53 protein-coding genes (1 of these 53 cut by a window edge) are annotated in these 55,570 nt (G+C 70.1%); 25 read left to right on the plus strand and 28 right to left on the minus strand.

Annotated elements, in window-relative coordinates; all coding sequences use genetic code 11:
• Positions 1-345 precede the first annotated feature (345 nt).
• Positions 346-2,442: a TonB-dependent receptor gene (locus JR064_RS16145; RefSeq protein ID WP_206230425.1), complete on the minus strand. Its 2,097-nt coding sequence runs from the start codon at positions 2,440-2,442 to the stop codon at positions 346-348.
• Between the two features lie 485 nt (positions 2,443-2,927).
• Entirely contained in the window at positions 2,928-3,545 is a 618-nt protein-coding gene (locus tag JR064_RS16150; RefSeq protein WP_179568904.1) for a hypothetical protein, read from the minus strand.
• Between the two features lie 215 nt (positions 3,546-3,760).
• Between JR064_RS16150 and JR064_RS16155 the strand changes: the two genes are divergently transcribed.
• Positions 3,761-4,681 carry an oxygenase MpaB family protein gene (locus tag JR064_RS16155; RefSeq protein ID WP_206230426.1) on the plus strand — a complete coding sequence of 307 codons (921 nt, stop codon included), beginning with the start codon at positions 3,761-3,763 and terminating at the stop codon, positions 4,679-4,681.
• Between the two features lie 147 nt (positions 4,682-4,828).
• Complete coding sequence (locus JR064_RS16160) at positions 4,829-7,840, plus strand: bifunctional diguanylate cyclase/phosphodiesterase (protein WP_206230427.1); 3,012 nt, start codon at positions 4,829-4,831, stop codon at positions 7,838-7,840.
• Here the strand turns inward: JR064_RS16160 and JR064_RS16165 are convergent.
• The 11 genes from JR064_RS16165 to JR064_RS16215 form a co-directional block, all read right to left on the minus strand.
• On the minus strand, positions 7,830-8,843 hold the full coding sequence (locus tag JR064_RS16165) for a Rieske 2Fe-2S domain-containing protein (RefSeq protein ID WP_206230428.1): 1,014 nt from the start codon (positions 8,841-8,843) through the stop codon (positions 7,830-7,832). The two genes, JR064_RS16160 and JR064_RS16165, sit on opposite strands and share 11 nt — an antisense overlap.
• 88 nt (positions 8,844-8,931) lie before the next feature.
• Positions 8,932-10,068 carry a GGDEF domain-containing protein gene (locus JR064_RS16170; RefSeq protein WP_241093120.1) on the minus strand — a complete coding sequence of 379 codons (1,137 nt, stop codon included), beginning with the start codon at positions 10,066-10,068 and terminating at the stop codon, positions 8,932-8,934.
• Positions 10,069-10,429: 361 nt separating this feature from the next.
• The gene (locus JR064_RS16175; protein WP_206230429.1) at positions 10,430-11,539 is read right to left on the minus strand and encodes a hypothetical protein; all 1,110 of its coding nucleotides are present in this window, start codon (positions 11,537-11,539) and stop codon (positions 10,430-10,432) included.
• Complete coding sequence (locus JR064_RS16180; RefSeq protein WP_206230430.1) at positions 11,536-12,717, minus strand: ATP-grasp domain-containing protein; 1,182 nt, start codon at positions 12,715-12,717, stop codon at positions 11,536-11,538. Before JR064_RS16180 ends, JR064_RS16175 begins: the two co-directional genes overlap by 4 nt.
• Entirely contained in the window at positions 12,710-13,558 is an 849-nt protein-coding gene (locus JR064_RS16185) for an MBL fold metallo-hydrolase (protein WP_206230431.1), read from the minus strand. Before JR064_RS16185 ends, JR064_RS16180 begins: the two co-directional genes overlap by 8 nt.
• Positions 13,559-13,724: 166 nt before the next feature.
• Positions 13,725-14,702 (minus strand): NAD-dependent epimerase/dehydratase family protein, encoded by a 978-nt coding sequence (locus JR064_RS16190; protein ID WP_206230432.1) that lies wholly within the window; start codon positions 14,700-14,702, stop codon positions 13,725-13,727.
• Between the two features lies 1 nt (position 14,703).
• Positions 14,704-15,720, minus strand: a complete 1,017-nt coding sequence (locus tag JR064_RS16195; protein WP_206230433.1) for a 3-oxoacyl-[acyl-carrier-protein] synthase III C-terminal domain-containing protein — start codon at positions 15,718-15,720, stop codon at positions 14,704-14,706.
• Positions 15,721-15,829: 109 nt separating this feature from the next.
• Entirely contained in the window at positions 15,830-16,276 is a 447-nt protein-coding gene (locus JR064_RS16200) for a GNAT family N-acetyltransferase (RefSeq protein WP_206230434.1), read from the minus strand.
• An 83-nt stretch (positions 16,277-16,359) separates the two neighbouring features.
• Positions 16,360-17,061, minus strand: a complete 702-nt coding sequence (locus JR064_RS16205) for a glycosyltransferase (RefSeq protein WP_179568870.1) — start codon at positions 17,059-17,061, stop codon at positions 16,360-16,362.
• Positions 17,062-17,158: 97 nt separating this feature from the next.
• Positions 17,159-18,154: an aldo/keto reductase gene (locus JR064_RS16210; RefSeq protein WP_179568868.1), complete on the minus strand. Its 996-nt coding sequence runs from the start codon at positions 18,152-18,154 to the stop codon at positions 17,159-17,161.
• A 239-nt stretch (positions 18,155-18,393) separates the two neighbouring features.
• Positions 18,394-19,476 carry an aldo/keto reductase gene (locus JR064_RS16215; protein WP_179568866.1) on the minus strand — a complete coding sequence of 361 codons (1,083 nt, stop codon included), beginning with the start codon at positions 19,474-19,476 and terminating at the stop codon, positions 18,394-18,396.
• Between the two features lie 108 nt (positions 19,477-19,584).
• Between JR064_RS16215 and JR064_RS16220 the strand changes: the two genes are divergently transcribed.
• A complete protein-coding gene (locus tag JR064_RS16220) occupies positions 19,585-20,487 on the plus strand; it encodes a LysR family transcriptional regulator (RefSeq protein ID WP_179568864.1) in 903 nt (300 codons plus the stop codon).
• A 91-nt stretch (positions 20,488-20,578) separates the two neighbouring features.
• On the opposite strand, the gene JR064_RS16225 is transcribed toward JR064_RS16220, so the two are convergent.
• Positions 20,579-21,148, minus strand: coding sequence for a flavodoxin family protein (locus JR064_RS16225; protein WP_206230435.1), 570 nt, complete (start codon positions 21,146-21,148; stop codon positions 20,579-20,581).
• Positions 21,149-21,256: 108 nt separating this feature from the next.
• Positions 21,257-22,165 (minus strand): LysR family transcriptional regulator, encoded by a 909-nt coding sequence (locus tag JR064_RS16230; protein ID WP_179568860.1) that lies wholly within the window; start codon positions 22,163-22,165, stop codon positions 21,257-21,259.
• 180 nt (positions 22,166-22,345) lie between these two features.
• On the opposite strand from JR064_RS16230, the gene JR064_RS16235 reads away from it, so the two are divergent.
• The 3 genes from JR064_RS16235 to JR064_RS16245 all read left to right on the plus strand — a co-directional run bounded on the left by JR064_RS16235 (position 22,346) and on the right by JR064_RS16245 (position 26,442).
• Positions 22,346-23,152 carry a DODA-type extradiol aromatic ring-opening family dioxygenase gene (locus JR064_RS16235; protein WP_206230436.1) on the plus strand — a complete coding sequence of 269 codons (807 nt, stop codon included), beginning with the start codon at positions 22,346-22,348 and terminating at the stop codon, positions 23,150-23,152.
• A 108-nt stretch (positions 23,153-23,260) separates the two neighbouring features.
• Complete coding sequence (locus JR064_RS16240; RefSeq protein ID WP_206230437.1) at positions 23,261-24,505, plus strand: putative DNA modification/repair radical SAM protein; 1,245 nt, start codon at positions 23,261-23,263, stop codon at positions 24,503-24,505.
• A gap of 494 nt (positions 24,506-24,999) precedes the next feature.
• On the plus strand, positions 25,000-26,442 hold the full coding sequence (locus tag JR064_RS16245; protein ID WP_206230438.1) for a UdgX family uracil-DNA binding protein: 1,443 nt from the start codon (positions 25,000-25,002) through the stop codon (positions 26,440-26,442).
• Between the two features lie 128 nt (positions 26,443-26,570).
• On the opposite strand, the gene JR064_RS16250 is transcribed toward JR064_RS16245, so the two are convergent.
• Together JR064_RS16250 and JR064_RS16255 are read right to left on the minus strand one after the other, a co-directional pair.
• Positions 26,571-27,116 carry a fasciclin domain-containing protein gene (locus JR064_RS16250; protein WP_425510307.1) on the minus strand — a complete coding sequence of 182 codons (546 nt, stop codon included), beginning with the start codon at positions 27,114-27,116 and terminating at the stop codon, positions 26,571-26,573.
• A gap of 359 nt (positions 27,117-27,475) precedes the next feature.
• A complete protein-coding gene (locus JR064_RS16255) occupies positions 27,476-28,144 on the minus strand; it encodes a class I SAM-dependent methyltransferase (RefSeq protein WP_179568848.1) in 669 nt (222 codons plus the stop codon).
• A gap of 280 nt (positions 28,145-28,424) precedes the next feature.
• Here JR064_RS16255 and JR064_RS16260 point away from each other — a divergent pair, with 280 nt between their 5' ends.
• The 3 genes from JR064_RS16260 (at position 28,425) to JR064_RS16270 (ending at position 32,034) form a co-directional block, all read left to right on the plus strand.
• Positions 28,425-30,062: a Na+/H+ antiporter gene (locus tag JR064_RS16260; RefSeq protein WP_179568846.1), complete on the plus strand. Its 1,638-nt coding sequence runs from the start codon at positions 28,425-28,427 to the stop codon at positions 30,060-30,062.
• Between the two features lie 266 nt (positions 30,063-30,328).
• Positions 30,329-31,276, plus strand: a complete 948-nt coding sequence (locus tag JR064_RS16265; protein ID WP_206230440.1) for an ATP-binding cassette domain-containing protein — start codon at positions 30,329-30,331, stop codon at positions 31,274-31,276.
• Positions 31,273-32,034 carry an ABC transporter permease gene (locus JR064_RS16270; RefSeq protein WP_179568842.1) on the plus strand — a complete coding sequence of 254 codons (762 nt, stop codon included), beginning with the start codon at positions 31,273-31,275 and terminating at the stop codon, positions 32,032-32,034. The genes JR064_RS16265 and JR064_RS16270 overlap by 4 nt, the downstream gene beginning before the upstream one ends.
• 333 nt (positions 32,035-32,367) lie before the next feature.
• Here the strand turns inward: JR064_RS16270 and JR064_RS16275 are convergent, their stop codons facing one another.
• Positions 32,368-32,610 carry a DUF3297 family protein gene (locus tag JR064_RS16275; RefSeq protein ID WP_179568840.1) on the minus strand — a complete coding sequence of 81 codons (243 nt, stop codon included), beginning with the start codon at positions 32,608-32,610 and terminating at the stop codon, positions 32,368-32,370.
• A gap of 146 nt (positions 32,611-32,756) precedes the next feature.
• Between JR064_RS16275 and JR064_RS16280 the strand changes: the two genes are divergently transcribed.
• On the plus strand, positions 32,757-33,302 hold the full coding sequence (locus JR064_RS16280; RefSeq protein ID WP_206230441.1) for a DUF6630 family protein: 546 nt from the start codon (positions 32,757-32,759) through the stop codon (positions 33,300-33,302).
• Between the two features lie 622 nt (positions 33,303-33,924).
• On the opposite strand, the gene JR064_RS16285 is transcribed toward JR064_RS16280, so the two are convergent.
• Positions 33,925-34,209, minus strand: coding sequence for a DUF4031 domain-containing protein (locus JR064_RS16285; RefSeq protein ID WP_206230442.1), 285 nt, complete (start codon positions 34,207-34,209; stop codon positions 33,925-33,927).
• Between the two features lie 8 nt (positions 34,210-34,217).
• A complete protein-coding gene (locus tag JR064_RS16290) occupies positions 34,218-34,754 on the minus strand; it encodes a hypothetical protein (protein WP_206230443.1) in 537 nt (178 codons plus the stop codon).
• 288 nt (positions 34,755-35,042) lie between these two features.
• Here JR064_RS16290 and JR064_RS16295 point away from each other — a divergent pair, with 288 nt between their 5' ends.
• Positions 35,043-35,885: a hypothetical protein gene (locus JR064_RS16295; protein ID WP_206230444.1), complete on the plus strand. Its 843-nt coding sequence runs from the start codon at positions 35,043-35,045 to the stop codon at positions 35,883-35,885.
• 239 nt (positions 35,886-36,124) lie between these two features.
• Here the strand turns inward: JR064_RS16295 and motB are convergent, their stop codons facing one another.
• The 3 genes from motB to msrB all read right to left on the minus strand — a co-directional run bounded on the left by motB (position 36,125) and on the right by msrB (position 39,247).
• On the minus strand, positions 36,125-37,351 hold the full coding sequence (gene motB, locus JR064_RS16300) for a flagellar motor protein MotB (RefSeq protein ID WP_206230445.1): 1,227 nt from the start codon (positions 37,349-37,351) through the stop codon (positions 36,125-36,127).
• 10 nt (positions 37,352-37,361) lie between these two features.
• A complete protein-coding gene (gene motA, locus JR064_RS16305) occupies positions 37,362-38,216 on the minus strand; it encodes a flagellar motor stator protein MotA (RefSeq protein WP_206230446.1) in 855 nt (284 codons plus the stop codon).
• Between the two features lie 566 nt (positions 38,217-38,782).
• On the minus strand, positions 38,783-39,247 hold the full coding sequence (gene msrB / locus JR064_RS16310) for a peptide-methionine (R)-S-oxide reductase MsrB (RefSeq protein ID WP_206230447.1): 465 nt from the start codon (positions 39,245-39,247) through the stop codon (positions 38,783-38,785).
• Between the two features lie 139 nt (positions 39,248-39,386).
• Here msrB and JR064_RS16315 point away from each other — a divergent pair, with 139 nt between their 5' ends.
• Together JR064_RS16315 and JR064_RS16320 are read left to right on the plus strand one after the other, a co-directional pair.
• Complete coding sequence (locus JR064_RS16315) at positions 39,387-39,785, plus strand: hypothetical protein (RefSeq protein ID WP_206230448.1); 399 nt, start codon at positions 39,387-39,389, stop codon at positions 39,783-39,785.
• A gap of 138 nt (positions 39,786-39,923) precedes the next feature.
• Entirely contained in the window at positions 39,924-40,301 is a 378-nt protein-coding gene (locus JR064_RS16320; protein WP_179568823.1) for a baeRF12 domain-containing protein, read from the plus strand.
• Between the two features lie 357 nt (positions 40,302-40,658).
• Here the strand turns inward: JR064_RS16320 and JR064_RS16325 are convergent, their stop codons facing one another.
• Positions 40,659-41,138 carry an Lrp/AsnC ligand binding domain-containing protein gene (locus tag JR064_RS16325; RefSeq protein ID WP_206230449.1) on the minus strand — a complete coding sequence of 160 codons (480 nt, stop codon included), beginning with the start codon at positions 41,136-41,138 and terminating at the stop codon, positions 40,659-40,661.
• A 148-nt stretch (positions 41,139-41,286) separates the two neighbouring features.
• Here JR064_RS16325 and JR064_RS16330 point away from each other — a divergent pair, with 148 nt between their 5' ends.
• Both JR064_RS16330 and alr read left to right on the plus strand, forming a co-directional pair.
• Positions 41,287-42,594, plus strand: a complete 1,308-nt coding sequence (locus tag JR064_RS16330; protein WP_206230450.1) for a D-amino acid dehydrogenase — start codon at positions 41,287-41,289, stop codon at positions 42,592-42,594.
• Positions 42,573-43,646, plus strand: coding sequence for an alanine racemase (alr, locus tag JR064_RS16335; protein ID WP_206230451.1), 1,074 nt, complete (start codon positions 42,573-42,575; stop codon positions 43,644-43,646). The genes JR064_RS16330 and alr overlap by 22 nt, the downstream gene beginning before the upstream one ends.
• Before the next feature lie 195 nt (positions 43,647-43,841).
• Here alr and JR064_RS16340 read toward each other — a convergent pair whose 3' ends face one another.
• On the minus strand, positions 43,842-44,411 hold the full coding sequence (locus JR064_RS16340; RefSeq protein WP_179568816.1) for a DUF3016 domain-containing protein: 570 nt from the start codon (positions 44,409-44,411) through the stop codon (positions 43,842-43,844).
• Positions 44,412-44,618: 207 nt separating this feature from the next.
• Between JR064_RS16340 and JR064_RS16345 the strand changes: the two genes are divergently transcribed.
• The 5 genes from JR064_RS16345 (at position 44,619) to JR064_RS16365 (ending at position 49,350) form a co-directional block, all read left to right on the plus strand.
• Positions 44,619-45,089 carry a hypothetical protein gene (locus JR064_RS16345; protein WP_191825366.1) on the plus strand — a complete coding sequence of 157 codons (471 nt, stop codon included), beginning with the start codon at positions 44,619-44,621 and terminating at the stop codon, positions 45,087-45,089.
• A 19-nt stretch (positions 45,090-45,108) separates the two neighbouring features.
• Positions 45,109-45,357, plus strand: a complete 249-nt coding sequence (locus JR064_RS16350; protein WP_206230452.1) for a hypothetical protein — start codon at positions 45,109-45,111, stop codon at positions 45,355-45,357.
• A gap of 189 nt (positions 45,358-45,546) precedes the next feature.
• On the plus strand, positions 45,547-47,550 hold the full coding sequence (locus JR064_RS16355; protein ID WP_206230453.1) for a PAS domain-containing hybrid sensor histidine kinase/response regulator: 2,004 nt from the start codon (positions 45,547-45,549) through the stop codon (positions 47,548-47,550).
• A 70-nt stretch (positions 47,551-47,620) separates the two neighbouring features.
• Positions 47,621-47,911, plus strand: a complete 291-nt coding sequence (locus JR064_RS16360) for a DUF3247 family protein (protein ID WP_206230454.1) — start codon at positions 47,621-47,623, stop codon at positions 47,909-47,911.
• Positions 47,912-48,018: 107 nt separating this feature from the next.
• Positions 48,019-49,350, plus strand: a complete 1,332-nt coding sequence (locus JR064_RS16365) for a PQQ-dependent sugar dehydrogenase (RefSeq protein WP_179568808.1) — start codon at positions 48,019-48,021, stop codon at positions 49,348-49,350.
• A 482-nt stretch (positions 49,351-49,832) separates the two neighbouring features.
• Here the strand turns inward: JR064_RS16365 and JR064_RS16370 are convergent, their stop codons facing one another.
• On the minus strand, positions 49,833-50,096 hold the full coding sequence (locus JR064_RS16370) for a hypothetical protein (RefSeq protein WP_179568806.1): 264 nt from the start codon (positions 50,094-50,096) through the stop codon (positions 49,833-49,835).
• A gap of 142 nt (positions 50,097-50,238) precedes the next feature.
• On the opposite strand from JR064_RS16370, the gene JR064_RS16375 reads away from it, so the two are divergent.
• The gene (locus JR064_RS16375) at positions 50,239-51,312 is read left to right on the plus strand and encodes a class I SAM-dependent methyltransferase (protein ID WP_206230455.1); all 1,074 of its coding nucleotides are present in this window, start codon (positions 50,239-50,241) and stop codon (positions 51,310-51,312) included.
• Positions 51,309-52,025 (plus strand): pseudouridine synthase, encoded by a 717-nt coding sequence (locus JR064_RS16380; protein ID WP_191825371.1) that lies wholly within the window; start codon positions 51,309-51,311, stop codon positions 52,023-52,025. Before JR064_RS16375 ends, JR064_RS16380 begins: the two co-directional genes overlap by 4 nt.
• Positions 52,026-52,108: 83 nt before the next feature.
• Here JR064_RS16380 and JR064_RS16385 read toward each other — a convergent pair whose 3' ends face one another.
• Together JR064_RS16385 and JR064_RS16390 are read right to left on the minus strand one after the other, a co-directional pair.
• Complete coding sequence (locus JR064_RS16385) at positions 52,109-52,669, minus strand: DUF1415 domain-containing protein (protein ID WP_206230456.1); 561 nt, start codon at positions 52,667-52,669, stop codon at positions 52,109-52,111.
• A 72-nt stretch (positions 52,670-52,741) separates the two neighbouring features.
• On the minus strand, positions 52,742-53,224 hold the full coding sequence (locus JR064_RS16390; RefSeq protein WP_179568798.1) for a YajQ family cyclic di-GMP-binding protein: 483 nt from the start codon (positions 53,222-53,224) through the stop codon (positions 52,742-52,744).
• A 192-nt stretch (positions 53,225-53,416) separates the two neighbouring features.
• Between JR064_RS16390 and JR064_RS16395 the strand changes: the two genes are divergently transcribed.
• From JR064_RS16395 to JR064_RS16405, 3 genes are all read left to right on the plus strand, one after another.
• A complete protein-coding gene (locus tag JR064_RS16395) occupies positions 53,417-54,313 on the plus strand; it encodes a DMT family transporter (RefSeq protein ID WP_206230457.1) in 897 nt (298 codons plus the stop codon).
• A gap of 112 nt (positions 54,314-54,425) precedes the next feature.
• Positions 54,426-55,433, plus strand: a complete 1,008-nt coding sequence (locus JR064_RS16400; protein WP_206230458.1) for an ATP-binding cassette domain-containing protein — start codon at positions 54,426-54,428, stop codon at positions 55,431-55,433.
• Positions 55,430-55,570, plus strand: partial view of a methionine ABC transporter permease gene (locus tag JR064_RS16405; RefSeq protein ID WP_191825374.1) — the beginning only. The gene runs 555 nt beyond the window's last position; the window shows 141 of its 696 coding nt (coding positions 1-141); its start codon is at positions 55,430-55,432; its stop codon lies off the right edge, out of view. The genes JR064_RS16400 and JR064_RS16405 overlap by 4 nt, the downstream gene beginning before the upstream one ends.

Here is a 55,570-nt window from a genome sequence, read left to right on the forward strand (position 1 = left end):
GCGGGCGACTCGCCGGGTGCACTGCTCGCCGGGTGCACTGTATGTAGGAGCGGCTTCAGCCGCGACAGGTTGCCAAAGTCGCAGCGGTTTCTGACTCCGCGCGTCGCGACTGAAATCGCTTCCACAAGAGACTTGCGACGAGCCGGCTGGGTGCACTGTGGGAGGGACTTCAGTCCCGACTGTTTCCGAAACCGGATAGCAGCATTGCTTCGTTCGTCGCGGCTGAAGCCGCTCCTACAGGAAACTTGCGGCCGACTCGACGGGTGCACTGTAGGAGCGGCTTCAGCCCCGGCATGGCGCCGGGGCCGCTGAACTTCCTGCCAGGAGCAACACGCGCTCGGCAGCTCAGTAATCCACGCCCACCGAGAACAGCAGTGTGCGCGGGTCGCCCAGTGCCACGGCGCGCTGCAGGCCGCCGGCGAAATAGTCGCGGTCGAACGCGTTCTTCAGGTTCAACGCATAGCGCCAATGGCCCTGGCGGTAGGCGAGACCGGCATCGAACACCGCGTAGCCGGGAATGCGATGGCCGTAGGCGGTCTTCTCGCCTTCGGCGCGCGCACCGCCGCTGAAGGTCCAGCCGTCGTCCGCGCCGTGCGGCGCGTACTGCAGCCACAGCGAACCGCTGTGCTTGGGCACGTTGTACAAACGGTCGCCGACGGTGGTGACGCTCTGTCCGCCGTCGTCGGTGACCACTGCATCGGTGTAGGCGTAGCCGGCGAACAGGCTGACCCCGCTGCCCAGGTCGGCGGCGGCGTTGAGCTCCAGGCCGCGGCTGCGCTGCTCGCCGACCGCGATGCTGTAGCCGTCGTTGACCGGATCGGTCTGCAGCACGTTGCGCCGGCGCAGGTCGTACAGCGCCACGCTCAGGCTGGTGCCCGCGTCCAGTTCCATCTTCACCCCCAGCTCCACCTGGCGGCCATGCTCCGGATCGAACTGCGCGCCCTGCGCGTCGGTGCCGACGTTGGGATAGAACGAGGTGGCGACGCTGGCATAGGGGTGCAGCCCGCCGCCGGCGTCGAACATCAGCGCGGCCGAGCCGGTGGTGGCGCTGGCGTCGTTGCGCGTGTTGGTGCCGGTGAGGTAGTCCTCGCTGAGGTTGCGGCTGCGGTCGTGGCGCACGCCCAGCAGCAGCTGCCAATCGGGCGTGAACTGGATGCGGTCGCGCAGGTACAGGCCGCCGGAGGTGACCACGCTGAGGTTGTCGCGGCTGGGCGTGGCCGGGCAGGTGACCGCGCCGCCATAGACCGGCGCGTACACGTCCAGCGTGCCGACCCGGCAGGTGGACTGCACGTTCCATTCCCAGGTCTTGAACGCGTCCACGCCGGCGGTCAGCGTGTGCTGCCAGGCGCCGGTGGCGAAGCCGCGCTGCAGGTAGGTGTCCTGCACCCAGGTGCGTCCGTCGTAGTGCTGGTCGGTGGCGGTACGGCGCAGCGTGCGCAGGTCGGCGGCCAGGCCGTTGTTGGCGATGATGAAGCCGTCCAATCCGAATTCCTGCCAGCGCGCGGCGTGGTGCAGGGTCCAGCCGTTGTCGAAGCGATGGTCCAGCACGTAGCCGATGCGGCTCTGGTGGCTGTGGTACGGCGGCTGCGCGGGTTCGCCGGTGAACAGCGAGCGATCGATCTTGCCGTTGGGGTTGGCCTCGGCGCTGCCTTCCCAGGGCAGGCCCTGCTGGCGGATGTAGTCGCGTTCCTGGTAGCTGGTGAGGAGCACGAAGTCGGTGCGCTCGCCCAGGTCCAGCGACAGCGCCGGTGCGATCCAGCGGCTGCGGAAATACACGTGGTCGGTGGGATCGTCCGCATTCATCGCCAGGCCGTTGAGCCGCAGCGCGGTCTTGCCGTTGGCCGACAGCGGCTGGTTCAGATCGAAGCTGCCCTGCTGCAGGCCATCGCTGCCCATGCCCAGTTCGGCGCGGCGCAGCGGCGTGGCTTCGGGCCGCTTGCTGACCAGGTTGACCAGCCCGCCCGGCAGCACCTGGCCGTACAGCAGCGAGGCCGGGCCCTTCAGCACTTCCACCTGCTGCATGCCGAACAGCTGCTCGGCGACGCGGTTGTTGGAGGCGGTGCGCAGGCCATCGACGAACAGCGAGTCGGACGCGGTCTGGCCGCGGATGATCAGGTCGTCCCAACCGCGCCGGCCATAGGTGTTGGCGACCACGCCGGAGACGTTGTGCAAGGCATCGGCCAGGGTCTGCGCCTGCTGGCTGTCCAGCAGCGCGCGCGGCACCACGGTGATCGAGAAGGGCGTCTGCGCCAGCGGCGTGTCCGACTTGTCGGACTGCGCCGGCCTGGTGCTGCGGAAGCCGCTGTGGGCTGCCTCGGCGCGGACCTGCACCGCAGGCAGGGCGGTGGCCTGCGCGGTATCGGCGGTGTCGTCGGCCGCGCGCGCAGCAGTGGAAGCCGCCATGCCGAGCAGGCAGGCGAACGGGAGGGGGTGCAGTTTCATCGAGACCGTGGGGTGGGGAGGGCTAATCGAGAATGATTATATTTCGCGATGTGGCGATTGCGAAGACCCGTCCGTCGGCGCCGGGCGCTCGCCAGGCAAGGGCAAGCCGCGGCCGCGCACGCGGGCGGTCGGGCAAGCGGGGGCGTTTGCTGCAGCGGCGGCCGGTGATCGAGAAGGCCGGACCGGCACTTACGGCCGCGGCGCATCCAGGGCGCCGCTGGCGACAGGCAGCCCTGAGCTGTCGCCAGGACAGCGCAGGCGCTCCAGCGCGGATGACGCCGGCGCTGGGGGGCTGCAGCGCCGATGCCGGCGCTGTGTGCGTTGCGGTGGATGCGTCAGTGCGGTGCCCTGACGACATCAGGGTGCGGCGGTGGCCGCCATGGCGGCGGCCGGCAGGCACCGTCGCGCCCTTCTCCGATGTCGAGGCGGATGCAACGCGCGTGCTGTGGATCCGCACGCGATCGCTGCGATGCGCGTCGGCCGGCTCAGCCGGCGACGCGGAGCACGCCGTTCTGGCCGCCAGGCGGCACGCCCTCGAATTGGATCAGCGCGGCGACCAGTTCGGCATGCAGGCGGATGCGGCCCATCTCGCGCATGATGCGGATGTCCTCGTGACGCAGTTCGCGATTGGCGACCACCTCGCGCTTGTACTCAAGGATCTCCGGATACTTGCGCGCCATGTTCAGCGCATCGGCGACGCACTCCACGGTATCCGCGTCGGCCGACAGCGGCTCGCGGCTGTTGAAGGCGGTGAGCCAGCGCTCGAAGCCGGCGGTGCGGTCGAACATGTTGGCGATGAACCAGATCACGAACAGGATCGCGACCCAGGAACTGACCACGATGACGATGCGCGAGAAGGTCAGGTGGTAGTCGTGCTGCCACAGCTGGTTGGTGATGACGCCCAGGATGATCAGCGAAATCGCCTGCCAGCCGATGATCGAGACCACCAGCCACTGCTGCTTGGCCTTGGCCAGCAGATCCACTTCCGAGCGCAGCTGCGCTTCGCTCTTGTGCTGCCAGTGCGCGACCTGTTCCGGGAACGAGCGCTGGTGCAGCGCGTTGTCCTCCAGCAACAACCCCAACCCCTTGAACAAAGCGATCATGACAGGCTCCCTGCAGATGCGGTGGCGGACGGCGGTGTCTCGGGCGATCTTGAAGCAGCTTCTTTCTAGCACAGTGGCCGGAATTGGCATGTTGCAGATGCACATGAAGCCCGCGCGGCAATGCGCTGTTGCGGCCGGGAGCCCTGGGTACCGTCGCCAAGCCTGCGCGCACCGGTTTGCACGGCGCATGCATCGCCGCCCGCTACCATGCCGCGATGACCGCCATGCTGCGTACCCTCACCGCTCCCGCCGCCGCCCGCATCCGCCGTTGGGTGCTGGACGTGTTCCCGCGCGGCCAGGGCGGGATCGACTACGACCAGCCGCTCGGCGATGCCGGCCTGTTCGGCCCCGACAGCGTCACCTGGCGCATCCACGCCGAGTTTCCCGGCATGCTCTCCGGCGGCTTGTGCGCGCTGCTGCTGCAGACCCTGCATCCGCTGGCGCTGGCCGGCGTCTACGACCATTCCAACTTCCGCGAGGACCTGGTCGGGCGCCTGCGCCGCACCACCCAGTTCGTCGCCGCCACCAGCTATGCGCCATCGGCCGAAGCGCAGCGCCTGATCGCGCGCGTGCGCAGCATCCACGCGCGGATCCGCGGCCACGCGCCCGACGGCCGCGCCTATGCCGCCGACGATCCGGCGCTGCTGACCTGGGTGCACGTCACCGAGGCCTACGGCTTCCTGCAGGGCTATCGCCGTTACTGCCGCGCGGTGCCGGTCGCCATCGCCGATCGCTACTACGCCGAGGGCCGACGCGTGGCCGAGGCGCTGGGCGCGCAGGCGGTGCCGGCCAGCGAGCGCGAGGTGCTGGACTACTTCGCCCAGGTGCGCCCGCAACTGCGGGTGGATGCGCGATCGCGCGAGGTGCTCGCGGTGCTGGCCGGGCTGCGCCTGCCGGTGCCGGCGGCGGGCCTGTCGCGCGAGCTGTTCCTGGGCGCCGGCGCGGCGCTGCTGCCGCCGTGGGCGAGCGCGATGCTCGGGCACGGGCGCCTGCAACGCGCCCAGGCGGCGGTCGCGTCGCGGGTGCTGCGGGGGCTGGCACCGCTGTTCCGCATCGCGCTCAACGACGGCATCGCGCAGCGCGCCTGCCGCCGGGTCGGCATCGCCCCGCAGCGGCTGGCGCAGTGGCCGGAGTGAGCGGGTGGCCGACGTTTGTTGGCGTGTGTTGCCGCGCACGGTCGCGCTGGCGAAGCTGAACCGTATGGCCGATCCGTCGTGCGGCATCCGGCGCGGCGCTGTTACCCGGTCAAGATCGCCGCGCCTGAGCCGCTCTATGCAGGACCCATGCAGCGCCGTTTCTCCGCCGCCGACAAGCTCTACGACGTCCGCTTCCGGCAGCGCCTGCGGCGCGCGTTGCGCGCGCCGTTGCGCGCGATCCTGGTCTGGGGCCTGGCGTTGGCGTTGCTGCTGGCGTGCGGGCTGGCCTATGTGCTTGCGCAGGACCGCGCCAACCGCCTGGCCGCGGCGCAGCGGCAGAGCCTGGCGTTGGCGACGGGCGCCGACCGTCTGCTGCAGTTGGAGCTGGACAACCTGAGCCAGGCGCTGCGCGGCGAAGGCATGGGCGCGCAGGCGCTGCTGGCCGACGCGCCGGCACGCGCGCCGGCGCTGATCGAGGCATCGCTGCGCGGCGTGCTGCTGCGGCATCCGGAGCTGCATGGCATTGCGTTGCTGGATGCGCAGGGCCGGCGCCGCTACGGGACGGAGGGCGATCCGGACGTGCGCGCATGGGCGCTGGGTTCGCGCCGCAATGGCGATCAGGTGTTCGTCGGCCCGTATCAACGCCTGGCCGACGGTGAAGCGGTGGTGCGCCTGGCGTTGCCGCTGGCGTCGGGCGATTGGGTGGTGGCGAGCTGGCGGGTCGCGGCGTTGCAGCGCATCGTCGGCGGGGTCGATGCCGGCCGCGACGGCGTGGTCGCGCTGACCGATGCGCATGGCCTGCTGCTTGCGGCAAGCAGTCCCGCTGCCGGCACCGGCGGTACCCGCGTGCTGCTGCCGTTGGGCCTGGTGCGCGGGCTGCCGCAGGGCAGTGCGTTGGGCATGCACAGCACCGTGTTCGACCGGCAGCCGCGCATGCTGGCGGTCAGTGGTGGACGCGACTACCCGTTGCTGGCCGTGTCGGGGCTGGCGGTGCGCGAAGCGCTGGCGCCGTGGTGGTGGTTCGCCGGCGCGGCGGCGCTGGTGTATCTGCTGTATCTGCTCGGGTTCGCCTTCCTGCTGGGCAGCTTGCGCCGTGCCGAGGACCGCCAGCGGCAGTTGCTGGAGCGCCTGCGCCGCGGCGACGAGGACCTGCGCCTGGCGCATGCGATGGGCGGCATCGGCACCTGGCGGGTCGAGGCCGACCGGCGCCACCTGCTGCTGGCCGAACAGACCGGTACCCTGTTCGGCGCGCCGCAGCTGCGCATGAGCCTGAGCGCGTTCCTGGCCCGAGTGCACGACGACGATCGCGCGCGGGTCGAGCAGCTGTACGACGAGGCGCTGCACGGCAACGGCGAATACAACGTGGTGTACCGCATGCATTCGCCCGATGGCGGCCTGCGTTGGCTGGCCGCGCGCGGCGCGCGGGTGCAGGGCCGCGGTGGGCTGTGCATGACCGGTGCGGTGCAGGACGTCAGCGAGCGGCTCGAGGCGCAGGCGCGGCTGCTGGACGCCGAGCGTCAGTTCCGCCTGGTGTTCGAGCGCAACCCGCTGCCGTACTGGCTGTTCGCGGTGGACAGCCTGCGCTTCCTGGAAGTGAATCAGGCCGCGATCCGCCAGTACGGCTACAGCCGCGACGAATTCCTGGCCATGACCCTGCTCGACCTGCGTCCGCCCGCCGACGCCGAACGGCTGCTGGCGGACGTACGCAAGCCGCGCGACGGCTTCGACGCGCCCAGCGTGTGGACCCACCGGCGCAAGGACGGCAGCCTGCTGTCGGTGCGGGTGCACAGCGCGGACGTCGACTTCGGCGGCGCGCCGGCGCGCCTGATCCTGGCCGAGGATGTCAGCGAGCGCATCGCCCACGAGCGCGAACTGGCGTTCCGCGCCAGCCACGACGTCACCACCGGGCTGCTCGATCCGCGCGCCCTGGCCGAGGCGCTGGATGCGCGTGGGCAGGCGGGCTATGCGGTGGCGTACGTGCAGTTGCGCGGGCTGGCGCTGATCGGCGACACCCTGGGCCGCGCCGCCGGCGATGCGGTGCGCTGCGCGGTGGCGGCGCGGCTGCGCGGGCTGGGCGAACGGTTCGGCCTGACCGCGCACCAGCCGTCGCAGGATTTCGTGCTGGCGGTCCTGGATCCGCAGCAGCTGCCGCAGGCGCTGCAGGCCCTGCTCGAGGCGATGTCCACGCCGGTGCAGGGCGGCGCCTTCACCCAGCAGCTGCAGGCGCACATCGGCGTGGCGCTGTGCCCGGACGACGCCGCCGGCGCCGAGGAAGCCATCGGCAGCGCCGCGCAGGCCGCGCATGCGGCGCAGGCCGACGGACGCAGCGTCGCCCGCTTCGAGCGCAGCATGTCCGCGCGGATCGGCGAGCGCCTGCGCCTGGCCGGGCGCATCCATCAGGCGATCGCGCGGCAGGAGTTCGAGCTGCATTTCCAGCCGATCCTGCGCGCCGATACCGGCGCGCCGCGGCTGCTCGAGGCGCTGATCCGCTGGCCGCAGGACGACGGCAGCTTCATCGCCCCCGACCAGTTCATCCAGCTGTGCGAGGACACCGGGTTGATCCTGCCGCTCGGCCGCTGGGTGATGCAGGCGGCCGCGCAGGCGCGCCGCCAGCTGGCGCTGCACGGCTGGGCCGACCTGCCGGTGGCGGTGAACGTGTCGGCGCTGCAGTTCTTCGACGGCGACCTGGTCGCGGACCTGGTGCAGGCCTGCGCCGCAGCCGGCCTGGCCGCCGACGGCCTGCACCTGGAACTGACCGAGAGCAGCCTGATGCGGCAGCCGCAACAGGCATTGGACGTGCTGCGGCAGTTGCGCGCGCTGGGCGTGGGCGTGGCGCTGGACGATGTCGGCACCGGCTTCTCCAGCATGGCCTATCTGCGCGACCTGCCGCTGGACACGCTGAAGATCGATCGCAGCTTCGTCGCCGACGTGGATCGCGATGCGCGCAACGCCTCGATCTGCGAGGCCTTGCTGACGCTCGGCCGCAGCCTGGGCCTGCAGGTGGTCGCCGAAGGCGTGGAGAACGACGCGCAGTTGCAGTGGCTACGCGCGCATGGCTGCGACCAAGTGCAGGGCTACCTGCTGGGCCGGCCGGCGCCGCTGGCGCAGGTGCTCGCCGCGCTCGGCGCGCGCGACGCGCCGGACGCGGTCACAGCATGAGGTCGATGCAGTGCGGCGCGCCCGCTGCCGGCAGCGGCTCGCCGTCCCAGTAGCGGCGCAACGGTTCGCGGACCAGGTCCAGCGCGGTCGAGGCGCCGCGCACGCCCGGAAAACGCTGCAGGTTGTGCGCCTGCAACGCGAGCATGCGCCGGTCCTGCTCGCCGACCTTGCGCAGCAGTGGCCACACCAGCCAGCGCACCGCCCATGCCGGCGCCCAGCGCCCGTCCACGTGCAGGCTGGCGAACACCTCGGTGCTGCGCTCGCCCACCGGCGTGAAGTGCAGGCTGATGCGCACGCGGCCGCCACGGGCATAGCGGTATTCGATCTGCGCGGTACCGGGCGCGGCGAAGTGCGCGCGCTCCAGCGTGCGCGGCGATTCGAACAGCTGGTAGAGCCAGCCGCTCTGCGCGGCCGCACCGACGTAGTCCACGTGGAAGCCTTCGGCGCCGGTCTGCAGGCAGGCGCGCATCGGCGTGCGCGCACCGCCGCGGCGCACCAGTCCCGGATGCAGCAGGTGGGTGTGCAACGGATCGAGGAAGTTCTCCAGCGCATCGACCACGTGCGCCTCCCAGCGCGTGCGCCACAGGAAGCGCCGCGCCGAAGGGTGCAGTTCCTGCACCAGTTGCGCCGGGTGCGCGTCGCCGTCGGGATCCGGGCGCAGCCAGATCAAGCCGTCGTGTTCGCGCGCGGCGAAGGCGCGCACCCGCACCGCCGGCAGCGCCTGTCCGGGCGGCATGCCGGGGATCTCGCGCAGCGCGCCGTCGCGGCCGAAGCGCCAGCCGTGGTAAGGGCAGGCCAGGCCGTCGCCGCTGGCGCAGCCGGCCGACAGCGGCGCGTGCCGGTGCGGACAGCGGTCCTCCAGCGCGAGCAGGCTGCCGTCGGCGCAGCGCGCGATCGCCGCATGCCGGTCCATCACCGTCACCGCCAGCGGCCGCTGCCGCAGCGCGTCGGCCCGGGCCACGGCGAACCAGTGTCGGTACAGCGAGGGATGCCAGTCGGTCATGGCCGCTAGCGTCGCATGCGCGGCGTGCCGATGTCTGGATGCACGCGCACGGCGTAGGTGGCTGCGGCGCCCAGGAACGCGCGGCGCGCTACGCGACGATCGTGCCGGTCACCCGGTTGCGCCCGCCGCGCTTGGCCGCATACAGCGCCTGGTCGGCGATGCCCACCAGCTTCTGCCACTCGATCTGCGCCCCGCCGGAAATGCAATAGCCGATGCTGACCGTGCAGGCGACCGCGGTGCCGGACGAGGCCAGGATGTCCTGGCGTTCGACCATGCGCCGCAGGCGCTCGGCGATGTCGCGCACCACCGATTCCTCGCCTTGCGGGATCAGCACCATGAACTCCTCGCCGCCCACGCGGGCGAGCACGTCCGGGCTGCGGATATGCCGCGCCAGCGTGTCGGCGATGGCGACCAGGACCTGGTCGCCGGTCGCGTGGCCCAGGCGGTCGTTGATCGACTTGAAATTGTCGACGTCGATCATCAGCACTGCGATCGGCGAGTGCCTGCCGCGCGCCTCCTGCGTGGCCGACTCGCCCTTTTCCCACATGACGCGGCGGTTGGCGACGCCGGTGAGGGCGTCCTGCGAGGCGTGGCGAATCAGTTCCGCGTTCATCTTGCGGGCCAGCATCCACAGGAACCCGGGGGTGATGATCGAGGTCAGGACCATGCGCGCGAGCAGGCCGAATTTCGACGTCGGGTCGAAGCTCGTGTCCGCGAGCGGATGGATCGACCACCAGGCGATGCGCAGCAGCAGCATCAGGGCCCACAGGAAGTGGAACGCGGCAGTGAAGCGCGCCGCGGTGCGCGCCGTCGGGTCGGCGTGGCGCCACAAGGCCATGCCGGTGGCAACGGTCAACAGGCCGCGCAGGGTGCAGCCGAAAACCACCATGACCCTGAGATTCTCGCCTCCACTGTGCAGGCAATAGATCTCCGCCGCGCCGATCAGCGCGACCGAGACCAGGATCCAGGGCTGGATCAGCGGCCGCCGCAGATAGGCGTTCACCGCGCACAACTCCAGCACCGTGGCGGCATCGATCGTCAGGTTGCCGATCAAGCCCAGGGCGGTGGCGTGCGCCGGCAATCCCGCCGGCAGCACGAGTGCGCCAAAGCCAGCCGCGAACGTGGCGTAGCTCAGGCCAAGCAGTAGCAATCCGTCAGTGTGCTTGGCTTTGCGCCCGGTCAAGCGGATGGCGAAGAACAGCGCCGACGACACCGCCGCCAGCATGGCGTTGACGATCAGCAAGGTGCCAGCGTGAGCCAGGTGTGCGATCCATTCCACAGGTCCCCCGATCCACGCCGCAAACGATTTTCAGATGCCGCCCAGTATAGGGCCGCGAGAATATGCGAGCCGCCCGTTTGCAGCGGTTTTCGCGCTGCAAACGTTTCCAAACGCTCCGCGGCACACGAGTCCGTTCGCGCGGACGCCGGGTCGGCGTTGCACACGCGGCACAGGTCGACGGGAGGGGGCGGTTCGGTCCATCCGGGTTCCTGGCGCTGCCGCTTGGGCTTGCCCTGATATCGGCGGCGGGTACGTGGCCTTTAGCGCTCCACTGCTGCGACCGTCGCGGCGAAGGCATGCCGGTGGTTCACAGCCGATAGCGGCGCATCAGCGGCACGCCGATGCGTTCGGTCAGCGCGCCGAGCGCGGCGATCGGTTGGCGCCGGCGCAGCGGCAGGTGGCGCGCGTCCACCGCGCTGTACTCGATCACCGGGGTGCCGCCGCGCTGGCGCTTGAAGCTGGCCGCGCCGGCGCTCTGGTTGAGCCGGCGGCCGTGGCGCAGCGCATGCTCGAAGCCGCACGCGGTGAGCGTGCGGTACAGCGCCAGCCGCTGCGGCTGCTGCAGGTCGTAGCCGACGATCGGCGCGGTCAGCGTTCGCCCGATGCCGAACAGGCCGGTGATGCAGGCCAGCGTGCCGTCCTCGCCGCGAAAGCCGTCGAAGCGCAGCAACCCGGCGCGGTGCCAGGCGCGCAGGAACCCGGCGTGGTAGGCCGGATTGCAGCGCGAATACTTGTCCAGGTACAGCTGCGCGTACAGCGCGGCGATGCGCGGGTAGTCGGCCTCGCCGATCGCGTCGTTGCCGCAGCGCTGCAGGTCGGTGCGCGCGGTCAGCTTGAGATCGCGCGCCAGGTCGCGGTGGTGCAGCAGCGCCGGCCAGTCGTCGTACAGATACACCTGGCGGCTGCCGATCAGGGTGAAGCCCTGCGCCTGCAGCGCGTCCAGCCACTGCGGCGTGTCCACCCGGTTCAACGAGCGGAACCACAGCGCGTGGTCCGGCCAGCGTGCGCGTGCGGCGTCCAGCAGGGCGCCCAATCCTTCGGCCGGCAGCGGCGGGTACAGGTTGGTGGACAGCAGCCAGTTGTTGAGGGTGACCGCGCGGTCGATCCGCGCCCAGTCCAGCCAGGCGCCGATGCCGCCGCACAACCCGCGCAGCGGTGCGGCCAACGCGGGCGGCAACAGGCGCGTGGCCTCCTCGGCGGCGTAGTCGGCATAGGTGGTGCGCGGCGAGCACACCCAGGCGTTGCCGGCACGCTCCTCGCTCACCGTGACCGGCACCGACAGCGTGCCGGCCTGCAGCATGTCGATGCGCGCGTGCAGATTGCCGGCCACGCCCTGCGCATCGCGGCCGGCATGCAGGTCGGCGAAACGCTGCGCCTGCACGGCGTAGTCGATGCAGGCCTCGGCGGCGCCGTTCATGGCGGCGGCAGGGCCTCGCCGTCCCATTCGGTATCGCGGGTGGACGCCTCGCGCACGGTGCAGCGCTGGGCCAGCGCCAGCCGCGCATGGCTGCCCAGGTCGCGCAGCGCGCCGGCCAGCGGACGCCGATCGCCGCGCGGCGCGAGCACATCGTCGGCGCGGGCGTAGTCCTCGCGCCATTGGCGGAGCCGGCCATGACGCAACGCCGTCGGCAGCGCGACGCCGAGCATCAGCGGGCCGAGCATCGCCGCGCGCGTCGGTGTCGGGCACACGATCGCGGCCGGGTCGCGGCGGCTGCCGTCCAGCGCGGCGACCAGCGGGTCGGATGCGGCGAACAGGTGCAGGCCGCTGGTCGCACGCGGGTTGCATTCGATCACGCTGTAGCGGCCTTGCGCCGAGACGATCCAATCGAAGGAGAGTTGCCCGCTGAAGCGCAGCGCGCGCACCAGCTGCGCGGTGAAGCGCTCGATCTGCGGCGCCGGCGCGGCGTCGAAGTAATAGCTGGAGCTGCGCTGCAGCCGGTAGCGCGGGCGGTACACCGCGTGCGCCAGCAGCATGCCGTCGCGGGCCACCGCGTAGGAGCAGCGCTCTTCGCCGGCGCAATAGCGTTGCGCGACCCAGGCGCCTTGTTCGGGCAAAGGCGGCGCGTCGGTGGGCAGCCCATGCGGATGTACGCGCACGTGCACGCCGAAACGCGAGTATTCCGGCTTCAGCACCAGCGGCGCGGTACCGGCCCATTCGCGCGCCTGCGCCAGGCTGCGCACCTGCACGCTGTCCGGCACGTCCACGTCGGCATCGAGCGTGCGGGCCAGATGCAGGAAGTGCCATTTGCTGTGCAGTGCGCGCAGCGTGTCGAAGGCGTCCACCAGCACGTCCAGCTGCGCCGGCAGTGCCTGCCGGTAGCGGGCCAGGTAGAACACCTCCTCGCAGGTGGGCAGCAACAGCGCGATGCGCTGGCGCGCGACCAGCGCGTTGAGGTCGGCGATGTAGGCGGCCGGGGCGTAGCGCGCCGAGGCGATACGATGGCTGGCGCTGGCCGCGCGCGACCAGCCGGAGATGCGGCAGGCCACGCTGTCGGCCAGGTGCACGCGCCAGCCCTGCGCAGCGAAGCGGCGCGCCAGATCCAGCGCCACCGGCGCACGCGCGCCGGTGATCAGCACCGCCGGCGCGCTAGGCACCGCCGGCCTCGTGCGCGGCCGGCCGCCATTGCCGGCAATGCGAGGGCACCATGCGCAGCGCCGGTTCGGCCAGGCGCAGCGCGTGCAGCCGCGCCAAGGTGTCGCGGTAGACGCGGTGCTCGCCGAGCAGGTGGGTGACCAGCGCCGGCGGCGGCGTGCCGTCGGCGATCGCGGCGCTGGACCAGGCCGCATCGGCGACCAGGAATACCGGCCCGTGCGCGTCCTCGAACCACAGTCCGTAGTGGCCGGGCGCGTGTCCGGGCAGCGGCACCAGCAGCACGCTGCCGTCGCCGAACAGGTCACGCAGCGTGCCGAAGCCGCGCAGCGCCGCGGGTGCCGTGCATGCCGGCAATGCTTCGAACCAGTGCATGCGTGCGCGTGCGCCGTGCAGCAGTGCCGGCAGGAAACCTTCGCGCAGCGCCGCCAATCGCCCGCGCCGTTGCAGATCGTCCCAGGCCCGCTGCGCGCAGGCGATGCGCGCCTGCGCGAAATCGGCCACGCCGCCGACGTGGTCGCCATGGAAATGCGACAGCACGATCCAGTCGATCGCCGCCGCGTCGATGCCGTCGCGTGCAAGCTGTTCGGGCAGCGATTGTCCCGGCGCCAGATGCACCGGCGTCAGCACGCGGTACAGGCGCTCGGGGAAGTGCGCGGTGGCGGCGAGGAAGTGCTGCGAGTAGCCGGTGTCGAACAGCAGGTTGCCATGCACCGGATGCTGCAGCAGCGCTGCCAGCGCCGGGAACTGGCAGGGCGCCAGCGTCGCGCCGCGGCGCGTGGCGCGTTCGGGATGGGTGCAATGCCCGGCCTCGTACAGGCGCCAGCGCAGCGTCGGTGCACTCATGGGCGTTCCTGTCCGGCCGCGCAGTGCGTGGACGATGTTTCGGCCGCGGCGCTTTGGCGGGCCAGTCGCGTCGGGATCGAAGTCCCTCCCACACGTGCAGACGTGCGCGCGCCTGCGTCGGCGGGCGATGCCGGGCAGGTCGGGCCAGGCGCTTGCCGAGATTGCCTCACGTGCGCGCCAGGGCCGCGATCCCGGCCTCGGTGGACAGCACCGGCGCATAGCCGAGTTCGCGCCGGGCGCGGCCGATGTCCAGCGTCTGCGAATAGCCGAGCACGCCGATGCCGTAGCGGCTCAGCCGCGGCTCCGGTTGCCCGCGCCGGCGCAAGGCGATCTGTTCGCCGACGGTGGCCAGCGCCAGGGCCACGCGGCGCGGCACCGGCAGCAGGCGCACGCGCAGCTGCAACGCCGCGAACAATGCGGTGAGCAGGTCGCGCACTGCGATCGGCGTGCCGTTGCTGATGTTGTAGGCGCGTCCGTCGCCGAGGTGTTCGGCGCGCAGTGCGGCCAGCGCCGCGGCCACCGCGTTCTCCACGCAGCACACGTCGATCATCGCGCGTCCGCCGTGCACCAGCGGGAACCAGCCGCGCTGCGCCACTGCCAGCAGCCGCGGCACGATCGCGTTGTCGCCGTGGCCGAACACCGCGCGCGGACGCAGCACCAATGCCGGCAGCCCGGCCGCGGCGGCGGCGCGCACTTTTTCCTCCGCCTCCCACTTGGTCTGCGGATAGCCGCCGATCCAGCGCGCCGGCGGGGTGAAGTCCTCGGTGACCTGGTACTGGTCGGCGAAGCGGAAATAGATGCTCGGCGAACTGAAATGCACGAAGCGGCGCACCTGCGCGCGCTGCGCGGCGGCGAGCATGCGCTCGGTGGCGACCACGTTGGCCTGGCGGAACAGCTCGGCGCTGGCCCACGGCGCGGACAGCGCGGCGCAGTGGATCACCGCATCGCAGCCAGCGAGCAACGCTGTCAGATCGTCGCGGCACAGCTCGGCGCGGACCACGTCGATGCGCGGGTCGCCGGCGAAGGCAGCCAGGGCGGCGGCATTGCGGCCGCTGGCGCGGACCTGCGCGCCTTCGGCGGCGAGGGCGCGGACGATGTGCGCGCCGATGAAGCCGGAGGCGCCGGTGACCAGGATGCGCGCCATGTCAGTACCTCAGCACCGCGCCGCCGAATGCCAGCCCGGCGCCGGAGCCGACCAGGCCGATCAGGTCGCCGCGCACGATGCGGCCGTCGGCGATGGCCTGGTGCAGGGCGCTGGGGATCGAGGCCGCCATCTGGTTGCCGCGTTCGCCGATCACGTCGACCAGCGTATGCGGCGCCAGCCGCAGCGCGACCTGCAGGTGCCGCAGCGCCTTGGCGCTGGCCTGGTGCGGCACGATCCGCTGCAACTGCGGGAGTTCGACGCCGGCCTTGTCCAGCAGCCGCTGCAGGAACCCGGGCAACTTCGCCGCGGCGAGCCGGTAGGTGGCGCGGCCGTTCATTTCGAACAGCGAGCCGGCGCGCAACGCGTCGATGCCGTGCTCCAGGCGCAGACGGGTGCCGCCGGCGCGGACCCGGCAATGCTCGATGCCTTCGGAATAGGTTTCCAGGTGCGCGGCCAGCAGCTGCGAGCCGCTGTCGCCGCTGTCCGCGCCCAGTACCACCGCCGCGGCGCCGTCGCCGAACAGCGGCGCGGTGTCCATGTCCTCGCCGTTGAGGCCGACGCTGGCGATCTCGCTGGACACGATCAGCACACGCCGGTAGCGGCCGGCGGCGATCGCGCAGGCGGCCAGGTCCAGCGCGGCGATGAAGCTCAGGCAGGTGGCGTTGATGTCGAACGCGGCCAGTCCGCTGCCCTGCAGGCCGAGGCGCGCGTGCAGCAGTGCGGCGCTGCACGGGATCGCCTGTTCCATCAGGCTGCAGGCGGAGATTACGCAATCGACCTGGTCCGGTTCGAGCTGCGCCGCCGCCAGCGCCGCGCGCGCGGCGCGTTCGCCCATCAGCGAGGCCGGTTCGTCGGCGCCGGCATAGTGGCGCACGCCGACCCCGGCATGGCGCAGGGTCCAGCCGGCGGGCTTGCCCCAGCGCTGGTCGAAGCTGTCCGAAGCCACCTGCCGCGCCGGCAGATAGTCGCCCGTGCCGAGGATGCGCACCGCGATGGGCCTGCTGGGGTCGACGGTCATTGCGAAAGCTCGCGCAAAGGGGGCGCAGCGTACTGCCAGCGGATCGGCGCCGGCAACCGCGCTCGGGAAGATCGCGCCGCCGCTTGCGGCTGGCGATCTCAGACAGTCCTCAATCGCGCAGCGACTTGGCGAAATATCTGGGCGCTTCGACAAAGCCTTCCCGCCGATAGAAGGCGTGCGCGCGTTCGCGCCGGCCATGGCAGTGCACCTCCAGGCGGTCGCAGCCGCGCTGCCGCGCCAGCGCCTCGCCTTCCGCCAGCAAACGCTGTCCCACCCCGGCGCCGCGCGCGCGATCGTCGACGCAGAAATAGCTGATGCGGCAGATGTCGCCAGCCAATGCCAACTGCGGCAGGAAATGCAGCGACAACACGCCCAGGACGCTGTCCCCTGCGGCGGCCACCAGCAAGGCCTCGTCCGGATGCGCCAGCAGCTGCGCCAGGCGGGCTTCGATGAAGTCCTCGGTTCCGGCATAGTCCAGCGCCGCCATCAGCGCCACGATCGCCTGCCGGTCCGCCATCGCCGCGTTCCTGATCTCCAGGTTGCTGTTCTCGCTCATCGGCAGAGAGTAGGAAGTCGCCCACGTTGGGCGCAAGCGCTTTGCCGGCCCGACGCAACCTGTGCGGACATGGGCGGCGCGGCCTAGCGGCCGCGGCGCTGTCCGTACCAGAAGCCCAGCGCGTCGCGCGAGCGCAGCATGCCGCGGCCGCGGCGCAGCAGTTGCAGCAGCAGGCCCAGGTGCTCGCGCTTGCTGAAGCTGCGCAGTTTGCGGTCGGAGGTGTGCACCGGCTCGCGCAGGATCGCGAAACGCCCGCGCCGGGCCAGCGCGCGGCTCAGTGCCACGTCCTCGCCGGCGTAGTAGCGCTCGTCGAAGCCGCCGGCGGCGTCGAACGCGCTGCGCGTGCAGAACAGGAAACAGCCGGGGGCGATGCCGGTGCGGCGGAACAACCAGCCGAACAGGGCTTGCGCCACGCGTTCGTGCCAGGCGACGTTGCCGAGCAGCTGCACCTGCGCGCCGCCGCCGACCGCGCCGGTGTGCAGCGCGCGCAGCGCCGCCGCCAGCAGCGGCGTGTTGACGCGGGTGTCGGCATCGACGAACAGCAGGTAGCGGCCGCGGCTGGCGGCGGCGCCGGCATTGCGCGTGGCGGCGATATGCCGCAACTGCACGTCCAGCACCTGCGCGCCATGGCGGCGCGCGATCTGCGCGGTGTCGTCGCTGCAGGCGTCGGCGACGACCAGGGTCTCGTAGTCCAGCCGCAAGGCCTCGGCGGCGATATGCAGCGACGCCAGGGTGTCGCCGATCAGGGCGGCTTCGTCGTGGGCGGGAACGATGAACGAGATCACGTCCGGCATCATGCGACGCCGGCGCGGCGCGGGCAAATCGGCCCGCGCCGCGTCCCGGCCGGCCGCCGGCGCGGCGCGGCCGGATCGCAGCAGCGGGTCAGCGCTGCAGCGTCGCCATCATCGCCGGCGGGTAGCGGGTGCCGGCGGCGGCGTCGGCCGGGAAGATCGCCTCGATCTGCGCCAGATCCTCGGCGCTCAGCGTCACCTGCAGCGCGCCCAGGTTCTCTTCCAGGTAGGCCAGGCGCTTGGTGCCCGGGATCGGTACCAGGTCCTCGCCCTGCGCCAGGACCCAGGCCAGCGCCAGCTGCCCGGGGGTCACGCCCTTGGCCTGGGCCAGCGTGCGCACCTGTTCCACCAGCTGCAGGTTGCGGGCGAAGTTCTCGCCCTGGAAGCGCGGCGAATGGCGGCGATAGTCGTCGGCCTCGAAGTCCTCCGGCGAGCGGATCGCCCCGGTCAGGAAGCCGCGGCCCAGCGGCGAGTACGGCACGAAGCCGATGCCCAGTTCGCGCACCGTGTCCAGCACCTGGTCGCTCTCCGGATCGCGCGACCACAGCGAGTACTCGCTCTGCAGCGCGGTGATCGGGTGCACCGCATGCGCGCGGCGGATGGTGCCGGCGGCGGCCTCGGACAGGCCCAGGAAGCGCACCTTGCCCTGTTCCACCAGCCGCGCCATCGCCCCGACGGTGTCCTCGATCGGCACGTTCGGGTCCACCCGGTGCTGGTAGTACAGGTCGATGTGGTCCACGCCCAGGCGCTGCAGGCTGCCCTCGCAGGCGGCCTGCACGTATTCGGGGCGGCCGTCGACGCCGCGCACGCTCGGATCGTTTGGATCGAGCTTGATGCCGAACTTGGTGGCCAGGAACGCCTGGTCGCGGCGCCCGGCCAGCGCCTTGCCGACCAGCACTTCGTTGGTGTGCGGGCCGTACATGTCGGCGGTGTCGATCAGGGTGACGCCGTGGTCGAGCGCGGCATGGATCACCGCGATCGAGGCCGCGTCGTCGTTGCGGCCGCCGTAGAACGCGCTCATGCCCATGCAGCCGAGGCCGAGGGCGGACACGCGGGGGCCGTTGCGGCCGAGAGTGCGGGTTTGCATCGGGAAACTCCTGTTGCGAAGGGAGGGACGGGAGAAGAAAAGACGCGGCGCGGACGCTGTCGTTGCGGGGCAGGGAGGATGCGGGCGCGACGCGGCGGTGGGTTATCGCGATCGCGCAGGATCCTTGTCCGATCCTGCAAACGTGCCGCCGCACCGCGATCTGCGCAGGCGCCGACCATGCCATGGCCGACGTTTGCGCACAGTCAGTGCTGCGTTCGGTCGCGCGTCGGCGCCGCGGTTCAGATCGCCGGCGTACGCGGGCGCAGGCGGGTGCCGCCGGACACCAGGTGCCGCGGCATCGGCAGGCGCACGAACGCGTGCGGGAACGGATGCGCCACCGCGCTGACCGCGTCCAGCCGCTGCAACTGCGCCGCGTCCAGTTGCAGCTCCAGCGCGCCGAGGTTGTCGTCCAGCTGCGCCAGGGTGCGCGCGCCGACGATCGGGATCGCGCCGCCGCCCGGCCGCTGCAGCAGCCAGGCCAGCGCCACCTGCGCCGGCGAACGGCCGATCTCCGCGGCGACCTGCTTGACCACATCGGCGATGTCCAGCGCGCGCTCGGTCAGCATTTCGTGCGCATGCGCGGCATCGCCGCGTTCGGCGCCGGCCTGGCCGTCGGCGGCGCGGCGCTGCACCGCGGCCAGGTCCTGGCGGCTGTACTTGCCGGTCAGGATGCCCATGGTCAGCGGCGACCAGGCCAGCACCGCGAGCCCGAGCGCCTCGGCCATCGGCACCAGCTCGGCTTCGACCGTGCGCTGCGCCAGGCTGTATTCGATCTGCAGCGCCACCAGCGGCGACCAGCCGCGCAGGTCGGCCAGGGTCTGCATCCGCGCCACCTGCCAGGCCGGCGTGTCGGAGATGCCGGCGTAGACGATCTTGCCGGCGCGGACCAGGTCGTCGAAGCCGCGCATCACTTCTTCCACCGGCGTGGTGTCGTCCCAGATGTGCAGGTACAGCAGGTCCAGGTAGTCGGTGCGCAGCCGCTTCAGGCTGGCCTCCACCGACTGCAGCAGGTTCTTGCGGTGGTTGCCGCCGCCGTTGGGATCGCCGGGGAAGGGGTTGAGGGTGTACTTGCTGGCGATCACCAGGCGGTCGCGGCGGCCTTCGGCGAAGGTGCCGAGCAGGGTCTCGGAGCTGCCGTTGGTGTAGGTGTTGGCGGTGTCGATGAAATTGCCGCCAAGCTCGACATAGCGCGCGAACAGGCGGCTGGCTTCGGCGGCGTCGGCGCCCCAGCCCCAGTCGTTGCCGAAGGTCATCGTGCCCAGCGAGATGGGGCTGACGCGCAGGCCGGAGCGGCCGAGCAGGCGGTAGTGGTCGAGCGACATGGAGAGCTTCCTGGCAAGCGGATTGGACCGCGGGAACGGCAGGATGCGCCGCCCGACCAGGCGGATAAACTGGCATAGTCTGCATCTTCCTTGAAGTTGAGCTTCACAATGGCTGCCAGTCCCCTGCCTGCCGTGGTCGCCTTCGCCCGCGTCGCCCACCACGCCAGCTTCACCCGCGCCGCCGACGAACTCGGCGTCTCGGCCTCGGCCCTGTCGCAGACGGTGCGTGCGCTGGAAGCGCAACTGGGCGTGCGCCTGCTGCACCGGACCACGCGCCGGGTGGCGCTGAGCGAACACGGCGCGCGCTTCCTGGAACGGGTGAAACCGGGTCTGGCGCAGATCGAGGCGGCGTTCCTGGACCTGGACACGGTGCGCGAACGCCCGGCCGGGCGCCTGCGCATCACTCTGCCGCGCGTGGTCGCCGACCAACTGGTGATGCCGTGGCTGCCGTCGTTCCTGGCGCGCTATCCGCAGATCGAAGTGGAGCTGTGCGTGGACCCGGCGTTGGTGGACGTGGTGGCCGAGGGCTTCGATGCCGGCATCCGCCTGGGCGAATGCCTGGCGCGCGACATGATCGCGGTGCCGCTGGGGCCGATGCAGCGCCAGGTGATCTGTGCGGCACCGGGCTATTTCCGGCGCCATCCGCCGCCGCAGACGCCGGCCGACCTGGTCGAGCACGACTGCATCGTGCATCGCATGAGCAATGGCCGGCGCATGGCCTGGGAGTTCACCCGCGACGGCCGCGATTTCGAAGTGGAGGTGACGGGCACCCTGGTGTTCAACGACAGCGGCCTGACCCATGCCGCGGCGCTGGCAGGGCTGGGCCTGGCGCAGGGCTTCGAATCGGTGGTCGCCGCCGATGTCGCCGCCGGCCGCCTGGTCCGCGTGCTGGACGACTGGCAGCAGCCTTTCGCCGGCTTCTATCTCTACTATCCGGCGCGCGAACACCTGGCGCCGAAGCTGCGCGTGTTCATCGACCATCTGCGCGCGGCGAACGCGGCGGCGCAGTAGCCGCCGCGTCCGTTCGTGTGCGGCGCCGACACCGGTCGCGCAACCGCGCAACCGGCGTCGCCCGCATGGCGCTGGCGACGCCGTGCGCGGCTCAGCCTTTCAGCTTGGCCGCGTATTCGGCCACGCGCTTGCCGAGCAGCCTGGCGGTCTCCAGGTCGCCGGTGCGCGGCGCTTCCTCCGGCGAGGCGTCCGACGGCGAGATCGCCAGCGCGCCGCCGGAGCCGGCGGTCCAGTTGGTGTCGGCCGGGCCGTGCGCCTTGGTGTTGGCCGGCAGCAGGCCGGTGCCGACCCAGACCTGGCCGTGCTGCTGCGACAGGGTCCAGAAGTATTCGATGGTGGAGAACTTGTCGCCGTTGACCGAGGCCGAGTTGGTGAAGCCGGCGGCGACCTTGTCCTTCCACGCCTGCGCGAACCACGGCTTGGAGCTGGCGTCGGCGAACTTCTTGAACTGCCAGGCCGGGCCGCCCATGTAGGTCGGGCTGCCGTAGACGATCGCATCGGCCTGGCCGATGGCTTCCCAGGCGCTTTCCGGCAGGTTGCCGTCCTGGTCGATGCGGTACAGCGTGGCCTCGCCGACGCTGGCGGCGCCGGCGTGCACCGCCTCGGCCTGCTTGACGGTATGGCCGTAGCCGCTGAAATAGACGATGGCGATCTTGCTCATGGGCGAACTCCTGAAAGGAAGGGGGATGAAGCGCGGGCATTGTGCGCATGCGCCGCCGCTTCGATCAGCGCCACGTGCGGGATGTTGTGTCCGAGCGGTGGCCGCGGATCAGGGCGCGGCGGCGGCGTGCATCTCGCGTTCGATGCCGACTTCGACCAGGTAGTCGATGAAGCTGCGCACCTTCGGCGCCAGGTGGCTGCGGCTGGCATAGACCGCGTAGACGCCGATCGGGGCGAGCCGGTGGTCGGGCAGCACCCGCACCAGGCGGCCGTCCTCCAGCGCGTCCTGGGCGATGAAGTCCGGCTGCAGGACGATGCCCATGCCGGAGATCGCGGCCTCGCGCAGCACGTCGCCGCTGTTGGCGCGCAGCCCGCCCTGCACGCGAACCCGGGTTTCGCCGTCGGGGCCATGCAGGACGATCTCGTCGAGCGGCATGTAGCTGTAGGTCAGGAATTCGTGGCCGGCGATGTCGGCGGCCAGGCGCGGCATGCCGGCGCGTTCCAGGTAGGCCGGCGAGGCGCACAGATACGCCTGCACCTCGCCGAGTTTGCGTGCGATCAGGGTCGGGGTGACCTGGCGGGTGATGCGGATCGCCATGTCGTAGCCTTCCTCGACGATGTCCACCATGCGGTCGGACAGCGACAGGTCCAGCGCGACCTGCGGATAGCGCGCCCGGTAGCCGGCCAGCCGCGGTCCCAGCCGGGCGATGCTGAAGCTGAAGGGCGCGTTGATGCGCAGGGTGCCGGACGGGGTCAGCGCCTGCTCGCCGACCGCCGCCTCCATGTCGTCGAACTCGGCCAGCAGCACCTGGCAGCGCTGGTAGTAGGCGGTACCGACGCTGCTCGGGCTGACCCGGCGCGTGGTGCGGTTGAGCAGGCGCAGGCCCAGCCGCTTCTCCAGCCAGGCGACCTGCCGGGTGACGCTGGCGGTGGACATGCCCAGCGCGTCGGCGGCGGCGTTGAAGCCGTTGCGGTCGACCACGGTGACGAACACGCGCATCGCTTCCAGCGTATCCATTGTTGCCGTTCCCGAAATAGATATCCGGGCGCAGGGTAATTTATCCCCCCTCGTGACGGGAATACCCTGTGGATCTGCCGCCATGGCCCCTGCGATCCAGGGCCACGCGTGCCGGCGCCGCCGGCCCCGGCAGCGTCCCGATCGGCGGACGCCGCGCCTGATCCCCCTGGAGAACCTGTCATGTCCCGTCTGCCCTCGCTGTACATCTCGCATGGTTCGCCGATGACCGCGCTGGACCCGGGTCTGGTGGGCGTGCGCCTGGCCGAACTGGCGGCGGCGTTGCCGCGTCCGCGCGCGATCGTGGTGGCGTCGGCACACTGGCTGGCGCGGCGGCCGCTGGTCGGCGCGGCGGCGCAGCCGCAGACCATCCACGATTTCGGCGGTTTCCCGCGCGCGCTGCACGAGATGCAGTATCCGGCGCCGGGCGCGCCGGCGCTGGCGCGCGAGGTCGCCGAACGGCTCGAACGCGCCGGCCTGCAGCCCTTTGTGGACGAGCGCCGCGGCCTGGACCATGGCGTGTGGGTGCCGTTGTCGCTGCTGTACCCGCAGGCCGACATCCCGGTGCTGCCGCTGTCGATCCAGCCGGAACTGGGCCCCGCCCACCAGCTGGCGATGGGCCGCGCGCTGGCGCCGCTGCGCGACGACGGCGTGCTGCTGGTCGGCTCGGGCAGCATCACCCACAACCTGCACGACTTCGGCCGCTACGCCGAGGGCAAGGATGCGCCGTACGTGCGCCCGTTCATCGAGTGGGTGGAACAGGCCTTGCGGCGCGAGGATCTGCCGGCCCTGCTCGACTACCGCCGCCAGGCGCCGTTCGCCGAGCGCGCGCATCCCACCGACGAGCATTGGCTGCCGATCTACTTCGCGATGGGCGCCGCCGGCGAAGAGGGGCTGGGCGCGCAGCGCATCGATGCCGGCATCGATGCCGGGCTGCTGGCGATGGACCTGTACCGGTTCGACGGCGCGGTGCAGCGCGCCGCGGCCTGAGCGCGACCGCTGCAGCGCGCCGACGCGCGCCTGAGCGGTTCATCGCGGTGAAGGAAAACACGCCTCGCCGTCTCACAGGCTGAGACGGCCAGCGGGCATCGTCCACGCGTGAATACCCTCGAAAAGCTCGCCGTGCTCGCCGACGCGGCCAAATACGACGCCTCCTGCGCCTCCAGCGGCGCGGACAAGCGCCATTCGCTGCGCAGCGGCGGCATCGGCAGCACCGAGGGCATGGGCATCTGCCATTCCTACACGCCCGACGGCCGCTGCGTGTCGCTGCTGAAGATCCTGCTGACCAACTTCTGCGTGTTCGATTGCGCGTACTGCGTCAACCGCGTGTCCAGCAACGTGCGCCGCGCGCGCTTCGCCCCGGCCGAAGTGGTCAAGCTGACCCTGGATTTCTACAAGCGCAATTACATCGAGGGCCTGTTCCTGTCCAGCGGCATCATCCGCAACAGCGACTACACGATGGAGCAGCTGGTGGAAGTGGCGCGGCAGCTGCGCGAGGAGCACCGCTTCGCCGGCTACATCCATCTCAAGACGATTCCCGATGCGGCGCCGGAACTGCTGGCCGCGGCCGGCCGCTACGCCGACCGGCTGAGCATCAATGTCGAGCTGCCGACCGAACAGGGCCTGACCCGGCTGGCGCCGGAAAAGAGCGTCGGCGGCATCCGCGCGGCGATGGGCGAGCTGCGCTGGCGCATCGAGGAAAGCAAGGAGGCGCGCAAGGCCGAGCGCAAGCTCAGCGCCAAGCCGCCGCGGTTCGCGCCGGCCGGGCAGAGCACGCAGATGATCGTCGGCGCCGACGCTGCCGACGACCGCGCGATCCTGCGCACCAGCCACACTCTCTACGGCAATTATCGACTGCGGCGGGTCTACTACTCGGCGTTCAGTCCGATTCCGGATGCTTCGTCGAAGCTGCCGCTGCAGGCGCCGCCGTTGCAGCGCGAGCATCGCCTGTACCAGGCCGACTGGCTGCTGCGGTTCTACGATTTCTCGGTGGAGGAGATCGCGCCGGAGGCGGCCAGCGGCATGCTCGATCTGGATGTGGATCCGAAGCTGGCCTGGGCATTGCGGAATCCGGAGCGGTTTCCGGTCGATCTGAATACGGCGGCGCGGGAGATGTTGTTGCGGGTGCCGGGCCTGGGCACGCGCAATGTGGAGCGGTTGTTGCTGTCGCGGCGGCATGCGCGGTTGCGGGTCGGGGATCTGGCACGGTTGCGGATGCCGATGAAGAAGGTGCTGCCGTTCGTCAGTGTGGTGGATCATCATCCGCGCCAACGGTTGGACGATCCGCAGAGGTTGCGGGCACAGTTGGCGCCGGCGCCGCGGCAGGGTGGGTTGTTTGATTGACTCTGTGCTGTGGCGCTGTGGGGGCTGGGTTGTTGCGCTGTTGGCCGCAGCTGCGACCGCAACTGCAACTGCAACTGCAGAGGCAGTAGCTGAAGCAAGAGCAAGATCAAGATCAAGAGCTTTCGCGCCGGTCGGCGCGAGTCACTTTTGTCTTGGCAAAAGTAACCAAAACCGCTCCCGCCCGACACGAGCCGGTGCGATACAGCCGCACCGGTCCCCTGCGCTCCTCGCGGCGAGCGGCACGGCGCCCAAACTCGCTTCGCTCAAACAGGGGCGCCTCTTCGGCCGCTCGCCACTGCGGTGCTCGGCTCGCTTTAAGGCGGGAAGTTTTAAAAGCAAGATCACCGGCAACAGCAACAGCAACAACAGCCGCAACAACAACAGCAACCGCAACCGCAACCGCTGCTGCAACGGTAACCACGGCTGTTGCTGTGGTGATGGTGGTGCTGGTATCTGTCGCCTTCGTGTTGATGGGGGGATGTGGGGGCTGGGTCGTGTTCCAGGCTGAGGTGGTGCCGGCGTGGAGTCTGGAGGCGTGGCGGGCGGCGGCGCGGGCGGCGTGGTGTGCGCAGGTGGCGCCGGAGATGTTGGTCTGGGAAGGGGATGCGCAGGGCGGGTTGCTGGCCGGGACCGATGTGGCCACGTTGCCGGCGACGGTGGCGGCGCCGCGGGTGTCCGCCGAGTTCCTGGCGTTGGCGGGGGCGGTGCTGTGCCATCGCGATCCGCAGCGGCTTGCGTTGCTGTATCGGCTGTTGTGGCGGATCGCGTCGGGCGAGCGGGCGCTGTTGCAGCGGGTCACCGATGCCGATGTGCACCGGGCGCAGCAGTGGGCGCAGGCCGTGCGCCGCGACAGCCACAAGATGAAGGCGTTCGTGCGCTTCCGCGAGGTGCCCGGCGACGCCGAGGCGTTCGTCGCCTGGTTCGAGCCGGAACATCGCATCGTCGATCGCGTCGCGCCGTTCTTCGCGCGCCGTTTCGCCGGCATGCGCTGGGCGATCCTCACGCCTTACCGCAGCGTACGCTGGGATGGTGCGGCGCTGCAGTTCGGCGGCGGCGCGCAACGCGCCGATGCGCCGGCCGACGATGCGCAGGATGCGTTGTGGCGCACCTACTACGCCAACATCTTCAATCCGGCAAGGCTCAACCCGGACATGATGCGCCAGGAGATGCCGCAGAAGTACTGGAAGAACCTGCCGGAGACGCAGTTGCTGCCGGGTCTGATCCGAGATGCCGGGCAACGCGTACGCGAGATGGCCGAGCGCGCGCCGGAGCCGGTGCGTCGGCGCATTCCCGCGCCGCCGCCGCCGGTGGTGGTCGATGCCGATGGCAGCTTCGATGCGCTGCGCGCCGCGGCGCGCGAGTGCCGGCGTTGCCCGCTCTGGCAGCCGGCCACGCAGACCGTGTTCGGCGAGGGGCCGCACGATGCGGCGGTGATGGTGGTGGGCGAGCAGCCCGGCGACGAGGAGGACCTGAGCGGGCGGCCGTTCGTCGGTCCGGCCGGGCGCCTGTTCGATCGCGCGCTGCACGAACTCGGCATCGCCCGCGCCGGGCTGTACGTGACCAACGCGGTCAAGCACTTCCGCTTCGAGCAACGCGGCAAGGCGCGTCTGCACCGCAATCCCGAACGCGCGCAGGTCGAGGCCTGCCGCTTCTGGCTGGCCGGCGAGCTGGCGCGGGTGCGGCCGCGCATCGTGCTGTGCCTGGGCGCGACCGCGGCGCACGCGGTGCTCGGCAACGGCTTTGCGCTGATGGCGCAGCGCGGGCAGTGGCAGGCGCTGGCCGACGGCACCCGTGCCCTGGCCACCGTGCATCCGTCATGGGTGTTGCGCCAGCGCGGCACCGATGCGGTCGATGCCGCCTATCGAGGCTTCGTGCAGGACTTGCACGTTCTTGCAGAGCAGATGCAGACGCCGCGCGCAGCCAGTGCCGGCGACTGACCGTCTGTGCGCGTTCGCACGCCATTGCAGTGGGCAGGCCGCGCCGTCTGTCGCCATTCGCATGCACGGCGCAAAACGAGGACGGCCAAAGCCGTCCTCGCGATGCCAATGCACTCCCCGAGGTGTGCTTACGGCATCAAAACCTTGTCCACCACATGGATCACGCCATTGCTCTGCATCACGTCGGCGGTGGTGACGTGGGCGGTATTGCCCTTGCTGTCGGTGAGGGTGACCTTGCCGCCGCGGGTCTTGGCGACCAGCGTTTCGCCCTGCACCGTGGTCAGCTTGGCGCTGCCGCCGCCGGCCTTGATCTGCGCCAGCAGCGTCGCCGCATCGAGCTTGCCGGCGACCACGTGATAGGTCAGGACCTGAGTCAGCTTGTCCTTGTTTTCGGGCTTGAGCAGCGTGTCCACGGTGCCCGCCGGCAGTGCGGCGAAGGCGGCGTTGGTCGGTGCGAACACGGTGAACGGGCCTGCGCCCTTCAGCGTGTCCACCAGGCCGGCGGCCTTGACCGCGGCGACCAGGGTCGTGTGATCCTTGGAGTTGACCGCGTTGTCGATGATGTCCTTGGTCGCGTACATCGGCGCGCCGCCGACCATCGGATTCGGCTTCGCCTCGGTCATCGCGGCGTGGTCGTGCATCGCGGCTTGGCCGGTGACGGCCATGGCGGGCATCGAGACGAGGCCGGCGAGGGCCAGGGCCAGCAAGTGGATCTTCATGGGTTTGCTCCTTTAGGGGATGCGCGGCCAGTCGACCGTGCACACGCTTTACGGGCGCAGCGCTGGCGCGGTTGCATCACGCCACCCAGATAATGATGAATGCGCATCGCGGGCGGGTATGGCCCCCGCGCGCCAAGAGCACTCCGGCAAGCGTGCCTGCGCAGAGGCTGCGCACACGCTGCAGCCGGCAAGACCGCGCGCGGCGACGGGCTCGTGCGCCATGCCGCACCGCAGGTGTTGCGTCGTTGGGGACTCACGCAGGCAGCACCGCCTGCCAGCGTGGGCAGGCGGCGGACGGACACAGCGCCGTCGGCTCAGCGGCGCTGCAGCACGTAGCTGTTCTCGAAGCCATGCGCGCAGCCCAGCACATGGAAGTCGTTGAAGTAGCCGGTGGCCCTGAGCAGGTCGACCGCGGGTCCGACTTCCGGCGAGTGCTGATGGTCGCCGTAGTCGTCGAACACCACGAACCCGCCGCTCACCACGCTGGGCGCATACAGCAGGAAGTCCAGCAGCACGTTGCGCCCGGTGTGGCCGCCGTCGATATGCAGCAATGCCACTTCGGGTTTCATGTTGTAGAAGTGCTGGGCGCAGAACTCCGAGTAGCCGCGGATGAACTGCGCATTGGGCAGCAGCAGCTGGCGATAGTGGTTGAATTCCTCGAACTGGTTCGGCAAGGCGAACGGGTCCAGGCCGATCACCCTGCGCTGGCGGTTGCTGACCTCGTTCATCAGTACCAGCGACTTGCCCTTCCACACCCCGATCTCCACCAGGTCGCCCGGAATGCCCTCGAGCAGCAGGCACAGATAGCCCAATAGCCGCACATGATCGTGGAACGACAGTTCGCGCCGCGGCATCGCCTGTTCGGCGGGCAGGGTCGCCTGGGCCTGCTCGAAATGCTGGCCGATCAGGGTCCAGATCTGCGAGACGCTGTCGCCGACCGCCTGGTCGTCGATGAAGGTGTTGAGCTCTTGAATGGTCAGCATGGAGTCTCCGACGGCGACGCTGCGCGGGTTTCGGTGTGGGAATGGGGCGGATCGATACTATCGCGTGCCGCGGTGCGGCCGGGTAGCGCAGCTTGCGCCGCGACCGCGACCGCGACCGCGGCATGGCGCCAGCGGAGTGTGTGCGGGCCGCTGCAGACGCGCCGCCGGCTAAATGCCGCGCGCCGCTGTCACTGGACATCGCACCTGCGGTGCGCTTTGCTTGCCGCTTCCCCCATTCATGGTGCGGTGCCGGCGGTGCGGCACCGCCGTCCGGACGAGCATGCATTCGATCGAAGTGGTGTTGGCGATGTTGCTGGCGGTGGTGGCCAGCGGCTATTTGGTCCGCGTGTTGCCGTTCTCGCTGCCGTTGCCGCTGGTGCAGATCGGCCTGGGCGCGGTCATCGCCGGGGTGTTCAAGAAGGGGTACGCGCTGGAGCCGGAGCTGTTCTTCCTGCTGTTCCTGCCGCCGCTGCTGTTCCTGGACGGTTGGCGCATCCCCAAGCAGGGCCTGTTCCGCGACAAGGGCGCGATCCTGGAACTGGCGCTGGGGCTGGTGGTGTTCACCGTGGTCGGCGCCGGTTTCCTGATCCACTGGATGATTCCGGCGATGCCGCTGGCGGTGGCGTTCGCGCTGGCCGCGGTGGTGTCGCCGACCGATCCGGTCGCGGTGTCCTCGATCGCGGCGCGGGCGCCGATCCCGAAGCGGCTGATGCACATCCTGGAGGGCGAATCGCTGCTCAACGATGCGTCGGGCCTGGTCTGCTTCCAGTTCGCGGTGGCCGCGGCGATGACCGGCGCGTTCTCGCTGGCCGACGCCTCGCTGACCTTCCTGTGGGTGGCGCTGGTCGGCGTCGCCGCCGGCGTCGGCGTGACCCTGGGCGCGAGCCTGGCGCAGCGCTGGATCTGGCGCCAGGTCGGCGAGGAGCCCGGCGCGGCGATCCTGGTCAACCTGCTGCTGCCGTTCGCCGCCTACCTGCTGGCCGAGGCGATCAACGCCTCCGGCATCCTCGCCGCGGTCGCCGCCGGCATCAGCATGAGCTACGTGGAACTGAGCGGCCGCGCCCCGGGCAGCATGCGCGTGCAGCGCTCGGCGGTGTGGGACATGGTCCAGTTCACCCTCAACGGCATCATGTTCGTGCTGCTCGGCGAGCAGTTGCCGGGGATCGTGCAGGGCGCGGTGCACAACATCGACGAGGCCGGGCACCTCAATCCGTGGTGGCTGCTGGGCTATGCGCTGGCGATCTATGTCGGCCTGCTGTTGCTGCGCTTCGTGTGGGTGTGGCTGTCGCTGCGCTGGAACCTGCTCAAGGCGCGGCGCCGCGGCGAGGCGCATCTCAGCCCGCCGTGGCGGATCGTCGTGGCGGCTTCGCTGGCCGGCGTGCGCGGTGCGATCACCCTGGCCGGCGTGCTGACCCTGCCGCTGCTGCTGCCCACCGGCGCCGCGTTCCCGGCGCGCGACCTGGTGATCTTCCTGGCCAGCGCGGTGATCGTCACCTCGTTGCTGGTCGCCAGCGTGGCGCTGCCGCGGCTGCTGCGCGGCCTGGAACTGCCGGAGGAACCCAGCGACCGCCTGGAGGAGGACCTGGCCCGGCGCGAATCCTCGCGCGCGGCGCTGGCGGCGGTGGAGAAACTGCGCCAGCGGCTGGTCCACGACAGCGAACATGCCGATCTCTACAACGAGGCGGCGATCCGGGTCAGCGCGCTGTACCAGCGCCACCTCGACCATGGCGAGGCGATGGAGAGCGACCCGGAAGAGGCGCGGCGGCTGGACGACGTGCTGCGCCAGCTGCGCCACGCCGGCCTGCAGGCCGAACGCCAGGAGCTGTTCAAGCTGACCCGCCAGCGCAAGATCTCCGACGAGATCGCGCGCCGGCTGATCCGCAACCTGGATCTGCTGGAGGCGCGGCGGAAGAATTGAGGGCTGGGAATGGGGAATAGGGAGTAGGGAATAGGCGAGAGCGTCGCGGCGGATGCCGGCCTGGCTGGCGGACGCTGCGCTTGCCATGCTCGTGACGATGTTGCTGCTAGGCTTTTCGAATCCCCAATCCCCAGTCCCGGCTCCACCACTATCCCGCATGCGGGAGACTGCTTCCGCTCATCGCGGTTTATCGCAGCGTCGCGGACCTCTACCCTGTCGGACGTTCGTCGCGGCGGCCGCTCCGATCCACCGCGCAAGGAGTTCGTGTGTCGCCGATCATTTCCATCCAGCAGCTCACCAAGACCTACAAAGGCGGCTTCCAGGCGCTGAAAGGCATCGACCTGGACATCCAGCGCGGCGAGATCTTCGCCCTGCTCGGGCCCAACGGCGCCGGCAAGACCACGCTGATCAGCGTGGTCTGCGGCCTGGTCAATCCCAGTTCCGGCACCGTGCTGGCCGACGGCCACGACATCGTGCGCGACTACCGCGCCGCGCGCGCCAAGGTCGGGCTGGTGCCGCAGGAACTGGCCACCGACGCGTTCGAGACGGTGTGGGCGACGGTGCGCTTCAGCCGCGGCCTGTTCGGCAAGCCGAAGAATCCCGCCTACCTGGAGCAGGTGCTGCGCGAGCTGTCGCTGTGGGACAAGCGCGACAGCAAGATCTCCACCCTGTCCGGCGGCATGAAGCGGCGCGTGCTGATCGCCAAGGCGCTGGCGCACGAACCGAGCATCCTGTTCCTGGACGAGCCCACTGCCGGCGTGGACGTGGAGCTGCGCCACGACATGTGGCAGATGGTGCGGCGCCTGCGCGAGCAGGGCACCACCATCATCCTGACCACGCACTACATCGAGGAAGCCGAGGACATGGCCGACCGGGTCGGGGTGATCAACCGCGGCGAGCTGGTGCTGGTGGAGGACAAGCGCACGCTGATGCGCAAGCTCGGCAAGAAGCAGCTGGCGCTGACCCTGCAGGCGCCGCTGCCGGCGCTGCCCGCGGCGCTGGCGGCGCAGCCGCTGGAACTGTCCGCCGACGGCGCCGTGCTGACCTACACCTACGACGTGCAGGCCGAGCAGACCGGCATCGGCAGCCTGCTGCGGCAACTGGAAGAGCAGGGCGTGGAGATCAAGGACCTGCATTCCAGCGAAAGCTCGCTGGAGGAGATCTTCGTCAACCTGGTGCGCCCGGCCGCCGGCCGCACGGAGGCGCGCGCATGAACCTGCATGCGATCGCCGCGATCTACCGTTTCGAGATGGCGCGTACCTTCCGCACGCTGACCCAGTCGATCGCCTCGCCGGTGCTGTCGACCTCGCTGTACTTCGTGGTGTTCGGCGCGGCGATCGGCTCGCGCATGGGCGACATCGACGGGATCCGCTACGGCGCCTACATCATCCCCGGGCTGGTGATGCTGTCGCTGCTCAACGAGAGCGTGTCCAACGCCTCGTTCGGCATCTACATGCCGCGCTGGGCCGGCACCATCTACGAGGTGCTGTCGGCGCCGGTGGCGTGGTGGGAAGTGGTGATCGGCTATGTCGGCGCGGCGGCGAGCAAGTCGGTGCTGCTGGGCCTGCTGATCCTGCTCACCGCGCGCGCGTTCGTGCCCTACGAGATCGCGCATCCGCTGTGGATGTTCGGCTTCCTGGTGCTGACCGCGCTGACCTTCAGCCTGTTCGGTTTCATCATCGGCATCTGGGCCGACGGCTTCGAGAAGCTGCAGGTGATCCCGCTGATGGTGGTGACCCCGCTGACCTTCCTCGGCGGCAGCTTCTACTCGATCAGCATGCTGCCGCCGCTGTGGCAGAAGATCAGTTGGTTCAATCCGGTGGTGTATCTGGTCAGCGGCTTCCGCTGGGCGTTCTTCGGCAAGGCAGACGTGCACATCGCGGTCAGCGCGAGCATGACCGGGGTGTTCCTGGCGCTGTGCCTGCTCGTGGTCTGGGCGATCTTCCGCAGCGGTTACCGGCTCAAGTCCTGAGCCGTCGCCGGCGCGCGTTGCCGCTGTGACGCTTGTGCGGGCCGCCGCCGCGATCCGGTGCGGTGGAAAGGCAACGCGAGGACGGATCTGGTCGCTACCGGGGCCGAAGCCCCACGCGACACGCCCTGCGTAGGAGCGGCTTCAGCCGCGACAGAATAGGTCGGTGACTACGTATCCGGCCTGCGGCGCAGGCGGACGCGATGCGCCAGCCCGACCGTATCCAGACGGGCTGCGGCACACGACAGGATCAGACCAGGACCACCATGAGTGCATCGATCGCCAACGCGGGCAGCTGCCATCGCGCGATGCCGCGCGCTCGCCGCGCCCGCGCGGTCAGTTGCTCTCGAGGTAGTACGCCTCCACGGCGCCCTTGATCTTCATCGTCATCGGATTGCCGCGGCGGTCGCGCGCCTTGCCGACCTGCACGCGGATCCAGCCTTCGCTGACCGAATACTCCTCCACGTTGTCGCGCTCCACGCCGTTGAAGCGGATGCCGACGCCGCGCGCCAGCGCCTCGGCATCGTGGAACGGGCTCTGCGGGCTGATCGCCAGGTGATCGGGAGGGGTATCGCTCATCGTCATGGGTTCGCTTGGCGGCGGGTGGCGCCGTCTTCCGGGGGCGAAGGATAAACGCCTGCGGCGTCGCTGCCGAGTTTCGCTGCGCTTCCGTCGCCGCGCCCGGCGCGTCACACTGCGCGTCCCGCACTGCCCGATCCGCCGCCATGCCCGACAACAGCGCCGACTACGAAGATCCCGACGACCTCAGCGGCGACGCGGACGACGACGATCCGGATACCCAGCAGGGGCTGATCTGGAACCTGCTGCTGCTGATCAATCCCGGCGACGACGAGACCGCGCTGCGCCAGTTCAACGCCTACCGCGAGGCGGCGGGCGAAGTGGAGAGCGACGGCGACGGCTGGCTGTGGACGCTGAAGGACGCCATCGACTGGACCTCCGGCTTCTACGTGGACGGCGGCGATAGCGAAGCGCTGATCGGCGCGATCAACGAACTGGCCGCGCGCTGGAACCTGCGCCTCGACTGGGGCGGCGACGTCGACGACGAGGACTTCCTCGGCGCCCACGACACCGCCTCGCTGCTGGCGGTGGCCTACGACCGCCTGCGCGAGTACGGCTACAGCATCTGGTGCTGGGACACCGGCGGCGACGACCGCGCCGGCTGGATGGCGCTCAGCCGCGACGACGAGGACATGCAGCGCCTGGCGGCGATCCTGGGCATCGACCTGCGCCCGGGCAGCGACCCGTTCTAGGCGCGGCAATCGCGACGCGCGAAGCGGTGGATGTTCCGGCTTTGGATGCAGTCGGGACTGAAGTCCCTCCCACAGTGCACCCCGCCAACTTGCTGCAAGCTCCCTGTAGGAGCGGCTTTAGCCGCGACGAACGGAGCCCGGAACTGCACCGGCATCGTCGGGTGTCGGGGCTGAATCCCCTTTTGCAGCGCACCAGCCAAGCATCCGAAGCATCGCAGCAGCGAGCATCCGCAGCTCCCTGTGGGAGCGACTTCAGTCGCGACGAGTGAAGCGGTGGATGTTCCGACTTTGGATGCGGTCGGGACTAAGGCCCCTCCCACAGTGCATCCAGCCAACTTGCTGCAAACTCCCTGTAGGAGCGGCTTCAGCCGCGACGAACGGAGTCCGGAGCTGCGCCGGCTTGGACGAATGTCGGGGCTGAATCCCTTCCTGCAGCGCACCAGCCAAGCATCCGAGGCATCACAACAGCGATGCATCCGCAGCTCCCTGTGGGAGCGACTTCAGTCGCGACGCGCGGAGTCGCAAGCCGTTACCGCGCCGGCCGCTGCGGGGAGCGGCATCCCAACGCATCCGCAAGCCCACGCCACCGCAATGCGCCGTACTCCGATGCCGCCATGCATGTTCAATCGGCTTCGCCGCGCGCCTGCGCGCGGGCCTGGCGGATCAGCGCCTTCATCAGTGCGCGATCGGTGTGCCGCGACACCGGCACCGCGCCGAGCCGGATCGCTTCGTCGCGCAAGGCGGCGGGCACGTCGTAGTGCGCGCCGCTGAGCTTGTTCTGGAAGGCGCGGCGGGGAATGCCCAGCTGCGCCGCCATCGCATGCAGTTCGTCCAGCGTATCGGCAAGCAGATGTCCCCAGCGCTGGCCGCGCCAGGGATGCACCGCATCGTCGATGTAGACCGCCATCGCGCCGATCAGGCTGGCTTGTGCTTGCCGTCGGCGTCCGCGTCGGCGTCCGTGGTCGCCACCGCGTCGCTTGCCTTGCCCGCCGATGCCTCGGCATCCGCGTCATCGGCAGCAGCGTCGCCCGCCTCGGCGACGCCGTCTTCTTCGGCGTCCGCATCGCCATCGCTCTCGGCGAACTCGGCGACCAGCGCGTCCAGGTACTCGGCCGCGGTCTTGCCCTCGTCGGCGGCAAGGTCGTCGATCATCTGCTGCAACTGGGTCGAATAGTCCAGGGTGATGGTCTTGCCTTCCTGCTCCTGCACGTTGGCCAGATGCTTGAGCATCGCCAGCATCGGCACCGGGTTGTCGGCGTTGCCCATGGTCTGGCCGCCGACCGACAGCAGCCACTCGTTGCCCTGCAGGCCGATCGCGGCCAGCACGCGGCCACTTTCGTCCTGCAGCACGGCGTGGTTGGCGATGGGCTGGTCGCGGCTCAGTCGGGCAAAGGCGCGCTTGGGTTGCTGCTTCTTGCGCTTGTCGCGCTTGGCTTTGGATTGCTTGGACACGTTCGTCTCGCTCGCGGAGTGACCGCCATTGTAAGCGGGGCGGCCGGGCATGACCTTCGGCAGGCTTGACTACATCTGTAGGCATGGCTAGTTTGACTACAGTTGTAGCTATCCAGCCCCGCCACCGCTGCCCGCTGCGCGAGCGGCGGATTTACAGCCAGGGCAGCGGTGCATCCGGTACCGAAGTCGGCGACGCGCGACGCGCGTTCGCGTCGCCGCTCGGGCCGCTGGTCGCTACGGCCCAGGTCATCGCTTCGCCCATCCGCCATGCCCACAAGGAGATCCGCCATGCTGCACTCCAACACCCCACTCTGGCGCCGCGGCGCCGCACTGCTGGTTCTGGCCGGCGCCATCGCGTCCACACAGGCGAGCGCCCAGGACGCCGCCACCGACATCGCCGAACCGGCCGAGCCGGCGTCGCCCGCAATGCCGCCTGTTCCGCCCGTGCCACCGGTGCCGCCGGTGCCGCCCGCGCCCGTGGCCGGCGCGCATCGGCTGACGAACACTTCCACCATCACCCTCCTGTCCGACGATCGCCGCAACGCATCGGTGCTGTTCGAAAAATCCAGCACCAACATGTACGGCAGCAGCGACGACCTGCGCGAGGCGCGGCGCGCGCGCCATGGCGACGAGACGCTGTGGTGGATCCGCAGGGACGGCAAGCGCTACGTGGTGCGCGACGCGGCCACGATCCAGCAGCTGAAGGCGGCCTACGCGCCGGTCGAAGCGCTGGGGCGGCAACAGGGCGAGCTGGGCGAGCGGCAGGGGCGGTTGGGCACGCGCCAGGGCGAGATCGGCCGGCAACAGGGCGCCATCGCACAGGGCCAGGCAGGCCAGGCGATGGAGGAGGCCAGGCGCGCCAGCGAGCAGGCGCGGCTTGCCGCCAGCGGCGGCCAGGCCGCTGCCCGATCCGCGGCACGTACCGATGCCGCGCATGCGGACTTCGCGCAGCAGATGGCGGCCCTGGAAACGCGCCAATCGGCATTGGCCGAGCAACAGGAGGTGTTGGCCCGGCAACAGGAAGTGCTGGCAAAGCGCCAGCAGGTCGCCAACGCGACGCTGCAACGCGACATCGAACGCATCACCCGCCAGGCGATCGCACAGGGCGTGGCGCAACCGCTGCCTCAGTGAGAAGCGCTGCGGCGCGTCGCTGGCTATCCGTCGGGGTTGAAACCCCTCCTGCGATTCACCCGGCAAGTTGGCCGCGAGCCCTTGTAGGAGCGGCTTCAGCCGCGACGAGCGAAGTCGGGAATCGCGACGCCATGGCCGCGAGCTTCTTTCAGGAGTTGGTCGCGACCTGGCTTGATCGGGACAGTTCCGGCCGTGGCCGGAGCCTGCGCAGGCCGGATACAACCCGAGAGGAAACCGCGTCAGCGTTGCGCCGGACTCTCGGCGGCGGCCGTCGCCGTTGCCGGCGACGGCGCGGCACCGCTGCGCGGCGTGTTGCCGGTGACGCTGTTGACCGCGCGGATCGCTTCGCGGGCGGCGTCGGCCGCGGCCTCCGGTGAGGTGGTGCGCGGCGGCGCGATCGTCACCGTCGCCGGCTTGGCGATGCCTGCCGCCGGAGCCGCCGCATTCGCTGCCGGAGTCGCGGTTGGCACCGTCGCCGGAACCGCAGTCGCACTCGTAGCCCGCGCCGGCGCCGACGCAGCGCCGCCAGCGCTCAAGTCCGGCACCTTGGTGTCGGCATCGTTCTGCCGCTGGCCCAGCGCCACGGCGTGATCGCTGCCGGCCAGCGCCGCATCCTCGGCGTCCTTGGTCATCACCACGATGCTGATGCGCCGGTTGATCGGGTTGTCCGGATTCTGCTTGTCGAACAGCACCGAGGACGACAGGCCGACCACGCGCGAGACCTTGTCCTCGCCCATGCCGCCGGCGACCAGTTCGCGCCGCGCCGCATTGGCGCGGTCCGCGCTCAGCTCCCAGTTGCTGTAGCCGTTCTTGCCGCTGTACTGGGTGACGTCGGTGTGGCCGGTGATGCTGATGTGGTTGGGCACTTCGTTGATGAAGCCGGACAGCTCGTGCAGGATGTCGCGGGTATAGGGTTTGAGCACCGCGCTGCCGATGTCGAACATCGGCCGGTTCTCCTTGTCCACGATCTGGATGCGCAGGCCGTCCGGGGTCAGGTCCAGCAACAACTGGTCCTTGAACGGCTCCAGCGCCTGGCTCTTGTCGATCGCTTCCTTCAGGTCCTGCATCAGCGTTTCCAGCCGCTGCTTTTCCTTCTCGCGTTGCGCCGTCTTGCTTTCCGTGTCGCCCGCCAGGCTCTTGCTGCCGAACGGATCCTTGTTGTTGCCGCGCTGTATGTCGGCGCTGCCGCCGAGCTTGATCATCGAGGTGCTGGCGCCGCCGGGGCCGGCCATGCCCGGACTCGGCGCCGGGCTCTTGCCTTCCAGCGGGCTGGGATTGCGGAAGTATTCGGAGATCGCCATGCGCTGTTCCTTGGTGGTGGCCGCGACCAGCCACAGCACCAGGAAGAACGCCATCATCGCGGTCACGAAGTCGGCGAACGCCACCTTCCAGGCGCCGCCATGATGGCCGCCGCCCTGGACCTTCTTGACCCGGCGGATGACGACGGTAGCTTTGGCTTCGGGCATGGCGGCAGCGCTACTTGATCGTCTTCAGGTGCGTCTCGAAGTCCGAGAAGCTCGGCCGCACGTTGCTCGGCAGGGTCTTGCGCGCGAACTCCAGCGCGATCTTCGGGTTGTAGCCGCGCAGGCAGGCCAGCAGGGCGGTCTTCACCGACTCGAAGATGCGGCTGTCCTGTTCGGCGCGCGCTTCCATCGCCGCCGCCAGCGGGGCGACGAAGCCATACGCCAGCAGGATGCCGAGGAAGGTGCCGACCAGCGCGGCGCCGACGTGGTGGCCGATCTCCTCGATCGGGCCGCCGATCGAGCCCATGGTGATGACGATGCCCAGCACCGCGGCGACGATGCCGAAGCCGGGCAGGCCGTCGGAGACCTTGCTCAACGCATGCGCCGGCGCCATCGCCTCGTGGTGGTGCTTCTCCAGCTCCAGCTCGAGCAGCGGCTCCAGTTCGTGCGGCTCGATGTTGCTGCCGATCATCAGGCGCAGGCAGTCGGTGATGAAGTCGAGAAGGTGGTGGTCGGCCAGCACCTTCGGATAATTGCTGAAGATCGCGCTCTCGGCCGGTTTCTCCACGTGATCTTCCAGCGCCATGAAGCCGTCGCGCCGCGCCTTGTTCAGCAGTTCGTAGATCAGGGTCAGGGTGGCCCGGTAGTCGTCGGACTTGTACCTCGGGCCCTTGAACACGCCGGCGATGTCGACGAAGGTCGCCTTGACGATCTTGCCGGGGGTGCTGACCAGGAACGCACCCAGCGCCGCGCCGCCGATGATCATCAGTTCGTAGGGCTGCCACAGCGCGCCGAGCTTGCCGTGCGAGAGCACGTAGCCGCCGACCACGCTGATGATGACGACAAGGAAGCCAACAATGATGAGCATGGCGGAAGCAGCCTGCGAGCCGTGAACGGGGATACCTCCATTTCGGCCCGGCGGCGGCTTTCTGAAGGCGGCGGCACGGCCGCGCCTGCGTGAAGACGCATCTGAAGGCGTCACGTTTGTCGTCGCTGCGGCGGCGTACGCCGGCGTGTGGAGGCCTGGCTTCAGCCGGCTGCGCCGATGCCTTGGCGCGTTTCCTCGAGCGTATAGCCGTGCTCGAACAGGCTGAGCGTGGCGGCATCGCGCGGAGGGTTCCAGCACACGTTGCCTCGGCCTTGGCATGGCGCGCAGCGCTGTCCGCATCGACCCGATGCACGCGCAGGGGACAGCCGAGCATCGGCAGCGGCACACGTTCGCGCGCCGAAGCGAATGCGGTCTGCGCCGCTATCGCCGCGGTGCCCTGGCACGCGCAGCGCATCGGACTGCAGGCCTGCGCCGGCGGCCGGGTGCGGTGCGAGTGGGTTGCGCTGTGGGGCCGTGTCCGCGCGCGCTGCGCGGCAAGATCGGCAAACAACCAAAGGGGGCGCGTGGGTCCCCCTCCGCGTCGCGCGGCGCCAGGCCGTCGCCGGTCAGGCCGGTTCGGTGTCGCCGCCGCCGCGCTGCAACGGGTTCGGCAGCGCCTGGCCCTGTTCGGTGAATTGCAGCGACACCGAGTTCAGGCAATGCCGCTCGCCGCTCGGCGGCGGGCCGTCCGGGAACACGTGGCCGAGATGGCTGTCGCAGCGTGCGCAGACGATTTCGGTACGGATCATGCCGTGGCTTGTGTCGCGGATCTCGCGCACGTGGGCCGGATGGTAGGGCGCGAAGAAGCTGGGCCAGCCGGTGCCCGAATCGAACTTGGCGCTGGAACGGAACAACGGCAGGCCGCACAGCCGGCAGCTGTAGACGCCCTCCAGCTTGTTGTCCAGGAACACGCCGCAGAACGGCGCCTCGGTGCCGTGCTGCAGCAGCACCCGCCGCTCTTCGTCGTTGAGCCCGGCGATCAACTGCTCGCGTTCGGCGGACGTGGGAGGCGTGAGGTCGAATCGGCTCATGGCAGGGGCCTGTGACGCGGAAGGATGCGCACAAGATGAGGGCGCCGTCGCCGCGATCAAGCCGCAGCGGCGGGGCATCGACGTGGCGCCCCGCTTGCGCTAGCGTCGGCGTTTCCGATCACGGTGCTACGGAGCGGTTGTGCATCCTTCCCTCATTCGCCTGGCCGCCATCGCGTTGCTGGCACCGGCGCTGGCGACGGCGCAGAGCCTGAATCCGGCCCCGTCGTCGCCGACCGCCACCCGCCAGTCGACCGCGCTGGAATCGACGCCGGTGCCCAAGGCCGCGCCGGTGCGGTCCAGCCTGGACGATCGCCCGGCGTCCTCGCAGTCGCCCGCGCACAAGCCGGCCAAGGCCAAGCCGGCACCCGCCAACGGCGCCGATGCCGCCGCCGACCGCCGCCCGGTCAAGCTGTATGACCGCGGCGGGCGCGTCATTCCCGGCGCGGTGCAGGTCGGTCCCAACCGCGTGCTGGACACGCGCAGCGGCCGCTACTACAGCACCGTGCCCAGCGGCGACGGCCAGCGCATCGACGAGTAGGCGCCGATCGGCGGCCGGCATGGCCGCGGCGTGAAAGCGCGGCAACGGTCCGTGGTCGCGATCCTCACGAACCGCTTCCTAGACTGGCCCGACGCAGGCGCTCCCGCTGCCTGCGCCGTACCTTCGCTAGGAGAACCGATGAGCAAGCTTCCCGACAACACCCTGGTGGTCGTCGCCGATCGCGTCAGCGCACGCCTGTTCCGCACCAATCTGGCCGGCCAGACCTCGCTGCTGGAGCAGACCGAAGTGCTGACGCCCACGCCGATCGAGGGCGTCGAAGACGGCGACCGGCCGATGACCATGGACGAGGCCGGTTTCGTCCGCCAGCTGGCCGAGCGCCTGTACCAGAGCGCGCTGCGCAGCGACTTCGAGCACCTGGTGCTGGTCGCCGACCCGCAGACCCTGGGCCAGCTGCGGCCGCTGCTGCACAAGGAAGTCCAGAAGCGGGTGGTGTCGGAACTGGCCAAGAACCACGCGCACACCTCGCGCGACGAGCTGGAAAAGCTGCTGGCGTAAGCGCGTCCGTCGCGCAGGCCGCTGCGGCATGCGCCCACTCCCTTCTCCCCTCGGGACCATGGCCCCCTTTTCGGGGGAAGGTGCCCGAAGGGTGGATGAGGTTACGGGCGCAGCCTTATGCACCCAACTCCGCGAGATGCTTCGCGCCGTACCCTCACCCCAACCCCTCTCCCGATGGGAGAGGGGCTAGGGCTGCTCCCTTCTCCCGTCGGGAGAAGGTGCCCCGAAGGGGCGGATGAGGGTACGGGCGCAGCCTCGTGCCCCCAAATGCCGCGAGCCGCTTCGCGCCGGACCCTCACCCCAACCCCTCTCTCCCACGGGACTTCCTTCGGTCGCCGGCGGGAGAGGGGCTCACGCTCAGTCGGCGATCGGCAGGCTCAGCGTCTCCTTCACTTCTTCCATCACGATGTAGCTCTTGGACTCGCGCACGTGCGGCAGGGTCAGCAGGGTGCTGCCGAGCAGCTTGCGGTACGAGGCCATCTCGCTGATCCGCGCCTTGAGCAGGTAGTCGAAGTCGCCGGAGACAAGGTGGCACTCCAGCACATTGGGCAGCTTCAGCGCAGCGCGGCGGAACTCCTCGAAGATGTCGCCGGACTTGTAGGCCAGGCTGATCTCCACGAATACCAGCAGGCTGGCCTTGAGGAAGTGCGGGTCCAGCCGCGCGTAGTAGCCGGTGATGGCGCCATCGCGTTCCAGCCGGCGCACCCGCTCGGTGCACGGCGTGGTCGACAGGCCGACCCGCTCGCCCAGTTCGGTGAAGGAAATACGCCCTTCCTGCTGCAGAATGCGCAGGATCTTGCGGTCGATCTTGTCCAGTTCGCGGGCGCGTACGGCCATGGCGCGGGTCTCGGTGGGCTGGGACAGGGGATTACCCTGCCGGGGATTCGAAAATCAGCGGAAAATCCTGGCTTGCGCTCCATATACTGCGCCTAAACCCATCCGTGGCGCCATTCAGCCAGGGATTTGATCCGACAGAGGTAAGCGCATGCGGGTTCTGGTTCTCGGCAGCGGTGTGATCGGCACGGCCACGGCGTGGTATCTGGCGCGCAGCGGCTGCGAGGTGACGGTGGTCGATCGCCAGCCCGCGGCCGCGCTGGAGACCAGCTATGCCAACGCCGGCCAGGTGTCGCCCGGCTACGCCTCGCCGTGGGCCGCGCCCGGGGTGCCGCTGAAGGCGCTGAAATGGTTGTTCCAGCGCCACGCGCCGCTGGCCATCACCCCCACCGGCGATATCCGCCAGTACCTGTGGCTGGCGCAGATGCTGCGCAACTGCACCGCCGAGCGCTATGCGATCAACAAGGCGCGCATGGTGCGGCTGTCCGAATACAGCCGCGACTGCCTGGACCAGCTGCGCGCCGACACCGGCATCGCCTACGAAGGCCGCCAGCTCGGCACCACCCAGCTGTTCCGCACCCAGGCGCAGCTGGACGGTGCGGCCAAGGACATCGAGGTGCTGCGCGAGTACGGCGTGCCCTACGAACTGCTCGACCGCGCCGGCATCGCCCGGATCGAGCCGGCGCTGGCCAGCGCCCCGGCCACCCTGGTCGGCGCGCTGCGCCTGCCCAACGACCAGACCGGCGATTGCCGCCTGTTCACCCAGCGTCTGGCCGCGCTGGCCGCTGCGGCCGGCGTGCAGTTCCGTTACGGCGAGACGATCGACGGCCTGCATGCCGAGGGCGACCGCCTCGACGGCGTGCGCATCGGCGGCCGCCTGGAGCGTGCCGATCGCTACGTGGTCGCCCTGGGCAGTTATTCTCCGCAGCTGCTCGCGCCGCTGGGCATCCGCCTGCCGGTGTATCCGTTGAAGGGCTATTCGCTGACGTTGCCGATCCGCGACGCGGCGCTGGCCCCGATGTCCACGATCCTCGACGAAACCTACAAAGTGGCGATCACCCGCTTCGACCAGCGCATCCGCGTCGGCGGCATGGCCGAACTGGCCGGCTTCGACCTGTCGCTGCCGGCGCGGCGCCGCGCCACCCTGGAAAACGTAGTGAACGACCTGTACCCGCGCGGCGGCGATCTGGCCCGCGCCGAATTCTGGACCGGGCTGCGCCCGGCCACGCCCGACGGCACCCCGGTGGTCGGCGCCACCGGCTACCGCAACCTGTTCCTCAACACCGGCCACGGCACCCTCGGCTGGACCATGGCCTGCGGCTCCGGTCGCTACCTGGCCGACCTGATCGCCCAGCGCCGGCCGCAGATCAGCGGCGAGGGCCTGGACGTTTTCCGTTATTCGCGTGGCGCCTCGGCGCCCGTCGCAGAGGCAAGTTCGTGCGCCCAGCCCGTGCGTTGATCGATCTGCAGGCGCTGCGCCACAACTACCGCCTGGCCCGGCGACTGGGCGGCGGCAAGGCGCTGGCGGTGGTCAAGGCCGATGCCTACGGGCACGGCGCGGTGGCCTGCGCGCGCGCGCTGGAAGCGGAGGCCGACGGCTTCGCGGTGGCCTGCATCGAGGAGGCGCTGGAGCTGCGCCAGGCCGGCATCGCCGCGCCGATCCTGCTGCTGGAAGGCTTCTTCGACGCCGACGAACTGCCGCTGATCGCCGAACACCGGCTGTGGTGCGCGGTGGCCTCGCCGTGGCAGGTGGAGGCGATCGCCGCCTATGCCGCGCCGCAACCGCTGTGCCTGTGGCTGAAGCTGGACAGCGGCATGCACCGGCTGGGCCTGGCGCCGGACGCGTTCCGCGCCGCGCACGCGCGGCTGAGCGCGTTGCCGCAGGTCGAGCGGCTGGTGCTGATGAGCCATTTCGCGCGCGCCGACGAACTGGACAGCGCGCGCACTCTGGAGCAGGCCGAGGTGTTCCGCCAGGCCACCGCCGGCCTGGCCGGCGAGACCAGCCTGTGCAATTCGCCGGGCCTGCTGGGCTGGCCGCAACTGCACAGCGACTGGGGCCGGCCCGGGCTGATGCTGTACGGCGCCGACCCGTTCGCCGCCGGCGCCGAGCTGCCGGGCGAGCTGCGCCCGGTGATGACCCTGCAGTCCAAGGTGATCGCGGTACGCGAGCTGGCGGTCGGCGAGCCGGTGGGCTACGGCGCGCGTTTCGTCGCGCCGCGGCCGACCCGGGTCGGCGTGGTGGCGATCGGCTATGCCGACGGCTATCCGCAGTTCGCGCCGAACGGCACCCCGGTGCTGATCGACGGGGCGCCCGGCGCGCTGATCGGGCGGGTGTCGATGGACATGCTGACCGTGGATCTCACCGAGCACCCGCAGGCCGGGCTCGGCGGCGAGGTGCAACTGTGGGGCGCGCAGCCGCGCATCGACACCCTGGCGGCGCGCTGCAGCTCCAGCGCCTACCGCCTGCTGTGCGGACTCAAGCGCGCGCCGCGGCAGTACCTGGACGGCTGAGCGGCCGCCGGCGCCTGACCGGCGCCGCGCCTTGTAGGAGCGGCTTTAGCCGCGACAAGCGAAGCGACAGACCTCCGGCGTCGGATACCGTCGGGGCTGAAGCCCCTCCTACGTGCACCCAGCACCCTCACCGCGAGCGCCTTGTAGGAGCGGCTTCAGCCGCGACAGACAGGCACCCGAAGACACGCCACCCGCTCAGCGCTCGGCCACCGCCGCCTTGTCGCGGAACTGGCGACGCAGCCAGTCGTCGAGCATCCGCTTCTCGTAGCGCAGCGGGTCGGTATTCAGGCCGATCGAACTGTTCATCAGGTAGCTGCTGTCGAGCAGCTTGCGCTCGCCCTGCTCCAGCACCTGTCCATCGGCGCCGTACAGGGTGAACGTCAGGCTGATCCGCGGCGGGTAGATATCGCGCATCACCCGCACATCGTTCCATTGCGGGCCGTGCCAGGACTCGTAGTCGCCGGCGCGCTTGATGTCGGTCAGCTCCACCTCCAGCCGCTGGCCGGGCGCCAGTTGCTTGCTGGCGCGCTGCTGCAGGTAATCGGCCAGGTCGCGCACCCAGTCGCCGCGCTGCGCTTCCCAGCGGTTGCGGCTGTAGCGCAGTTCGCTGAAGGCGGCGGGGTCGGTCCAGCGCACCTGCACCGGGCTGTCGCCCTCGGTGCTGCGCGCGGCCTGCGGATCGGTGACGTTGCGGACTTCGGCGGAGGCGCCGCCCGCCACCAGGCAGGCCAGGGCCAGCGCCGTCCAGGCATATCGGATCTTCATCGCGGATCTCCACGGAAACGGCCCCGCCAGTGTGTGCCTGCGCGGGCGCCGCCGCAATCGCGCCGCGCCCGCCAGCCGCCATCGTTCTCCGCCGGTTCATGGGCCCTGGCATGTGACGTGCGGTTCACGCTGCGTCGCCGCGTGCTTCACGCCGCCCGCGCGACCATCCACACATTCACACATGAACACGATTCGGGGATCGATCGCATGAAGATGCCGCTGTTCCACCAGGCCCACGCAGCGACGGACGTCCGCCTGCAGTTCATCGACTGGGCCAAGCGGCATGGGCACAGCCCGGCGAGCGGTGCGGCCAGTTTCGTCGATCAGCAGGCCGACCTGGACGCGGCCGCGCGCCACCTGCGCCTGAACCCGGGCGAAGACGTGCGTCAGGAACTGCGCCGCTACCTGGCCTCGCTGGGCGAGCAGCAGGACGTGGCGGTGCAGTTTCCGCCGATCTATGCCTACCGCAGTCCGCAGGGGCAGGCGTTCCGCTATTCGCTGACCCTGGTCCTGGCCGAGAGCGGGGTCGAGTGGAAGGCGCGGGTCTGGACCGGCCTGGAATACCTGGGCCTGATCGTGGGCCGCGGCGCCGGCCCGCGCGCCAACTACACGCGCCTGGCGCGGATGGCGGTGGAGCACGAACTGGCCAGCGACAGCCCGCGTTTCACGCTGGGCTAGAGAGACAAGGAGACCGCGCATGTCCTATGCAATCGCGCCCGACGACGTCGCCGCGCCCGAACAGTGCCGACAGCAATGCCGCGAACTGGGGGTGGCGCGGGTGCAGCAGATGCTGGATCAGTCGCCACCGCCGTCGTGGCGGCAGGAGGCCGAACGCTGGCTGGAAGAGCAGGCGCTGCGCAGCGCGCGGCTGACCCAATGGGGCGTCATCGCCGGTATCGCGCTGTCCCTGCTGGGGATCGTGCTGGTCGTCGCTTTTCTCTGGTGACCCGGTGCGGCTGCAGCACCGGCCAGCCTGGCCGGCTTGACGGCAGCGGAGCGGCTTAACAAGATGCAGGGTCCGTTGCGCTGTTCCGGGCTGAGCATTTTCCGGTCCTGACCCATCGTCATCGCGCCGCAGGCGCGGAGCGCGTCGTCGCCTCTGCCACCGCAGGCCGTCTCCAGAGCAAACTCCCTCATGCATGTCAGCACCGAATTTTCCTCCACGTCGCGCACGCAGGCGTCGGGCCTGCACTACCGCGAGATCTTCGACAAGATCGACTCCGGTTTCTGCGTGGTGCAGGTGCTGTTCGACGAAGCCCGACGCGCCGTCGATTACGTGTTCCTGGAGGTCAATCTGGCGTTCGAGCGCGAGACCGGCATGCGCGACGTGATCGGCCGGCGCATGCGCGAGCTGTCGCCGACCCACGAGGAACACTGGTTCCGCGCGTACGGCGAGGTCGCGCTGAGCGGGCGCTCGACCAAGTTTGAGAACTACGCGTCCGCGCTGGGCCGCTGGTGGGCGGTGGATGCGTTCCGTATCGGTGCGCCGGAACAGTGCCTGGTCGCCGTGCAGTTCCTCGACATCACCGAACGCAAGCGCGTGGAGCGCGACCTGGCCGAGAGCGAGGCGCGCTTCAGCGCGCTCGCCGAGGGCCTGCCGATGCCGGTCTGGGTGCTGGACGCCACCGGCCAGTTGCGCTTCACCAATACCGCCTACGCCGAATTCTTCGGCATCGACCTGCAGGCCGACGACGCGCAGCCGGGTTGGGGCGACGTGCTGCATCCGCAGGACGCTGGCGTGTTCGCCTTCGAACTGCGCAGCGCGCTGGAAGAACAGCGCAACCTGCGCGCGCTGGTGCGGGCGCGCCGCCACGACGGCGCCTGGCGCTGGGTGGAAATGACCGCGGTGCCGCGCTATTCGGCCGAGGGCGAGTTCATCGGCCTGGCCGGCAGCAGCCCGGACGTCACCGAGCGCCGCGACATCGAACTGGCCCGCGAACAGCTGCTGGAATCGGAGCGCAGCGCGCGCAACGCCGCCGAGAGCATGGCGCGGCTGAAGGACGAATTCCTGGCCACGCTGTCGCACGAGCTGCGCACCCCGCTGACCACGATCCTGGGCTGGAGCGACCTGCTGCTGCAACGGCTGCCGCCGGGCGATCCGAGCAGCAAGGGCCTGTCGGTGATCGCCAGCAGCGCGCGCGCGCAACAGCGGCTGATCTCGGACATGCTCGATCTCAGCAGCATGCTGCTGGGCAAGGTGCAGCTGGAAATCGAGACGCTGGACCTGACCGAACAGGTGCGCGAGGCGCTGCGCGCGCAGGAGCCGGTAGCCGAAGGCAAGGACCAGGCGCTGAGCCTGCGCGAGCCGCCGCAGCCGTGCCTGGTGCTGGGCGATGCCACGCGCCTGCAGCAGGTGTTCTGGAACCTGTTGTCGAACGCGATCAAGTTCACCCCGGCGCATGGGCGGATCGAGCTGGTGATCGACCTCGATGCCGATGGCGAGCACGTGACGGTGGCGGTGCGCGATTCCGGCGACGGCATTCCGCCGGACTTCCTGCCGCACCTGTTCGGCCGGTTCCGCCAGGCCGATGGCACCACCACGCGTCTGCACGGCGGGCTCGGCCTGGGCCTGGCGATCGTGCAGCAGCTGGTGGAAATGCATGGCGGCCAGGTCAGCGCCGCCAGCGACGGCCGCGGCTGCGGTTCGGTGTTCACCGTGCGCCTGCCATTGCACCGCAATACGCCGGGCAAGCGGCCGCTGCGCGAGGTGCGCGCCTTCGCGATGGCCGAGCAGGTGGTGGAGGCGTACGCGCTGAAGGGCATGCGCCTGTTGGCGGTGGAAGACCAGCCGGACATGCTCGAATACCTGCGGCGGCTGCTCGAGGAGCAGGGCGCCGAAGTGGTCGCGGCCGGTTCCGCCAGCGAGGCGCTGGCGGTGCTCGACGATGGCGGCCACGCCCGCATCGACGTGATGGTCACCGATATCGGCATGCCTGGCATGGACGGCTACGGCCTGATCCGCACGATCCGCGAGAACATGGGCCTGCAGGCGGCCGAGTTGCCGGCGGTGGCGGTGACCGCGCTGGCGCGCGACGACGATCGGCAGCGCGCCTTGCAGTCCGGTTTCCAGGAGCATCTGGCCAAGCCGTACAGCGTGGCGCAGTTGGTGTCCGCGGTGCGTTTCGCGCGGCAGGGGTAGCCCCGGCGTTTTTCCCGGGCATTCACGCCATGGCCGCTAGCGTTCCCGGTTTCCCTCGCTGGAGAGACGCATGAGCAAATACGCCGACGCGGTGCACACCGATCCGCAAACCATCGCCGCGCTGCAGGCATGGTTGCCGCACTTGCCGGAACAGGCGCAGGTCCTGGTGCTGCTGGACGACGGCACCCAGGTCAGCGGCACGGTTTCGGTGCGGCCCACCTTGCAGACCTTTCGCGACCACCACGAGCACGAGGGCATCAACGGCGTGCTGCGGCTGGACGATCTGCTGGATCCTGCGCAGCAGCACTTCATCTGGCTGGACCGGATCCGCGAAGTGCAGCCGTTGGTCCCCACATCGTGACCGCGGTATGCCCGCGCGTCGCCGCAATTGACATCTATTTCACGTTTGCCGAGCGCGTGCTGTGCATCATCGGTGGTCCTGTCGCCACCCTGGAGAGCTGAGCAGCGATGCGCCTTCCCTCGTCCCCGGCCCGTTGGGCACTGTGTCTCCTGTCCGCTGCCGCGTTGAGCGCTTGTGGCGATACCGCCAAGCATTCCATCGAGGAGGGGATGGGGCCCGATCCGGTGCTGCCCGATCCGGTCAAGCGCATGATTCCCACGGTGAAGGTCGCCGAGGTCAAGCGCTGGGCCGATGGCGCCGCGCCGGTGCCGGCCGCCGGCCTGGCGGTGCAGGCCTTCGCCCGCGACCTGGACCACCCGCGCTGGCTGTACGTGCTGCCCAACGGCGACGTGCTGGTGGCCGAGACCGCTGCGCCGCCCGCGCCGGAAAAAGAGAGCAGCGGCCTGCGCGACAAGATCCAGGGCGCGATGATGGCCAAGGCCGGTTCCACCGTGCCCAGCGCCAACCGCATCACCTTGCTGCGCGACGCCGATGGCGACGGCGTGGCGGAGGTGCGCACGCAATTCCTCAAGGGGCTGTATTCGCCGTTCGGCATCGCCCTGGTCGGCGACCGCCTGTACGTCGCCAATGCCGACGCGCTGGTCAGTTTTCCGTACAAGGACGGCGACACCCAGATCAGCGCCCCGCCGAGCTTCGTCGCCAACCTGCCGGGCGGCATCAACCATCACTGGACCAAGAGCCTGCTGGCCAGCCGCGACGGCAAGAAGCTGTATGTCGGCGTGGGGTCCAACAGCAACGTCGCCGAGAACGGCATGGACGCCGAGCTCAATCGTGCCGCGATCCTGGAAGTCGACGCGCAGAGCGGCGCCACCCGGGTGTTCGCCAGCGGCCTGCGCAATCCGGTGGGCCTGGCCTGGCAGCCAGGTGCGGACACGTTGTGGGTGGTGGTCAACGAGCGCGACGAGATCGGCAGCGATCTGGTGCCCGACTACCTGACCTCGGTGCGCGAAGGCGGCTTCTACGGCTGGCCGTACAGCTACTACGGCCAGCACGTGGACGAACGCGTGCAGCCGCAGAACGCGGAGATGGTGGCCAGCGCGATCAAGCCCGACTACGCGCTGGGCGCGCATACCGCCTCGCTGGGCCTGACCTTCTACGAAGGCGCGCTGCTGCCGCAGGCGTATCAGGGCGGTGCCTTCATCGGCCAGCACGGCTCCTGGAACCGCGATCCGCCGTCCGGGTACAAGGTGATCTATGTGCCCTTCGCCAACGGCAAGCCCAGCGGCAAGGCGCAGGACGTGCTGACCGGCTTCCTCGATGCCGAAGGCAAGGCCCAGGGCCGTCCGGTCGGGGTGGCGGTGGACAAGCCTGGCGCGTTGCTGGTGGCCGACGATGTCGGCAACGTGATCTGGCGGGTGACGCCGAAGGCCGGGCCGTAACCTGCGCTGGTCGGTGGCTGCGCCCGGCTCTCTTGCAGGGCCGGGCGCAGCGCCGAAAACTCCCTCGCGCCACATCCCATCGTTGGCATGCCGGTAGCGACACGCGCTCTGTCTTCGATTGCGGACTCAGGATCGTCGCGACCATCGGCGCGCATGGTGTTGATGGCCGGTGTGTCTGCGCTTCGGCAAACGCAGGGGCTCGTAGCGTTGGCTCTCGGCCGATGTGTGGCCGCAGCCGATCAAGCGGAGGCGTCACGCCTGCGGCGCCGAAGGGCAGCGTGCCGCCGCATCTTCATGCGGTGATTTGATTCCGATCGAAAGATCCGAACATCGAATGTGGGAGCGACTTCAGTCGCGACGGGCCTTGTCGGGAAAGCCCGTCGCGACTGAAGTCGCTCCCACAAGTGACCGCACATGGATCGAACCGATCCAGCCCGAAAATTCCAGGCGATCGATCCAGCGCTCTCGACGCGCCCTACGCCCTAATGCTCCACCGGCGCCGGCTCCACCCCGAAGCGGCGCGCATAGCCGCGCTCGCCGACCACGCGTTCCACCTCGGCATCGCCGAGTTCGGGCGCGGCATAGACCGCGTAGACCACGCTGCCGTCGTCGCGCTCGCCGCGCTGGTGCAGGCGGTAGCGCGGGCGTCCGGTGCCTGTGTTTTCCGGATAGTGCAGCGGCGGTTGGCTGCCTTCCAGATCCACTTCGCTGTTGTCGACGACGCCACCGATGAACACTGCGCGCATATGCCTCTCCATCTGTCGGGGTTCTTTGCAGCCTAGGCGCGCCAATGTTGCCGTTGCATCAATGATGCGTTCGTTTAGCGCAAAACCGGGCCGGCGCCGGGCTGCCGGTAGAATGCGCGCTCCCCGACCGATTCCGATCCCGATGCCGGCTCTGCAAGACGCTCCCCTCGACACCCTGTTCCTGCCCTTCGCCCAAGGCGCGCTGCGCTGGCCGGCCGGCAAGGTGCTGTTCCTGCGCGCGCGCGACGGCTGGGCGCTGCGCCAGCACGCGCAGCCGGCGCAACTGGTCTGCGAGCAGGGCTACCGCCCGTTCGCCACCGCCCTGGAGCAGGGCGGCTGGCAGGTCCGCGCCGAGGATGCCGACGACCACGACGCCGCCGGCGGCTATGCGCTGGTGCTGGTGCTGCCGCCGCGCCAGCGCGACGAGGCGCGGGCGCTGCTGGCGCGCGCGCTGGCGCTGGCCGCGCCGGGCGGGGTGGTGGTGGCGTGCCAGTCCAACAACGAGGGCGCCCGTTCCGGCGAGGACGACCTGCAGCAGCTGGCCGGCCTCGGCGGCAAGCTGACCAAGCACCACTGCCGGGTGTACTGGACCGCGCCGCTGCACGGCGGCCACGACGCCGCGCTGCAGCAGCGCTGGGCCAGGCTGGACGCGGCGCGGCCGATCCTGGACGGGCGCTTCCGCAGCCGCCCCGGCGTGTTCGCCTGGGACCGCATCGATCCGGCCTCGGCGCTGCTGGCCGAGCACCTGCCGGCCGACCTGGCCGGCCGCGGCGCCGACCTGGGTGCCGGCTATGGCTACCTGTCGGCGGAATTGCTCGCGCGTTGCCCGAAGATCGCCGCGCTGGACCTGTTCGAGGCCGATGCGCGCGCGCTGGCGCTGGCGCGATCGAACCTGGCGCAGGCGCCGGCCGCGGTGGAGATGGGCTACCACTGGCACGACGTGACCGCCGGGCTGCCGGCGCAGTACGACTTCATCGTCAGCAATCCCCCGTTCCATGCGCCCGGGCGCATGGAGCGCCCAGACATCGGCCGCCGCTTCATCGCCGTGGCCGCGCAGGCGCTCAAGCCCGGCGGCAGGCTGTACCTGGTCGCGAACCGGCACCTGCCGTACGAGGCGGTGCTAGACGCCAGCTTCGGCGAGACCCGCGTGATCGCCACCCGCGACGGCTTCAAGTTGATCCTGGCGGTGCGCGCCCGCGCCACGGTGCGCCGGTGAAGCTGGTCAAGCACCTGGCCAACCTGGGCTACGGCAGCCGCAAGCAGGTCACCCTGATGTTCCGCGAAGGCCGCATCACCGACGCCGACGGCGAGGTGCTGTACGCCGACGACCGCGTCGAACATGCCGCGATCCGGGTCGACGGCGAGGCGCTGGATCCGCCGCCGGGGCTAATCCTGGCGCTGCACAAGCCGGTCGGCTACACCTGTTCGACCAAGGACCCGGGCCGCATCGTCTACGACCTGCTGCCGCCGCGCTTCCGCCTGCGCTCGCCGTTGCTGTCCACGGTCGGGCGGCTGGACCGCGACACCAGCGGCCTGCTGCTGATGACCGACGACGGCGCGCTGCTGCATCGCATCGTCTCGCCGAAATCGCAGCTGGCCAAGGTCTACGAAGCGACCCTGGCCGAGGACCTGCGCGGCGACGAGGCGGCGCAGTTCGCCAGCGGCACGCTGCTGCTGGACGGCGAGACCACGCCGCTGCTGCCGGTGCAACTGGAGGTGCTGGGCCCGCGCCAGGCGCGCATCACCCTGTACGAAGGCCGCTACCACCAGGCGCGGCGCATGTTCGCCGCGATCGGCAACCACGTGGTGGCGCTGCACCGCAGCCGCATCGGCGGCTTTGCGCTGGACGAGACACTGCCAGCCGGGCAATGGCGCGCGCTGGACGCGGCGGAGTTGGCGCAGGTGTTCGGGGCCGGGAGTGGGGATTAGGGATTAGGGATTAGGGATTAGGGATTCGCAAGAGCGGTGGCTGTGCGCTGCCGCTTACGCTGTTACCAATCCCGAATCCCCAATCACGAATCCCGGCTCTCGAACAGCTTCTTCCACCCTTCCAGCCCGAGCTTCTCCAACGTCTGCAGATTGCGCTCCACGATCACGTCCGCGTCCGGGAACGCGGCCACCGCGCGTTCCACGCTGTCCTCGCGCAGCAGGTGCAGGGTGGGGAAGGGCGCGCGGTTGGTGTAGTTGCCGATGTCGTCCGGCGCGGTGCCGGCGAACTGGTAGTGCGGATGGAAGCTGGCCACCTGCAGGATGCCGTGCAGGTCCAGCGCGTCCACCGCGGCGTCGGCGTTGTCCAGGAAATCGTTGTAGTCCAGGAAATCGCCCAGCACCTGCGGGTGCACGATCAACGTCGTGTCGACCTGCTCGGCCGGCGTGTCGCGCAGCAACAGCAGTTCCTCGCTCAACTCTTCCAGCAAGGCCTCGGGCGTGGTCGCGTCGCTGAGCACGTAGCGGATCTGCTGCTTGACGTGCACAGCCTTGGCGAACGGGCACAGGTTCAGGCCGATCACCGCGCGTTCCAGCCATTGCCGGGTCAGCGCGATCGGGTCAACGGTGGGGTCGAGGTCGTTCAAGGCGATTCCGGCGGGCGAGGGCGGGCGGCGATCGGGCGGGGCGGATGCGGCGCGGATGGCGCCGCCCGCGGCTCAGTCGCGGAAATTCTCGAACTGCAGCGGCAGCTCGAAATCGCTCTTCTTCAGCAGCGCCATCACGTCCTGCAGGTCGTCGCGCTTCTTGCCGCTGATGCGCAGCTTGTCGCCGTTGATCTGCGCTTCCACCTTGAGCTTGGCGTCCTTGATCGTGGCGACGATCTTCTTGGCCAGCTTCTGCTCGATGCCCTGCTTGACCGTGACCTTCTGCCGCGCGCCGGCCAGGTTGGTCTCCACGTCGCCGAATTCCAGGCAGCGCACGTCGATGCCGCGCGCGATCAGCCGCGCGCGCAGGATGTCGGTCATCTGCTTGACCTGGAAGTCGCTGGGCGCGGCCTGGTTGATGACCTGGTCGTCGAGCTCGAAGCTGGCCTCCACGCCCTTGAAATCGAAACGGGTCGACAGCTCGCGGTTCGCCTGGTCGATGGCATTGGTCAGTTCGTGCTTGTCGATTTCGGAGACGACGTCGAAGGAAGGCATGGCAGGTCCTCGGGAAAGACCCCCTATCCTACCGATCTCGCTGCAGCGCCGCTGCCCGCCGCCGCGATCGGCAGTTCGGCGCGATGCGCCGCAGCGCGGCAGCGGTGTTCGCCCGGCGCCAGCGCAGCCGCTGCCACGACGTGACCGTCTGCCCGGGTGGGCGGGGCGCCCGATCGCGGCGATAATCCGCGCATGCCCAGCTCACGTTCCAATACCGCGGCCGCCGCCTGGATGATCGCGGCGGTCGCCTGCTTCGCGCTGATGGATGCGGCGATGAAGCTGCTGACCGCGCACTATCCGGCGCTGCAGGTGGCCACGCTGCGCGGCGGCGCCTCGCTGCCGTTCGTGCTGCTGTGGGTGCTGGCCACCGCCGGCCCGCGTTCGATCGTGCCGGTGCGCTGGGGCCTGCACCTGCTGCGCGGCGTGCTCGGCATCGCGATGATCGGCTGCTTCGCCTGGGCGCTGCGCAGCCTGCCGCTGTCCACCGCCTACACCATCTACTTCGTCGCGCCGCTGCTGGTGACGGCGTTGTCGGTGCCGCTGCTGGGCGAACACGTCGGCCCGCGGCGCTGGGCCGCGATCGGCATCGGCCTGGTCGGCGTGCTGGTGGTGCTGCGCCCGGGCATGGGTGGCTTCGTCTCGCTGCCGGGGCTGATGGTGCTGCTGGCGGCCACCGCCTACGCGCTCGCGGCGGTGCTGGTCAGCCTGCTGGCGCGGACCGAGACGCCGCAATCGCTGGTGGTCTGGTTCCTGCTGATCATGGCGCTCGGCGCCGGCGCGCTGGCGTGGCCGGCCTGGATCCCGCTGCGCCTGGCCGATGCCGGCTGGATCGCCACGCTCGGCCTGGCCGGCGCGCTGGGGCAGGTGGCCTTGACCCAGGCGTTCCGCCGCGGCGACGCCTCGCTGATCGCGCCGCTGGAGTACAGCGGCCTGATCTGGGTGATCCCGTGGGACTGGCTGCTGTGGCGCAAGCTGCCCGACGCCTGGACCTGGGTGGGCGCGGCGATCATCGTCGCCAGCGGCCTGTACCTGCTGCACCGCGAGCGGGTCCGCGCCACCGTGCGGCCGCCGCCGCTGGCGCATCCCTAACCCTTTGCCGTTGCCGGCGGCGTTCCGGGCGCAAGCGTTAGAATCGAATGGAATAACGCCTGCAGGCCTGGCCTGCTAGGCTTTGCGCCCCCTTCGCTGCCGGCCCCGCGCGGTGATCCAGTTCGAGCACCTGCACAAGTCCTACTCCGTCGCCGGCCAATCGGTCGTGGCGCTGCATCCGCTCGACCTGGAAATCCGGGCCGGCGAGGTGTTCGGCATCATCGGCCATTCCGGCGCCGGCAAGTCCACGCTGATCCGGCTGATCAACCGGCTCGAGGAGCCCAGCGGCGGGCGCCTGCTGATCGACGGCGAGGACGTCACCGCGCTGGACCGCGCCGGGCTGCGCACGCTGCGCCGGCGCATCGGCATGATCTTCCAGCACTTCAACCTGCTGTCCTCGCGCACGGTGGCCGGCAACGTCGCCTTCCCGCTGGAACTGGCCGGCACCGCGCGCGCGCAGATCGACGCGCGGGTGGCCGAGCTGCTGGCCCGGGTCGGCCTGGACGAGCACGCCAACAAGTATCCGGCGCAGCTGTCGGGCGGGCAGAAGCAGCGCGTCGGCATCGCCCGCGCGCTGGCCACCGGGCCGCAGATCCTGCTGTGCGACGAGGCCACCAGCGCGCTGGATCCGCAGACCACCGCCTCGGTGCTGAGCCTGCTGGCACAGATCAACCGCGAGCTGGGCCTGACCATCGTGCTGATCACCCACGAGATGGAGGTGATCCGCCGCGTCTGCGACCGCGTGGCGGTGCTCGATGCCGGGCATCTGGTCGAGAGCGGGCCGGTCACCGAGGTGTTCCTGCATCCGCGCCATCCGACCACGCGCCGCTTCGTATCCGAGGCCGAACACGTGGACGAGGGCGAACTGCATCGCGACTTCACCGCGGTGGCCGGGCGCATCGTGCGCCTGACCTTCCTCGGCGGCGACACCTACGCCCCGCTGCTCGGACGCATCGCGCGCGAGACCGCGGTGGACTACAACATCCTGTCCGGGCGCATCGACCGGATCAAGGACACCCCGTACGGCCAGCTGACCGTGGCCCTGGTCGGCGGCGACCTGGACGCGGCGCAGGCCGGGTTCGTCGCCGCCGGCGTGCATGTCGAGGAACTGCGCCGATGATCCCGTTCGCGACCGCCGCCACTGGCTTCTTCCGCAATCTCGACGCGGGCAAATGGGCCGAGATCGGCCGCGCCACGCTGGACACGCTGCTGATGCTCGGCGGCTCGTTGCCGCTGACCCTGCTGATCGGCCTGCCG

Origin of the sequence: Xanthomonas bonasiae (genome assembly GCF_017163705.1) — a bacterium.
Classification (GTDB): domain Bacteria; phylum Pseudomonadota; class Gammaproteobacteria; order Xanthomonadales; family Xanthomonadaceae; genus Xanthomonas_A; species Xanthomonas_A bonasiae.

Excerpts from the sequence above, each read along its gene's own strand:
- JR064_RS16145 (WP_206230425.1), bottom strand. The coding sequence starts at position 2,442 with ATGAAACTGCACCCCCTCCCGTTCGCCTGCCTGCTCGGCATGGCGGCT.
- JR064_RS16150 (WP_179568904.1), bottom strand. The coding sequence starts at position 3,545 with ATGATCGCTTTGTTCAAGGGGTTGGGGTTGTTGCTGGAGGACAACGCG.
- JR064_RS16155 (WP_206230426.1), top strand. The coding sequence starts at position 3,761 with ATGACCGCCATGCTGCGTACCCTCACCGCTCCCGCCGCCGCCCGCATC.
- JR064_RS16160 (WP_206230427.1), top strand. The coding sequence starts at position 4,829 with ATGCAGCGCCGTTTCTCCGCCGCCGACAAGCTCTACGACGTCCGCTTC.
- JR064_RS16165 (WP_206230428.1), bottom strand. The coding sequence starts at position 8,843 with ATGACCGACTGGCATCCCTCGCTGTACCGACACTGGTTCGCCGTGGCC.
- JR064_RS16170 (WP_241093120.1), bottom strand. The coding sequence starts at position 10,068 with ATGCTGGCGGCGGTGTCGTCGGCGCTGTTCTTCGCCATCCGCTTGACC.
- JR064_RS16175 (WP_206230429.1), bottom strand. The coding sequence starts at position 11,539 with ATGAACGGCGCCGCCGAGGCCTGCATCGACTACGCCGTGCAGGCGCAG.
- JR064_RS16185 (WP_206230431.1), bottom strand. The coding sequence starts at position 13,558 with ATGAGTGCACCGACGCTGCGCTGGCGCCTGTACGAGGCCGGGCATTGC.
- JR064_RS16190 (WP_206230432.1), bottom strand. The coding sequence starts at position 14,702 with ATGGCGCGCATCCTGGTCACCGGCGCCTCCGGCTTCATCGGCGCGCAC.
- JR064_RS16195 (WP_206230433.1), bottom strand. The coding sequence starts at position 15,720 with ATGACCGTCGACCCCAGCAGGCCCATCGCGGTGCGCATCCTCGGCACG.
- JR064_RS16200 (WP_206230434.1), bottom strand. The coding sequence starts at position 16,276 with ATGAGCGAGAACAGCAACCTGGAGATCAGGAACGCGGCGATGGCGGAC.
- JR064_RS16210 (WP_179568868.1), bottom strand. The coding sequence starts at position 18,154 with ATGCAAACCCGCACTCTCGGCCGCAACGGCCCCCGCGTGTCCGCCCTC.
- JR064_RS16215 (WP_179568866.1), bottom strand. The coding sequence starts at position 19,476 with ATGTCGCTCGACCACTACCGCCTGCTCGGCCGCTCCGGCCTGCGCGTC.
- JR064_RS16220 (WP_179568864.1), top strand. The coding sequence starts at position 19,585 with ATGGCTGCCAGTCCCCTGCCTGCCGTGGTCGCCTTCGCCCGCGTCGCC.
- JR064_RS16225 (WP_206230435.1), bottom strand. The coding sequence starts at position 21,148 with ATGAGCAAGATCGCCATCGTCTATTTCAGCGGCTACGGCCATACCGTC.
- JR064_RS16230 (WP_179568860.1), bottom strand. The coding sequence starts at position 22,165 with ATGGATACGCTGGAAGCGATGCGCGTGTTCGTCACCGTGGTCGACCGC.
- JR064_RS16235 (WP_206230436.1), top strand. The coding sequence starts at position 22,346 with ATGTCCCGTCTGCCCTCGCTGTACATCTCGCATGGTTCGCCGATGACC.
- JR064_RS16250 (WP_425510307.1), bottom strand. The coding sequence starts at position 27,116 with ATGCCCGCCATGGCCGTCACCGGCCAAGCCGCGATGCACGACCACGCC.
- JR064_RS16255 (WP_179568848.1), bottom strand. The coding sequence starts at position 28,144 with ATGCTGACCATTCAAGAGCTCAACACCTTCATCGACGACCAGGCGGTC.
- JR064_RS16260 (WP_179568846.1), top strand. The coding sequence starts at position 28,425 with ATGCATTCGATCGAAGTGGTGTTGGCGATGTTGCTGGCGGTGGTGGCC.
- JR064_RS16270 (WP_179568842.1), top strand. The coding sequence starts at position 31,273 with ATGAACCTGCATGCGATCGCCGCGATCTACCGTTTCGAGATGGCGCGT.
- JR064_RS16275 (WP_179568840.1), bottom strand. The coding sequence starts at position 32,610 with ATGAGCGATACCCCTCCCGATCACCTGGCGATCAGCCCGCAGAGCCCG.
- JR064_RS16280 (WP_206230441.1), top strand. The coding sequence starts at position 32,757 with ATGCCCGACAACAGCGCCGACTACGAAGATCCCGACGACCTCAGCGGC.
- JR064_RS16285 (WP_206230442.1), bottom strand. The coding sequence starts at position 34,209 with ATGGCGGTCTACATCGACGATGCGGTGCATCCCTGGCGCGGCCAGCGC.
- JR064_RS16295 (WP_206230444.1), top strand. The coding sequence starts at position 35,043 with ATGCTGCACTCCAACACCCCACTCTGGCGCCGCGGCGCCGCACTGCTG.
- motB (WP_206230445.1), bottom strand. The coding sequence starts at position 37,351 with ATGCCCGAAGCCAAAGCTACCGTCGTCATCCGCCGGGTCAAGAAGGTC.
- motA (WP_206230446.1), bottom strand. The coding sequence starts at position 38,216 with ATGCTCATCATTGTTGGCTTCCTTGTCGTCATCATCAGCGTGGTCGGC.
- msrB (WP_206230447.1), bottom strand. The coding sequence starts at position 39,247 with ATGAGCCGATTCGACCTCACGCCTCCCACGTCCGCCGAACGCGAGCAG.
- JR064_RS16320 (WP_179568823.1), top strand. The coding sequence starts at position 39,924 with ATGAGCAAGCTTCCCGACAACACCCTGGTGGTCGTCGCCGATCGCGTC.
- JR064_RS16325 (WP_206230449.1), bottom strand. The coding sequence starts at position 41,138 with ATGGCCGTACGCGCCCGCGAACTGGACAAGATCGACCGCAAGATCCTG.
- JR064_RS16330 (WP_206230450.1), top strand. The coding sequence starts at position 41,287 with ATGCGGGTTCTGGTTCTCGGCAGCGGTGTGATCGGCACGGCCACGGCG.
- JR064_RS16340 (WP_179568816.1), bottom strand. The coding sequence starts at position 44,411 with ATGAAGATCCGATATGCCTGGACGGCGCTGGCCCTGGCCTGCCTGGTG.
- JR064_RS16345 (WP_191825366.1), top strand. The coding sequence starts at position 44,619 with ATGAAGATGCCGCTGTTCCACCAGGCCCACGCAGCGACGGACGTCCGC.
- JR064_RS16350 (WP_206230452.1), top strand. The coding sequence starts at position 45,109 with ATGTCCTATGCAATCGCGCCCGACGACGTCGCCGCGCCCGAACAGTGC.
- JR064_RS16355 (WP_206230453.1), top strand. The coding sequence starts at position 45,547 with ATGCATGTCAGCACCGAATTTTCCTCCACGTCGCGCACGCAGGCGTCG.
- JR064_RS16360 (WP_206230454.1), top strand. The coding sequence starts at position 47,621 with ATGAGCAAATACGCCGACGCGGTGCACACCGATCCGCAAACCATCGCC.
- JR064_RS16365 (WP_179568808.1), top strand. The coding sequence starts at position 48,019 with ATGCGCCTTCCCTCGTCCCCGGCCCGTTGGGCACTGTGTCTCCTGTCC.
- JR064_RS16370 (WP_179568806.1), bottom strand. The coding sequence starts at position 50,096 with ATGCGCGCAGTGTTCATCGGTGGCGTCGTCGACAACAGCGAAGTGGAT.
- JR064_RS16375 (WP_206230455.1), top strand. The coding sequence starts at position 50,239 with ATGCCGGCTCTGCAAGACGCTCCCCTCGACACCCTGTTCCTGCCCTTC.
- JR064_RS16390 (WP_179568798.1), bottom strand. The coding sequence starts at position 53,224 with ATGCCTTCCTTCGACGTCGTCTCCGAAATCGACAAGCACGAACTGACC.
- JR064_RS16395 (WP_206230457.1), top strand. The coding sequence starts at position 53,417 with ATGCCCAGCTCACGTTCCAATACCGCGGCCGCCGCCTGGATGATCGCG.